General features: G+C 72.0%; 50 protein-coding genes (2 of these 50 running past the window's edge). 26 read left to right on the top strand and 24 right to left on the bottom strand.

Going from position 1 to position 57,016, the window contains the following annotated elements; all coding sequences use genetic code 11:
* The 4 genes in view from RI578_RS33990 to RI578_RS33975 are tightly spaced (each overlapping or abutting the next) and all read right to left on the bottom strand, a layout consistent with a single transcriptional unit that may run on beyond the window.
* On the bottom strand, nt 1–787 hold the 5' portion of the coding sequence (locus RI578_RS33990) for an XdhC family protein (protein WP_310874634.1). It extends 344 nt beyond the left edge of the window; the window shows 787 of its 1,131 coding nt (coding positions 1–787); it begins with the start codon at nt 785–787; its stop codon lies off the left edge, out of view.
* A complete protein-coding gene (locus RI578_RS33985; protein WP_310874633.1) occupies nt 780–2,930 on the bottom strand; it encodes a xanthine dehydrogenase family protein molybdopterin-binding subunit in 2,151 nt (716 codons plus the stop codon). The genes RI578_RS33990 and RI578_RS33985 overlap by 8 nt, the downstream gene beginning before the upstream one ends.
* Complete coding sequence (locus tag RI578_RS33980) at nt 2,927–3,919, bottom strand: xanthine dehydrogenase family protein subunit M (protein ID WP_310874632.1); 993 nt, start codon at nt 3,917–3,919, stop codon at nt 2,927–2,929. The genes RI578_RS33985 and RI578_RS33980 overlap by 4 nt, the downstream gene beginning before the upstream one ends.
* Nucleotides 3,916–4,494 (bottom strand): 2Fe-2S iron-sulfur cluster-binding protein, encoded by a 579-nt coding sequence (locus tag RI578_RS33975; RefSeq protein WP_310874631.1) that lies wholly within the window; start codon nt 4,492–4,494, stop codon nt 3,916–3,918. The genes RI578_RS33980 and RI578_RS33975 overlap by 4 nt, the downstream gene beginning before the upstream one ends.
* Nucleotides 4,495–4,691: 197 nt before the next feature.
* Between RI578_RS33975 and RI578_RS33970 the strand changes: the two genes are divergently transcribed.
* Nucleotides 4,692–5,282 carry a TetR/AcrR family transcriptional regulator gene (locus RI578_RS33970; RefSeq protein ID WP_310874630.1) on the top strand — a complete coding sequence of 197 codons (591 nt, stop codon included), beginning with the start codon at nt 4,692–4,694 and terminating at the stop codon, nt 5,280–5,282.
* Here the strand turns inward: RI578_RS33970 and RI578_RS33965 are convergent.
* A complete protein-coding gene (locus RI578_RS33965) occupies nt 5,245–6,030 on the bottom strand; it encodes a response regulator (protein ID WP_310874629.1) in 786 nt (261 codons plus the stop codon). The two genes, RI578_RS33970 and RI578_RS33965, sit on opposite strands and share 38 nt — an antisense overlap.
* Entirely contained in the window at nt 6,027–7,673 is a 1,647-nt protein-coding gene (locus RI578_RS33960) for an ATP-binding protein (RefSeq protein WP_310874628.1), read from the bottom strand. The genes RI578_RS33965 and RI578_RS33960 overlap by 4 nt, the downstream gene beginning before the upstream one ends.
* A gap of 295 nt (nt 7,674–7,968) precedes the next feature.
* Between RI578_RS33960 and RI578_RS33955 the strand changes: the two genes are divergently transcribed.
* From RI578_RS33955 to RI578_RS33935, 5 genes are all read left to right on the top strand, one after another.
* The gene (locus tag RI578_RS33955) at nt 7,969–8,955 is read left to right on the top strand and encodes a tripartite tricarboxylate transporter substrate binding protein (protein ID WP_310874627.1); all 987 of its coding nucleotides are present in this window, start codon (nt 7,969–7,971) and stop codon (nt 8,953–8,955) included.
* Entirely contained in the window at nt 8,952–9,512 is a 561-nt protein-coding gene (locus tag RI578_RS33950) for a tripartite tricarboxylate transporter TctB family protein (protein WP_399062309.1), read from the top strand. Before RI578_RS33955 ends, RI578_RS33950 begins: the two co-directional genes overlap by 4 nt.
* Before the next feature lies 1 nt (nt 9,513).
* Nucleotides 9,514–11,013: a tripartite tricarboxylate transporter permease gene (locus tag RI578_RS33945; RefSeq protein WP_310874626.1), complete on the top strand. Its 1,500-nt coding sequence runs from the start codon at nt 9,514–9,516 to the stop codon at nt 11,011–11,013.
* 130 nt (nt 11,014–11,143) lie between these two features.
* Complete coding sequence (locus RI578_RS33940; RefSeq protein WP_310874625.1) at nt 11,144–12,364, top strand: metallophosphoesterase; 1,221 nt, start codon at nt 11,144–11,146, stop codon at nt 12,362–12,364.
* 88 nt (nt 12,365–12,452) lie between these two features.
* The gene (locus tag RI578_RS33935; protein ID WP_310875928.1) at nt 12,453–13,550 is read left to right on the top strand and encodes a MerR family transcriptional regulator; all 1,098 of its coding nucleotides are present in this window, start codon (nt 12,453–12,455) and stop codon (nt 13,548–13,550) included.
* A gap of 105 nt (nt 13,551–13,655) precedes the next feature.
* On the opposite strand, the gene RI578_RS33930 is transcribed toward RI578_RS33935, so the two are convergent.
* Nucleotides 13,656–14,066, bottom strand: a complete 411-nt coding sequence (locus tag RI578_RS33930; RefSeq protein ID WP_210959523.1) for a four-helix bundle copper-binding protein — start codon at nt 14,064–14,066, stop codon at nt 13,656–13,658.
* 207 nt (nt 14,067–14,273) lie between these two features.
* Nucleotides 14,274–14,696: a YjbQ family protein gene (locus RI578_RS33925; RefSeq protein WP_310874624.1), complete on the bottom strand. Its 423-nt coding sequence runs from the start codon at nt 14,694–14,696 to the stop codon at nt 14,274–14,276.
* Nucleotides 14,697–14,813: 117 nt separating this feature from the next.
* Here RI578_RS33925 and RI578_RS33920 point away from each other — a divergent pair, with 117 nt between their 5' ends.
* Nucleotides 14,814–15,893, top strand: coding sequence for an NAD(P)-binding domain-containing protein (locus tag RI578_RS33920; RefSeq protein WP_310874623.1), 1,080 nt, complete (start codon nt 14,814–14,816; stop codon nt 15,891–15,893).
* A gap of 12 nt (nt 15,894–15,905) precedes the next feature.
* Here RI578_RS33920 and mltG read toward each other — a convergent pair whose 3' ends face one another.
* Nucleotides 15,906–16,772 carry an endolytic transglycosylase MltG gene (gene mltG, locus RI578_RS33915; RefSeq protein WP_310874622.1) on the bottom strand — a complete coding sequence of 289 codons (867 nt, stop codon included), beginning with the start codon at nt 16,770–16,772 and terminating at the stop codon, nt 15,906–15,908.
* A 43-nt stretch (nt 16,773–16,815) separates the two neighbouring features.
* Nucleotides 16,816–18,618, bottom strand: a complete 1,803-nt coding sequence (locus tag RI578_RS33910; protein ID WP_310874621.1) for an ABC transporter ATP-binding protein — start codon at nt 18,616–18,618, stop codon at nt 16,816–16,818.
* 139 nt (nt 18,619–18,757) lie between these two features.
* Between RI578_RS33910 and RI578_RS33905 the strand changes: the two genes are divergently transcribed.
* Nucleotides 18,758–19,219 (top strand): MarR family transcriptional regulator, encoded by a 462-nt coding sequence (locus RI578_RS33905; protein ID WP_310874620.1) that lies wholly within the window; start codon nt 18,758–18,760, stop codon nt 19,217–19,219.
* A gap of 17 nt (nt 19,220–19,236) precedes the next feature.
* Here the strand turns inward: RI578_RS33905 and RI578_RS33900 are convergent, their stop codons facing one another.
* Nucleotides 19,237–20,001, bottom strand: a complete 765-nt coding sequence (locus RI578_RS33900) for a hypothetical protein (protein WP_310874619.1) — start codon at nt 19,999–20,001, stop codon at nt 19,237–19,239.
* Between the two features lie 182 nt (nt 20,002–20,183).
* On the opposite strand from RI578_RS33900, the gene RI578_RS33895 reads away from it, so the two are divergent.
* From RI578_RS33895 to RI578_RS33880, 4 genes are all read left to right on the top strand, one after another.
* The gene (locus RI578_RS33895) at nt 20,184–22,064 is read left to right on the top strand and encodes an ABC transporter ATP-binding protein (protein WP_310874618.1); all 1,881 of its coding nucleotides are present in this window, start codon (nt 20,184–20,186) and stop codon (nt 22,062–22,064) included.
* Complete coding sequence (locus tag RI578_RS33890) at nt 22,061–23,842, top strand: ABC transporter ATP-binding protein (protein ID WP_310874617.1); 1,782 nt, start codon at nt 22,061–22,063, stop codon at nt 23,840–23,842. The genes RI578_RS33895 and RI578_RS33890 overlap by 4 nt, the downstream gene beginning before the upstream one ends.
* Before the next feature lie 438 nt (nt 23,843–24,280).
* Nucleotides 24,281–24,751: a DUF5709 domain-containing protein gene (locus tag RI578_RS33885; RefSeq protein ID WP_310874616.1), complete on the top strand. Its 471-nt coding sequence runs from the start codon at nt 24,281–24,283 to the stop codon at nt 24,749–24,751.
* A gap of 63 nt (nt 24,752–24,814) precedes the next feature.
* Nucleotides 24,815–25,087: a type B 50S ribosomal protein L31 gene (locus tag RI578_RS33880; protein WP_310874615.1), complete on the top strand. Its 273-nt coding sequence runs from the start codon at nt 24,815–24,817 to the stop codon at nt 25,085–25,087.
* Nucleotides 25,088–25,110: 23 nt separating this feature from the next.
* On the opposite strand, the gene RI578_RS33875 is transcribed toward RI578_RS33880, so the two are convergent.
* Nucleotides 25,111–25,905, bottom strand: a complete 795-nt coding sequence (locus RI578_RS33875) for a metal-dependent hydrolase (RefSeq protein ID WP_310874614.1) — start codon at nt 25,903–25,905, stop codon at nt 25,111–25,113.
* A 145-nt stretch (nt 25,906–26,050) separates the two neighbouring features.
* Here RI578_RS33875 and RI578_RS33870 point away from each other — a divergent pair, with 145 nt between their 5' ends.
* On the top strand, nt 26,051–28,564 hold the full coding sequence (locus tag RI578_RS33870) for a DUF3516 domain-containing protein (protein WP_310874613.1): 2,514 nt from the start codon (nt 26,051–26,053) through the stop codon (nt 28,562–28,564).
* A gap of 19 nt (nt 28,565–28,583) precedes the next feature.
* Entirely contained in the window at nt 28,584–29,450 is an 867-nt protein-coding gene (locus tag RI578_RS33865) for an acyl-CoA thioesterase II (protein ID WP_310874612.1), read from the top strand.
* A gap of 1 nt (nt 29,451) precedes the next feature.
* Here RI578_RS33865 and RI578_RS33860 read toward each other — a convergent pair whose 3' ends face one another.
* Together RI578_RS33860 and RI578_RS33855 are read right to left on the bottom strand one after the other, a co-directional pair.
* Nucleotides 29,452–30,405, bottom strand: coding sequence for a DUF6397 family protein (locus RI578_RS33860; protein ID WP_310874611.1), 954 nt, complete (start codon nt 30,403–30,405; stop codon nt 29,452–29,454).
* Nucleotides 30,406–30,542: 137 nt separating this feature from the next.
* Entirely contained in the window at nt 30,543–30,956 is a 414-nt protein-coding gene (locus RI578_RS33855) for a roadblock/LC7 domain-containing protein (RefSeq protein WP_055420617.1), read from the bottom strand.
* A 106-nt stretch (nt 30,957–31,062) separates the two neighbouring features.
* Between RI578_RS33855 and RI578_RS33850 the strand changes: the two genes are divergently transcribed.
* A complete protein-coding gene (locus tag RI578_RS33850; RefSeq protein ID WP_121750410.1) occupies nt 31,063–31,491 on the top strand; it encodes a PPOX class F420-dependent oxidoreductase in 429 nt (142 codons plus the stop codon).
* 92 nt (nt 31,492–31,583) lie between these two features.
* On the opposite strand, the gene RI578_RS33845 is transcribed toward RI578_RS33850, so the two are convergent.
* From RI578_RS33845 to RI578_RS33825, 5 genes are all read right to left on the bottom strand, one after another.
* Nucleotides 31,584–32,189, bottom strand: a complete 606-nt coding sequence (locus tag RI578_RS33845) for an ATP/GTP-binding protein (RefSeq protein WP_121750409.1) — start codon at nt 32,187–32,189, stop codon at nt 31,584–31,586.
* Nucleotides 32,190–32,253: 64 nt separating this feature from the next.
* Nucleotides 32,254–32,667 (bottom strand): DUF742 domain-containing protein, encoded by a 414-nt coding sequence (locus RI578_RS33840; RefSeq protein WP_310874610.1) that lies wholly within the window; start codon nt 32,665–32,667, stop codon nt 32,254–32,256.
* Between the two features lie 18 nt (nt 32,668–32,685).
* Nucleotides 32,686–33,123 (bottom strand): roadblock/LC7 domain-containing protein, encoded by a 438-nt coding sequence (locus tag RI578_RS33835; protein WP_310874609.1) that lies wholly within the window; start codon nt 33,121–33,123, stop codon nt 32,686–32,688.
* Nucleotides 33,120–35,825 (bottom strand): nitrate- and nitrite sensing domain-containing protein, encoded by a 2,706-nt coding sequence (locus RI578_RS33830; protein ID WP_310874608.1) that lies wholly within the window; start codon nt 35,823–35,825, stop codon nt 33,120–33,122. Before RI578_RS33830 ends, RI578_RS33835 begins: the two co-directional genes overlap by 4 nt.
* A gap of 63 nt (nt 35,826–35,888) precedes the next feature.
* A complete protein-coding gene (locus tag RI578_RS33825) occupies nt 35,889–36,662 on the bottom strand; it encodes an MHYT domain-containing protein (RefSeq protein WP_310874607.1) in 774 nt (257 codons plus the stop codon).
* A gap of 172 nt (nt 36,663–36,834) precedes the next feature.
* Here RI578_RS33825 and RI578_RS33820 point away from each other — a divergent pair, with 172 nt between their 5' ends.
* Nucleotides 36,835–37,434 (top strand): class I SAM-dependent methyltransferase, encoded by a 600-nt coding sequence (locus tag RI578_RS33820; RefSeq protein ID WP_310874606.1) that lies wholly within the window; start codon nt 36,835–36,837, stop codon nt 37,432–37,434.
* A gap of 83 nt (nt 37,435–37,517) precedes the next feature.
* Here the strand turns inward: RI578_RS33820 and RI578_RS33815 are convergent, their stop codons facing one another.
* Nucleotides 37,518–38,417: an oxygenase MpaB family protein gene (locus tag RI578_RS33815; RefSeq protein WP_310874605.1), complete on the bottom strand. Its 900-nt coding sequence runs from the start codon at nt 38,415–38,417 to the stop codon at nt 37,518–37,520.
* Between the two features lie 68 nt (nt 38,418–38,485).
* On the opposite strand from RI578_RS33815, the gene RI578_RS33810 reads away from it, so the two are divergent.
* The 3 genes from RI578_RS33810 (at nt 38,486) to RI578_RS33800 (ending at nt 41,555) form a co-directional block, all read left to right on the top strand.
* Nucleotides 38,486–38,812 (top strand): hypothetical protein, encoded by a 327-nt coding sequence (locus RI578_RS33810; protein WP_310874604.1) that lies wholly within the window; start codon nt 38,486–38,488, stop codon nt 38,810–38,812.
* Between the two features lie 140 nt (nt 38,813–38,952).
* Nucleotides 38,953–39,912, top strand: a complete 960-nt coding sequence (locus RI578_RS33805) for a hypothetical protein (protein ID WP_310874603.1) — start codon at nt 38,953–38,955, stop codon at nt 39,910–39,912.
* A 176-nt stretch (nt 39,913–40,088) separates the two neighbouring features.
* Nucleotides 40,089–41,555 (top strand): tannase/feruloyl esterase family alpha/beta hydrolase, encoded by a 1,467-nt coding sequence (locus tag RI578_RS33800; RefSeq protein WP_310874602.1) that lies wholly within the window; start codon nt 40,089–40,091, stop codon nt 41,553–41,555.
* A 4-nt stretch (nt 41,556–41,559) separates the two neighbouring features.
* Here RI578_RS33800 and RI578_RS33795 read toward each other — a convergent pair whose 3' ends face one another.
* A complete protein-coding gene (locus RI578_RS33795) occupies nt 41,560–41,742 on the bottom strand; it encodes a hypothetical protein (protein ID WP_210959562.1) in 183 nt (60 codons plus the stop codon).
* Between the two features lie 490 nt (nt 41,743–42,232).
* On the opposite strand from RI578_RS33795, the gene RI578_RS33790 reads away from it, so the two are divergent.
* Together RI578_RS33790 and RI578_RS33785 are read left to right on the top strand one after the other, a co-directional pair.
* Nucleotides 42,233–44,869 carry a DEAD/DEAH box helicase gene (locus RI578_RS33790; RefSeq protein WP_310875927.1) on the top strand — a complete coding sequence of 879 codons (2,637 nt, stop codon included), beginning with the start codon at nt 42,233–42,235 and terminating at the stop codon, nt 44,867–44,869.
* A complete protein-coding gene (locus RI578_RS33785) occupies nt 44,866–46,134 on the top strand; it encodes an SWF or SNF family helicase (RefSeq protein WP_310874601.1) in 1,269 nt (422 codons plus the stop codon). Before RI578_RS33790 ends, RI578_RS33785 begins: the two co-directional genes overlap by 4 nt.
* A 317-nt stretch (nt 46,135–46,451) precedes the next feature.
* Here RI578_RS33785 and xylA read toward each other — a convergent pair whose 3' ends face one another.
* Nucleotides 46,452–47,615 (bottom strand): xylose isomerase, encoded by a 1,164-nt coding sequence (xylA, locus tag RI578_RS33780; RefSeq protein ID WP_310874600.1) that lies wholly within the window; start codon nt 47,613–47,615, stop codon nt 46,452–46,454.
* A 192-nt stretch (nt 47,616–47,807) separates the two neighbouring features.
* Here xylA and xylB point away from each other — a divergent pair, with 192 nt between their 5' ends.
* From xylB to RI578_RS33755, 5 genes are all read left to right on the top strand, one after another.
* Entirely contained in the window at nt 47,808–49,253 is a 1,446-nt protein-coding gene (xylB, locus tag RI578_RS33775) for a xylulokinase (RefSeq protein WP_310874599.1), read from the top strand.
* 145 nt (nt 49,254–49,398) lie between these two features.
* Nucleotides 49,399–50,607: an ROK family transcriptional regulator gene (locus tag RI578_RS33770; RefSeq protein WP_310874598.1), complete on the top strand. Its 1,209-nt coding sequence runs from the start codon at nt 49,399–49,401 to the stop codon at nt 50,605–50,607.
* Between the two features lie 354 nt (nt 50,608–50,961).
* A complete protein-coding gene (locus tag RI578_RS33765) occupies nt 50,962–51,567 on the top strand; it encodes an N-acetylmuramoyl-L-alanine amidase (protein WP_310874597.1) in 606 nt (201 codons plus the stop codon).
* A 121-nt stretch (nt 51,568–51,688) separates the two neighbouring features.
* On the top strand, nt 51,689–52,948 hold the full coding sequence (locus tag RI578_RS33760) for a GAF domain-containing protein (protein ID WP_310874596.1): 1,260 nt from the start codon (nt 51,689–51,691) through the stop codon (nt 52,946–52,948).
* A gap of 139 nt (nt 52,949–53,087) precedes the next feature.
* Nucleotides 53,088–54,611: an aldehyde dehydrogenase family protein gene (locus RI578_RS33755; protein ID WP_310874595.1), complete on the top strand. Its 1,524-nt coding sequence runs from the start codon at nt 53,088–53,090 to the stop codon at nt 54,609–54,611.
* Between the two features lie 124 nt (nt 54,612–54,735).
* Here RI578_RS33755 and RI578_RS33750 read toward each other — a convergent pair whose 3' ends face one another.
* Entirely contained in the window at nt 54,736–56,340 is a 1,605-nt protein-coding gene (locus RI578_RS33750; RefSeq protein WP_310874594.1) for a glycoside hydrolase family 13 protein, read from the bottom strand.
* 129 nt (nt 56,341–56,469) lie between these two features.
* Nucleotides 56,470–57,016, bottom strand: the 3' portion of a protein-coding gene (locus RI578_RS33745; RefSeq protein ID WP_383557469.1) for a carbohydrate ABC transporter permease. The gene runs 425 nt beyond the window's last position; only the last 547 of its 972 coding nucleotides appear in the window; its start codon lies off the right edge, out of view; its stop codon occupies nt 56,470–56,472.

The following is a 57,016-nucleotide window of genomic DNA, read 5'->3' as shown; positions in this document are numbered from 1 at the left end:
GCGTGCTCCGCAGGTAGCGGTGCGGCCAGTCGACCACGACCTCGTCGGCCTCGGGGAAGCGGGCCGGCGTGGCGAAGACGGGCCGGGCGTCGCACACGGTCACGTGATGGCCGAGGAACTTGCCGGCCCGCACCAGTGCCGCCGCGAAGTCGACCGCACCGAAGACGATCATGCGGGGCGGCGGCACGCTCGACTCGACGAGCAGCGTGAGCCCGCCGGGGCAGTGCGAACCGTCCTCCGAGAGACCGACCGTGCCGGTGCGGCCTGCGTCCAGCAGGGCCCCGGCCTCGGCCACCGCCGTGCGGTCCAGGTCCCGGTGGCCGCCGAGACCGCCCTCGTACGAGCCGTCGGGGTGGACGAGCAGGGCCCGGCCGAGGAGTTCCGACGGGCCCTGGACGACCCGGGCGAGGGCCGCGGTACCGCCCTCGGCGGCGGTCGACAGGGCCGCCCGGAACACCTCCCGCGAGGGCGAGTCCGCGCCCACCGGCGTGATCATCATGTCGATGATCCCGCCGCAGGTCAGCCCGACCGCGAAGGCGTCCTCGTCGCTGTAGCCGAACCGTTCGCGCACCGTCTCGCCGCTCCGGAGGGCGTCGGAGCACAGCTCGTACACCGCGCCCTCCACGCAGCCGCCTGAGACCGAGCCGATCACCGTGCCCTCGCCGTCGACGGCGAGGGCGGCGCCGGGCCCGCGCGGTGCGCTGCCGCCGACGGAGACGACGGTGGCGACGGCGAACTCCCGGCCCTCGGCGAGCCAGCGGTTCAGCTCGCCGGCGATGTCAAGCATCCGTCCCGCCCCCGACCGCGGGCACCGTGGCCGACAGCACGCGGTCGGGCCGGATCGGCAGGCTCCGATGGCGTACGCCGGTCGCGTGCCAGACGGCGTTGGCGACGGCCGCCGCCGCGCCCACGATGCCGATCTCGCCGACGCCCTTGATGCCGACCGGGTCGTCCGGGTCGGGGTCGTCCACCCAGTCCGCCTGGACGTCCGGGACGTCGGCGTGCGTGGCGACGTGGTAGCCGGCGAGGTCGGGGCCGTAGAGGCCGCCGCTCGCCCGGTCCCGGACCGCCTCCTCGTGCAGGGCCATGGAGATGCCCCAGACCATGCCGCCGACGAGCTGGTTGCGGGCGGTGAGCGGGTTGACGATCCGGCCCGCCGCGAAGATGCCGAGCATGCGGCGCACCCGTACCTCGCCGGTGGCGGTGTCCACGGCGACCTCGGCGAACTGCGCGCCGAAGGAGTGCCGTTCCTTCTGCGCGAGGGCGCCGAGGGCCGCGGTGGTGTCGGAGCGTACGGTGATGCCCTCCGGCGGGATGCTCGTGCCCAGGGCGAGCCGTTCCCGCAGTTCGCGGGCCGCCTCGGTGATCGCCCACGCCCAGGAGCGGGTGCCCATCGATCCGCCCGCGATCATCGCCGGTCCGAAGTCGCTGTCCCCGATGCGGACCCGGACCTGCTCGGGCGTGACGTCCAGCGCGTCGGCGGCCACCAGGGTGAGCGCGGTACGGGCGCCGGTGCCGATGTCGGCGGCGGCGATCCGCACCGTGAAGGTGCCGTCGGCCTCCGCGGTCACGAGAGCGGTGGACGGGCCCGCGCCCGCTTGGAAGGACGCCGCGGCCGTGCCGGTGCCCAGCAGCCAGCGCCCGTCGCGGCGCACCCCGGGACGCGGATCGCGCTCCGCCCAGCCGAAGCGGCGCGCTCCCTCGTTGAAGCAGGCGGCCAGGTTGCGGCCGCTGAACGGCAGTCCGGAGACCGGGCCGACCTCCGGCTCGTTGCGCAGGCGCAGGTCGATCGGGTCGACGCCGCAGCGCTCGGCGAGTTCGTCGAACGCCGACTCGATCGCGAAGGACCCCGGCGCCTCACCCGGCGCGCGCATGAACGTCGGGGACGGCACGTCGAGCCGTACGACGTGGTTGGCCGTGCGGTGGGCGTCGGCGTCGTACATCACCCTGGCGACACCGGCGCCGGGCTCGACGAACTCGTAGACGGTCGACGTCTGGTTCAGCGAGCGGTGTTCCAGTGCGCGCAGCCGGCCGTCGGCGCCGGCGCCGAGCCGCACGCGCTGGGTGGTGGGGCTGCGGTATCCGGCCAGCGAGAACATCTGACGACGGGTCATGACCACGCGCACCGGCCGGTGCAGCACGGTCGCGGCCATCACCGCGGACACCTGGTGGGCGCGCAGGCCCTTGCTGCCGAAGCCGCCGCCGACGTGTTCGGAGCGCACCCGCACCGCGGACTCGTCGAGGGAGAACATCTTCGCCAGTTCGTCCTGGACCCAGGTGGTGCCCTGGTTGGAGTCGACGACCTCCAGCCGGCCGCCGTCCCACAGGGCGGTGGCCGCGTGCGGCTCCATCATGCTGTGGTGCTCTTCGGGGGTGGTGTACTCCTCGTCCACCACGACGGCGGACGCCGCGAGGCCGGCCGCCAGGTCCCCCTTCTCGGTCTCCGCGGGCATGTGTCCGTCGGCCGGGTAGGCGTCGGGGCGGTCGGCGGAGAGCGTGATGTCGTGCGGTTCCGTGTCGTACGTGACGACGAGGGCCTCGGCGGCCTCCCTCGCCTGCTCGGGCGTCCCGGCGACGACGAGGGCGACCGGCCATCCGGCGTGCGGCACCCGGTCGTTCTGGAAGACGGCGGCGGTCGGGTCCGGCGGAATGCCCAGCATGCCCACGTAGTCGGTGTCGACGCGCGGGGCGTTGCCGTGGTGGAGGACGGCGAGCACGCCGGGCATGCCGAGGACGGGGTCGGTGTCGATGGAGCGGATGCGGCCGCGGGCGACGGTGGACAGCACCAGCCAGCCGTGCGCGAGGTCGGCGAAGGGTATCTCGCCGGCGTAGCGGGCCGCTCCGGTGACTTTGTCGCGGCCCTCCACGCGCGTGTGCGCGGTGCCGACGGCGCCCTTCGCCGTCGTAGGACCGGTCGTGGCGGTGGTCATCGGGCGGCCTCCTCGGTGAGTTCGGTCAGGACGGCCACCGCGAGGTTGCGCATGAGGGTCACCTTGTATCCGTTGTCGGGCAGCGGCCTGGCGGCCGCGAGTTCGGCGTCCGCGGCGGCGGCGAAGGTCTCCCCGTCGGCCGGTCGGCCGATCAGCACCTCCTCGGCCGCGCGGGCCCGCCAGGGCCGGGAGGCGACCGCGCCGAAGGCCAGCCGCGCGTCGCGTACGACGCCGTCCTCGACGTCGAGCGCGGCGGCGACCGAGCCGATCGCGAAGGCGTACGAGGCGCGCTCGCGCACCTTGCGGTAGCGGGAGCGGGCGGCGACCGGGGCGGGCGGCAGGGTGATGCCGGTGATCAGCGCGCCGGGCGGCAGGGCGGTCTCCCGGTCCGGGGTGTCGCCGACGGGGAGGTAGAAGTCGGTGAGCGGCGACTCGCCCGGACCGTCGGCGGTTTCGTAGGTGACGACCGCGTCGAAGGCCGCGAGGGCGACGCCCATGTCCGAGGGGTGCACGGCAACGCAGTGGTCGGAGGCGCCCAGGATGGCGTGGTTGTGGTGCTCACCCGTGATCGCGGGACAACCACTGCCCGGGACACGCTTGTTGCACGGCTTGCTCACGTCGGTGAAGTAGCCGCAGCGGGTGCGCTGGAGCAGGTTGCCGCCGACGGTGGCCATGTTGCGCAGCTGCCCGGAGGCACCGGCCAGCACCGCCTGGGTCAGCGCCGGGTAGGAGCGGCGCACTTCCGGGTGGGCGGCGAGGTCGCTGTTGGTGACGGTCGCGCCGATGCGCAGGCCGCCGTCGGCGGTCGGCTCGACGCCGTCCAGGGGCAGTTCGCGGACGTCGACGAGCCGGGCGGGGCGTTCGACGCCGGTCTTCATCAGGTCGACGAGGTTGGTGCCGCCGCCGAGGAAGCGGGCGTCCGGGTCGGCGGCGAGCAGCGCCACCGCACCGGAGACGTCGTCGGCGCGCTCGTATCCGAACTCCCTCATGCGGTCGTCTCCTTCGCGCTCTTGGTATCCGCCTCGCCGTACGCCTCGGCCGCGCGGGCGACCGCCTGGACGATGGAGACGTAGGCGCCGCACCGGCACAGGTTGCCGCTCATCCGCTCGCGGATCTCCTCCGGGGTCAGGGGTGGCGGTCCGGCCTCGGGCCGTACGTCCTCGGTGGCGGCGCTGGGCCAGCCGGCCGCGTGCTCCTCGATGAGGGCGATCGCCGAGCAGATCTGGCCAGGGGTGCAGTAGCCGCACTGGTAGCCGTCGAGGTCGAGGAATGCCTGCTGCACCGGGTGCAGGCGGTCGCCCTCGGCCATGCCCTCGATGGTGGTGATCGCGCGTCCCTCGGCGGCGACGGCGAGGTTCAGGCAGGAGACGGTGCGACGCCCGTCGACCAGGACGGTGCAGGCGCCGCACTGCCCCTGGTCGCAGCCCTTCTTGGTACCGGTGAGGTCGAGGCGCTCGCGCAGGGCGTCGAGCAGGGTGGTGCGGTGGTCGACGGTCAGCTGGTGCTTCTCGCCGTTGATGTTCAGAATGACGGCGCTGGACGTCGACGAGGGCGCTGGGGCCATGATCAGCCTTCTTTGGTGTCTGTTGACCGGGAAAACTGGCTGTAGGCGGTGGGGTCATCGATGGGCGGAGGCCGCCGGCCGTGGCCGCCGCTAGAGTGGACCGGCAACCGGACAACTGTCCGCTCGCTGGAAAACGTAACGGACAGTTGTCCGCTTAGCAAGGACGGGATTCGGCCACGAACCCGGAAGGAGGACGAGTGCCGCAGCCGAAGAGGGACAGGCCGGACACTCCTCTGCGTTCGGACGCCCAGCGCAACCGCGAGCGAATCCTGAAAGTGGCCACAGAGGAACTGACGCGCTGCGCGGACGCCCCGTTGAGCGGCATCGCCAAGAAGGCGGGCGTGGGACAGGGCACCTTCTACCGCAACTTCCCGCACCGCGAGGCGCTGGTCCTGGAGGTCTACCGCTACGAGATGCAGCAGGTGGCGGACGCCGCTCCCGAGTTGCTGGCCACGCGGGAACCCGAGCGGGCCCTGCGTGAATGGATGGACCGCCTCGCCCGCTTCGCGATGACCAAGGCCGGTCTGGCGGACGCGATCCGGCTGGTCACCAGCGCCCCCGGCGGACCGGAGAAGCCGCGCCCCACCCCCGTCATGGACGCGGCCCAGCTCCTGCTCCGCGTCAACGAGGAGGCCGGCACCATCCGGCCCGGGGTCTCAGCGGACGACTTCTTCCTCGTCATCGGCGGTCTCTGGCTGATCGATCCCGGCGAGGACTGGCAGCCGCGGGCCACCCGTTTCCTGGACTTCGTCATGGACGCGCTGCGGGCGGGAGCGCCAGGCCGGTGACCGCGCCCCGGAAGCGGTAGCGGCGTTCGGGGCGGCCCGCCACCCCGTAGCGCAGGGAGACCTCCGCGCTGCCGACGGTGTGGAAGTACTCCAGGTAGCGGCGGGCGCTGACCCGGGAGACGCCGGTCAGGGCCGCGCACTCACTGGCGGACAGGGAGCCGTCGGCCGCACGCAGCGTGCGTTCGACCAGCTCGGCGGTCTCCACGCTCATGCCCTTGGGCAGCGCCGGGACCGGCGACGCTCCCGCCAGTACGCGGTCGACGTCGGCCTGGCTGCGCACCACTGTGCCGAGCAGCCGGCCCCGCTGGACGGCGTAGCGCTCCAGCCGGACCCGCAGGTCCTCGAACTCGAACGGTTTGAGCAGGAAGTCGACCACCCCGTGCCGGACGGCGCCGCGCACCGCGTCGGCCTCCCGGGCCGCGCTGATGACCATGACGTCGCAGTCGTGCCCGGCGGCGCGCAGCCGGGGGATGACGTCGAGGCCGAAGACGTCCGGCAGATACAGGTCGAGGAGGACGAGGTCGGGGCGCAGTTCCCCGACGGCGGCGAGCGCCTGCTCCCCGGTGCCCGCGACCCCGACGACCCGGAAGGGCTCGACGCGCTCCACGAAGGCACGGTGGACCCGGGCCACCATGAAGTCGTCGTCGACCACGAGCACGCCGATCGCGGCGTCGGTGCCCCGGGGGGCCGCCGCCCCCGTCACAGCGGTCGTGGCGGCCGCGTCGGCCGTGCCGCTCGTACCCGTCATGGTGCTGCTCCTTCCGCCACCGCGTCGGTGAGGTGGCTGACGGTCATGCGTGCGGTGAACATGGCACCCTCGGGGGTGTTGGTCACCGAGATCTCACCGCCGTGGCGCTCGCAGACCAGCCTGGTCAGCGCCAGACCGATGCCGCGCTCGCCCTGCCGGGCGGCCTTGGTGGTGAAGCCGTGGGAGAAAACCTCGCGGGCCAGTTCCGGCGCCACGCCGGGCCCGGAGTCGCGGACCACGATCTCGACGCTGGCGGCGTCCTGGCGCAGCTCGACCTCCACCCAGGCGTCGTGGTCGCCATCGGGCGCCGCCGCGGCGTCCAGGGCGTTGTCTACGAGGTTGCCGACCACGGTCGCCACGTCCGCGGCGTCCTCCGGGGCGAGCCGGTCGAGCGCCGTGCGGTCGGACACCCGCAGGGCGACCCTGCGCTCGGCCGCCAGGGAGGACTTCGCCGTCAGCAGCGCGGCCACGGCGGTGTCACGGACCCGGCGGCTGAGGGTGACGTCCAGGGACTGGCGGCGCTGGTTGAGCGCGCGGATGTAGCGCACCACCTCGTCCTGCTCGCCGATCTGGATGAGTCCGGAGATGGTGTGCAGTTGGTTGGCGAACTCGTGGGCCTGGGCGCGCAGCAGCTCGGAGGTGCTGCGGAAGGAGCCGATCTCCCGTTCCAGGCGGGCCAGTTCGGTGCGGTCGCGCAGGGTGGTGACCGAGCCGAACGGGCGGCCGTCCTTGGTGACGGTCATGCGGTTCATCACCAGGACCCGGCCGTGGCGGACCACGACCTCGTCGCGCGGCTCGGCCCCGTCCGCCGCGGCCCCGGCCAGGACGTCGCGCAGCCGGCCGTCGATGCCGAGGCCGTCCAGGCTCTGGCCCACGCAGTCGGCGGGCAGGTCGAGCAGACGCCGGCCCATCTCGTTGACCAGGGTCAGCCGGTGCTGCGGATCGAGGGCGACCACGCCCTCGGCGATGCCGTACAGCATGGCCTCCCGGTGCTCGGCGAGCCCGGCGATCTCGCGCGGTTCCAGGCCGAGGGTCTGCCGTTTGACGCGCCGGGCGAGGAGCCAGGAGCCGGCCACGCCGAGGCCGCTGGCGATACCGAGGTAGGCGAGGAGGTAGGACGAGGCGCCGCTGAGGCGCTGCCACACCGTCGGGTCGGCCTCGCCGACCATCACCGTGCCGAGGTGCCGGCCGAGGGTCTGCCGGGTGGCGCCGAGCACCGGGACCTGGGCGACGAGCTCACGGCTGCCGTGCACCGTCAGCGGGCCCGACCAGCCGCGCCCCTCGGCGGCGCCCTCGCCGCGCGGCAGCCGGCCGCCGATCAGCGTGGGGTCGGTGGAACTGACGACGCGGCCGCCGGCGTCGGCCACCGTGACCGAGGTGACCCCGGACTGGGTCTGTGTGGAGTTCACCAGCGGGGCGAGGGCCTGCTGCGGCACGGGGCGCAGCAGCTGGCTGCGGACCAGGGGCGTGGCGGCGAGCTGCTCGGCCAGGGCGGTGACCCGGCGGCCCTCGACGCGGTTGAAGGTGGCCTTGGACTGGGCGAGCGAGACGGCGGCGACCGCGAGCAGCACGACCACGACGATGGCGAGCTGGAGGACCAGCATCTCGCCCGCGAGGGTCTGACGGCGGAAGGTGGGGGCCACGGCTGACTCGATCTCGGCTGACGGGGGCGGGCGGGTGTGCCGGCTCGCCATCATGGCGCCCACCTGCGGCGAAGGAAAGAGATGTGCTGTCTTCGCAATGAACCGGGGATGCGTCGGCGACGTACCGGTGATCCACCGGGCGGCCCGGCGGTGACCGCAAAGACCACAACCTCCCTTGGTTCCGCAAGGAAGACAGGCCGCCGGTCCGCAGGCACCATGTGGCCCACGTCACCCCCCCACAGGGTCTCGCCCCTTACCACTTACCGCTCTACCCAACCGACAGGTGGTGTCATACGTGCGCCTGCGCACCCCCCTTGCCCTGCTCGGGGCCGCCGTGCTCGTGCTCGCGGGACCGCCGCTGCTCTCCACGGGCAGCGACGCCGAGACCGGCACGCAGATCCCCGGCCTGCGCTTCATGGTTCCCAACACGCCGGGCGGCGGCTACGACATCACCGCCCGCACGGCCGCGAAGAACGCCGAGGACGCCGGGCTCACGCACAACATCGAGGTGTTCAACCTGCCCGGCGCGGGCGGCACCGTGGGTCTGAGCCGGCTGGTGAGCGAACACGGCAACGGCAAGCTCGCCATGTCCATGGGCCTCGGCGTGGTGGGCGCCGCCCGTTCCAACCACGCGCCCAAGACCCTCGCCGACACCACGCCGATCGCGCGGCTCACCGAGGAGCAGGACGTCGTCGTGGTCGGCAAGGACTCGCCGTACAAGACGATCGACGAACTGATCACCGCCTGGAAGAAGGACCCGGGCAAGATCCCCGTCGGCGGCGGTTCGTCGCCGGGCGGGCCCGACCACCTCGCGCCGATGCTGATGGCGCAGGCCGCCGGGATCTCCCCCAAGTCGGTCAACTACATCCCCTTCGACGGCGGCGGCGAGCTGCTCGCCTCGATCCTCGGCAACAAGGTCGGGTTCGGGGTCTCCGGTGTCGGCGAGTACCTGGACCAGATCAAGGCCGGCGAGCTGCGGGTGCTCGCGGTGACCGGCCCCGAGCGGGTCGACGACCTGAAGGACGCGCCGACGCTGAAGGAGTCCGGCTACGACGTGGACTTCACCAACTGGCGCGGCATCGTCGCCCCGCCCGGCCTGTCGGAGGCGGAGCGGAACAAGCTGACCCGCCTGTTCGAGGAGCTGCACGACTCTCCGGAATGGAAGAAGTCCCTGGACCAGAACGGCTGGGACGACGCCTTCCTCACCGGTGACAAGTTCGGCGCGTTCCTGGAGGCCCAGGACAAGCGTGTGGTGTCGGTACTGAAGGAGCTGGGACTGTGACGACGCGGACCGACTCCTCCCCGGCGCCCGACCCGGCCCCGGCCCCGGCCCCGGCGGCCGAGCGGCGCTCGTGGCTGCGCGACCACTCCGAACTGGGCGTGTGCGTCCTGCTGATGGCGCTCGGTGTGCTCGTCCTGACCGACGCGCTCACCATGGACGTCGACATCACCCAGCGCGGGCCGGTGGGCCCCAAGACCGTGCCGATCGCGGTCGGCATCGGGCTGCTGGTGATCGCCGCGCTGCTCGCCGTCGACGTGCTGCGCGGCGGCCGGGGCGAGGCGGAGGGCGGCGAGGACATCGACCTGTCCGAACCGGCCGACTGGCGCACGGTGCTGCTGCTCTCCGGGATCTTCCTCGGCGCGGCCGTACTCATCGAGCCGGTCGGCTTCCCGGTCGCCGGGGCGCTGCTCTTCTGGGGTGCCGCCTTCGCCCTCGGCAGCCGCCGCCTGGACCGCGATCCGCTGATCGCCGCGGTGCTGTCCCTGATCACCTACATCGTCTTCGACAAGTTGCTCGGAGTGCCACTGCCCGGCGGTCCGCTGATGGGAGTGCTCTGACATGAACGCCTTGAACTCCCTCATGGACGGCTTCGGTACGGCCCTCACGCCGCTCAACCTGCTGTGGGCCGCCCTGGGTGTGCTGCTCGGCACGGCCATCGGTGTGCTGCCCGGCATCGGCCCGGCGATGGCGGTGGCGCTTCTGTTGCCGGTGACGTACGGACTCGATCCCGTCGCCGCGTTCATCATGTTCGCCGGCATCTACTACGGCGCGATGTTCGGTGGTTCGACCACCTCGATCCTGCTCAACACCCCCGGCGAGAGCGCCGCCGTGGTCGCGGCCATGGAGGGCAACCCCATGGCCAAGTCGGGGCGCGGCGCCCAGGCGCTGGCGGCCGCCGCCATCGGTCACTTCGCGGGCGGCATGATCGGCACGATCCTGCTGGTGGCGCTGGCGCCGACGGTCGCGGACCTGGCGGTGGACATCGGCGCGCCGGACTACTTCGCCATCATGGTGCTGGCGTTCATCGCCGTGACCTCGGTACTCGGTTCGTCGCGCATCAGAGGCCTGGCCTCCCTGCTGATCGGCCTGACGATCGGCCTGGTGGGCCTGGACCAGATGACGGGGCAGCAGCGGCTGACCTTCGGTTCGCTGCAACTCGCGGACGGCGTCGACGTGGTGATCGTCGCGGTCGGCCTGTTCGCGATCGGCGAGGCACTGTGGGTGGCGGCCCACCTGCGGCGCGCGGCGGCCGAGCCGATCCCGGTGGGCCTTCCCTGGCTCGGCCGGGACGATGTGAAGCGGACCTGGAAGTCCTGGCTGCGCGGCCCGTTCATCGGCTTCCCGTTCGGCGCCATCCCGGCGGGCGGCGCGGAGATCCCCACGTTCCTGTCGTACGTCACGGAGAAGCGCCTGTCCAAGAACAAGGACGAGTGGGGCAAGGGCGCCATCGAGGGCGTGGCCGGCCCGGAGTCGGCGGCGTCGGCCTCGGCGGCGGGCACGCTGGTGTCCATGCTGACCCTGGGCCTGCCGACGACGGCGGTCGCGGCGGTCATGCTGGCCGCCTTCCAGCAGTACGGCATCCAGCCCGGCCCGCTGCTCTTCGAACGCGAACCCGAGCTGGTGTGGGGGCTGATCGCCTCCCTCTTCGTCGGCATGGTGCTGCTGCTCGCGCTCAACCTGCCGCTGGCACCGGTGTGGGCCAAGCTGCTGCGCATCCCGCGGCCCTACCTCTACGCGGGGATCATGTTCTTCGCGGCGGTCGGCGCGTACGCGGTCGGCGGCGAGGTCGTCGACCTGGTGATCCTGCTGATCATCGGCCTGGTCGGCTTCGGCATGCGGCGCTACGGCCTGCCGATCCTGCCGGCCGTCATCGGCGTCATCCTCGGTCCGAACGCCGAGCAGCAGTTGCGCCGCGCCCTGCAGATCAGCGACGGCAGCGTGACGGGCCTGGTCAACACGCCGTTCGCGGTGACGGTGTACGCGGTGATCGTGCTGCTGCTGGCGTGGCCGCTGCTGAAGCGGCTGGTGATCCGGGGACGGACCCGGGTGGACGCCTGATCCTGAGCCCAGGAAACTCAGCGGACCTGGCGGTCGGACAGCCTGCCGCCCGTGGTCGTCCCCTTCCGGGACGACCGCGGGCGGCTTTCCTCCGGGAACATAGGGTCGAAGGAAACCCAGGAGGGGAAGCGTGACCGAAACAAGCAACTCCCGATCCGCCGCCAGTGAAGCGCGAGAGGCGCCACGGAGCCGACTGCGGCGCGTGATGCGTTACGTCCCCCTGATCGCCCCCGTCCTGCTGTGGGCCGTGCCGTGCTGGGTTCTCCTGCATACCGGTCAGCACTGGCCGCTCCCCGCCGGACTGATCGGCACCGCACTGTTCGTCCTCGGCCTGATCGGTATGCCGCTCGCGATGGTGCGCGGCCACGGTCGGCGGCAGCAGGACCGGGCGGCGATCGTAGGTGACACGCTGCTGGGCAGCATCTGGGTCCTGTTCACCTGGTCCGTTCTGCTCGGCGTGCTGCTCCGGCCCGCCCTGTCCGTGGCCGGCGTCGGTGACGGACAGGACCGGGCGCGCATGGTCACCTGGGCCGTGCTCGGCGTAACCGCCGTACTGCTCGCCTGGGGGTACACCGAGGCCCGGCGCGTGCCACGCGTGCGCCGACTCGACGTGCGACTCCCGCGTCTGGGAGAGGGGTTGGACGGCACCCGAGTCGTACTGATCACCGACACCCACTACGGTCCGCTCGACCGCGCCCGCTGGTCGGCACGGGTCTGCGAGACGGTGAACACCCTGGAAGCCGACCTGGTCTGCCACGCCGGCGACATCGCGGACGGTACGGCCGAACGCCGTCGCGCCCAGGCCGCCCCACTGGGCACCGTGCAGGCGACTCGGGCCCGGGTCTACGTCACCGGCAACCACGAGTACTACAGCGAGGCCCAGGGCTGGGTCGACCTGATGGACGAGCTGGGCTGGGAGCCGCTGCGCAACCGCCATCTGCTGCTCGAACGCGGTGGTGACACGCTCGTGGTCGCCGGCGTCGACGACGTCACCGCCGAGTCCTCCGGACTGGCGGGTCACCGCGCCCACCTCGCCGGAGCCCTTGACGGCGCCGACTCCGACTTCCCCGTGCTACTCCTCGCCCACCAGCCCAAGTTCATCGACCGCGCGGTGGCCCACGGCATCGACCTCCAGCTCTCCGGCCACACCCACGGCGGTCAGATCTGGCCCTTCCACCACTTGGTCCGCCTCGACCAACCAGCCCTCGCCGGCCTCAGCCACCACGGCACTCGTACCCTCCTCTACACCAGCCGCGGCACCGGCTTCTGGGGCCCGCCTTTCCGCGTCTTCGCCCCCAGCGAGATCACCCTGCTCGTGCTCCGCTCCCCGCAGCAGTCCACCTCGCCGTAGGGACGGTCGGCAGCCGCTCCCCCTGCGGGCTCTTGACCCTCACGTGACGTCAGGCTGCATAGTCGGAGCCGTGGAAGATCACTGGACCGTGGGACGCGTGGCCGAACTGGCCGACGTGAGCGTCCGCACGCTGCATCACTATGACGAAGTCGGGCTCGTGCGTCCGTCGGCGCGTACCGCGGCTGGGTACCGGGCCTACTCGGCGGGCGACGTGGAGCGGCTCAGGGAGGTGCTGGCCTACCGGCGGCTGGGCTTCGGTCTGCGGGAGGTCGCGGAGTTGGTCGGCGACTCGTCGACCGACGCGATCGCGCACCTGCGCCGACTGCGCGGCCTGGTGCTGGAGCGGCGTGATCGCGCCGACGCCATGGTGGCGGCCATCGACAGGGAGCTCGAGGCACGGTCGAAGGGACTGAAGGTGACACCGGAGGAACAACTGGAGATGCTCGGTGCACGGTTGTACGACGCGATCGGCGGCGCCTACACCACGACACGGCGTACCGAGCCTCGCATCGCCGCGCAGATCTGGGACGCTCTCGGGGACGCGCGGACGGTGCTGAACGTCGGTGCCGGCACCGGCTCCTACGAGCCCGCCGACCGCGACGTGACCGCGGTGGAGCCATCGGCTGTCATGCGGGAGCAGCGGCCTGCCGGCGCGGCGCCGTGCGTGGCCGCCGCCGCGGAGAACCTGCCGTTCGAGGACCACTCCTTCGACGCCGCGATGGCCGTCTCCACCGTTCACCACTGGGGGGACCCGATAGCGGGGCTGCGCGAGATGCGGCGCGTGGCCCGCCGCGTGGTGGTGCTCACGTTCGACACCGACGAGCCCGGATGGCAGGACCGGTTCTGGCTCACCCGCGACTACCTGCCCGAGTTCGCCACCGTCCTCGGGGAATTTCCCCCGCTTGCCGGGATGGCCGACGCGATCGGCGTCCGCGCCGAGCCGGTGCCCATCCCTTGGGACTGCGCCGACGGCCTGTTCGAGGCGTGCTGGCGCCGACCGGAGGCCTATCTGGAGGATCACGTACGCCGTGCGTCGTCGGTGTGGACGAGGGTCGGGCCGGAGGCCGAGCAGCGGGCGGTGCGAAGCCTCAGCGACGACCTCGACTCCGGCCGGTGGGCCGAGCGCAACAGCGACCTCGCCGACCTCGACGCGGCAGATCTCGGCCTCCGTCTGCTCACATCCTGAATGGACACCGGCCACGATCCTTGGCCCAGCGCCCGCCAGTCCTCCGTCCCGTCCTCGCCACGAGCCCGGCCGCCTGCCTGCGCACCCGACCGTGCTGCCGTTGTCTCAGCCCAGGCTCGCGAGCAGTTCGTTGCACGCCTGCTCACAGCGTCGGCACGCTTCGGCGCAGACCCGGCAGTGTTCGTGCATGTCGGCGTGGCCGGCGCACTCGTCGGCGCACGCTTTGCAGACAGTGGCGCACGCCTGCAGGACGGCTCGCGTGATGTTGGCGTCGTAGCCGGTATGCCGTGACAGGACCGACGCGGTGGCGTTGCAGACGTCGGCGCAGTCCATGTCCGTGCGGATGCACTTGGTCAGGTCACCGACCATGCCCTCCGACAGGCAGGCGTCCGCGCACGCGGTACATGCCTGTGCGCAGGCAATGCATTCCTCGATGCACCTGGCCATGGCTTCCCTGTCCACCCCGCCCAGGTCGGCGGGGTAGGTGCGGAGCATGTCATTGACGGTTGTGGCCATAGCGCCTCTCCTCAATCTTCTGGCAGAAGGCACCGAGCAGCGCCTTCCAGGTCGACGCCCGCCGGGTATCACCGCGCCGCATGTCGCAAACGGCGAAGTCGTAGCCGCTTTCACCCGCGGCAGCCGGCGCACTCCGGAGCAGGCACTTCTCGCCAGATCGTGAGGAGAATCAGCGGCCGCGCCCAGGACGGTCCCGGTCGCCCTGGGTCAGCCCAGGAAGCTCAGCCGGACCTGGCGGTCGGGGTTGTCCTTGTTGGTGTCCACCAGGCACACCGACTGCCAGGTCCCCAGTTCCAGGCGCCCGCCGATCACCGGCAGGGTCGCGTGCGGGGGTACGAAGGCGGGCAGGACGTGGTCCCGACCGTGGCCGGGGCTGCCGTGGCGGTGCTGCCAGCGGTCGTCGGCGGGGAGCAGGGTGTGCAGGGCGGCCAGCAGGTCGTCGTCGCTGCCCGCGCCCGTCTCGATGACCGCGATCCCGGCCGTGGCGTGCGGGACGAAGACGTTGAGGAGGCCGTCGCGGCCGGCCGCCGCCTCGCGCAGGAAGGACTCGCAGTCACCGGTGATGTCGGCGACGCGCTCCGCCGAGCCGGTGGCGAGGTTCAGGACTCGGGTGGTGAGGGCATCTGGCATGTCTCCCATCCTCGCGTACACGACGGGCCGGGCGCAGAACGTCGGGCCCCTGATCGCCCTGGACGGGCCGGCGGGCCGGCGGGGAAGATCGAGACCCTCCGCTCCGTTGGTAGAAACGTGAACAACACACGCGAGGTCGAGGTCGTCGTCATCGGTGCCGGTCAGGCGGGGCTCGCCGCGGCCTACCACCTGCGGCGCACCGGATTCGAGCCGGTGCGCGATTTCGTGATGGTCGACCACTCCCCCGCGCCGGGCGGCGCCTGGCAGTTCCGCTGGCCGTCGCTGACGTACGGCAAGGTGCACGGCATGCACTCGCTGCCCGGCATGGAGCTGACCGGCACGGACCCGGCGCGGCCGTCCGCCGAGGTGGTCGGTGAGTACTTCGCGGCGTACGAGCGGGCCTTCGACCTGCGCGTACGGCGGCCCGTCGACGTCCGTGCGGTGCGCGAGGGGACGGGCGGCCGGCTGCTCGTCGAGACGTCGGCGGGAACCTGGTCGACGCGGGCTCTGATCAACGCGACCGGCACCTGGGACCGGCCCTTCTGGCCCCGCTATCCGGGCCAGGAGACCTTCCGGGGGCGCCACCTGCACACGGCGCGGTACGCCGGTCCCGAGGAGTTCGCCGGGCAGCGCGTGGTCGTGGTGGGCGGGGGCGCCTCGGGGACGCAGCACCTGCTGGAGATCGCCCCGCACGCCGCGGCCACCACGTGGGTGACCAGGCGGCCCCCCGTCTTCCGCGAGGGGCCCTTCGACGAGGAGGCGGGCCGGGCCGCGGTGGCGCTGGTGGAGGAGCGGGTGCGGCAGGGGCTGCCGCCGAAGAGCGTGGTGTCGGTGACCGGTTTGCCGCTGAACGACGCGATCCGGGCGGGGCTGGAGTCGGGGGTGCTGGACCGGCAGCCCATGTTCGACCGGATCACGCCCGAGGGGGTCGAGTGGGGCGACGGGCGGCGAGTGGCCGCGGACGTCATCCTGTGGGCGACCGGTTTCCGGGCCGCCATCGAGCATCTGAGGCCGCTGCGGCTGCGAGAGGCCGGCGGCGGGATCCGTGTCGAGGGGACGCGCGCGGTCGCGGACCCGCGGATCCATCTCGTCGGCTACGGTCCCTCGGCCAGCACCATCGGCGCCAACCGGGCCGGACGCGCGGCCGTACGGGACATCAGGCGGCTGCTGGCCGAACAGGCGCCGGTCGCCGCGTGAGGCCCCGCCCCGTCACTTGGCCTGGGCATCCTTCGAGGCGCTCTCCTGGACGCGGTTGAACTCGGCGACGTTGCGCTGGTGCTCGGCGTAGTCGGCGGTGAAACGGGTGTCGCCCGGCTTGACGGTGACGAAGTACAGCCAGTCGCCGGGTGTCGGATTGATCGCGGCACTCATCGCCTCGTCGCCGGGGTTGTCGATGGGGGTGGGCGGCAGCCCCATGCGCTGGTACGAGTTGTAGGGGCTGTCGATCTTGGTGTCCTTGGTGGTGGTCTCCAGGGTGGAACGGCCCAGGGCGTAGTTGATGGTGGAGTCCATCTGCAGCGGCATGCCGCGTTCCAGCCGGTTGAAGACCACCCGGGCCACCTTGCCCATGTCCTCCTTGGCGGCGGCCTCCGCCTGCACGATGCTGGCGATGGTGACCGCCTGGTAGACGTTCAGCGCGTTGCGCTGGGCGCCGGCGGCGATCGGCGCGCCGGTGAACTTCTTGTTCGCCGTGTCGACCATGGCCGTCAGCAGTTTCTCCGGGGTCGGGTTCTCGCCGAGCGGATAGGTCGCCGGGAAGAGATAGCCCTCGGGGTTGCCCTCGGCGTCGTTCGGCAGCTTGAGGTTGGCCTTGGCGAGGGACTTCTTCGTGGTGCCGGGGGGCAGGGCGAGGGTCTTGTCGACGGCCTCGTAGACCTGGGTCGCGCGCCAGCCCTCCGGGATCACCAGGGACGTGGGGCGGGACTCGCCCTCTTCGTCCGTCGTCAGCAGCGGCACCGCCACGGCGGTACCGGCCACGACGGCGCCGGTCACGATCAGGGCGATGCGGCCCCGGCGCGTCAGTCGGATCGTTCTCCTGGTGCCTCTCGTGCTCCGTCGCGGAGTGTTCGTCTGCATGCGGGCACGGTAACCCCCATTCGCACGCAAACCCGGCATATCGTCATCTTGTCGGTTCCAGTCGGGCGTCCCGGCGGACCAGGGCCGCATAGCGCCCGTCCCGCTCCAGCAACTCCTCGTGTCTGCCCTGTTCGGCCAGGCGCCCGGAGTCGAGGACCACGATCCGGTCGGCGTCCCGGACGGTGGACAGGCGGTGTGCGATGGTGATCGTGGTGCGGTTGGCGGACAGGGCGTCGATGGCGTCCTGCACGGCGGCCTCGGTACGGGTGTCCAGCGCACTGGTCGCCTCGTCCAGGACGAGGACGGGCGGATCGCGCAGAATGGTGCGGGCGATGGCCAGGCGCTGCTTCTCGCCGCCGGAGAAACGGTGTCCGCGCTCGCCGACCACCGTGTCGTAGCCGTCGGGCAGTGCGTTGATGTGCTCGTGGATCTGGGCCGCCCGCGCCGCCGCCTCCAGTTCCGCGTCGGTGGCGTCCGGCTTGGCGAAGCGCAGGTTCTCGGCGACCGAGGCGTGGAAGAGGTACGTCTCCTGGGAGACGACTCCGACGGCACGGGCGAGGGTGTCGAAGTCGAGGTCGCGCACGTCGACCCCGTCGAGGGTGACCCGGCCGTCCGTCACGTCGTACAGCCTCGGCACCAGGTGACCCAGCGTGGACTTGCCGGCGCCGGTCGGGCCGACGACGGCGAGGCTGCTGCCGGCGGGGACGGTGATGTCGATGCCGTCGAGGATCGGTCCGCTCTTGCCGTCGTAGCGGAACTCGACGTTCTCGAAGCGGACCTCGCCCTTGACGTGGTCGAGGTGGACGGCGCCGTCCCGCTCGGTGATGTCGATCGGCAGGTCGAGGTACTCGAAGATGCGCTGGAAGAGCGCGAGCGACGCCTGGATCTGGACGCCGGTCGACAGCAGGCTCACGGCCGGGCGGAACAGTCCCTGCTGGAGCGAGACGAAGGCGACGATCGTGCCGAGGGAGACGTCCGGGCCGCCGAGTTGCAGTGCGACGCCCGCGGTCCAGTAGATGACGGCCGGCATGGCCGCCATGACGATCGTGATGACGGCCATCCGCCAGCGGCCCGCCATGTTCGACTTCACTTCGAGGTCGACCAGGCTCTCGGACTCGTCGGAGAAGGCGCGGGTGAGCGAGTCGGAGCGGCCCATGGTGCGGCCGAGCAGGATGCCGCTGACGGAGAGCGACTCGGTGACCGTGGCGGCCATCGCGGCCATCTGCTTCTGCCGTTGGGTGGTGATCTTCCTGCGCTCCCTGCCGACGCGGCGGCTGATCCACACGAAGACGGGGAGCAGGAGCAGCGAGACGACGGTCAGGCGCCAGTCGAGGACGACCATCGCGACGATCGTGGCGACCACGCTGGTGAGGTTGGAGACCAGGGAGGTCGCCGTGGAGGTGACGGTGGCCTGCATGCCGCCGATGTCGTTGGCGATGCGGGACTGGACCTCGCCGGTGCGGGTGCGGGTGAAGAAGGCGAGGGACATCCGCTGGAGGCGGCCGTAGACGGCGGTGCGCAGGTCGTGCATGACGCGCTGGCCGACGGTGGTGGAGATCAGCGTCTGCAGCACGCCGAAGACGCTGGTGAGGACGGCGCCGAGGATCATGCCGAGGGCGAGCAGGCTCAGCAGGCCCGTGCGCCCCTCGGGGATCGCGACGTCGAGGATCTCCTTGAGCAGGAAGGGGGTGGCGACCGAGACGAGCGACGCGGCACCGACGAGCAGTCCGACGATCGCGAGGCGGCCGCGGTAGGGCCGGAAGAGTCTGAGGATGCGACGCACCTGCCGCGGTTGTCCCTCCGCGTCGGCGGGTGCGGTGCAGGCGGTTTCGTGGTCGGGATGCATGGGCTCCTACGGGGGTGGGCCGGGAGGGAGGCCGACGACGACTGCGGATGGCAACCTTCGCAGAGCGCCGGCGACCTTTCGGATCGTAGCTCATTGTTACCTATACTCACAATGAACGTCGTCCTGATATCGTTCCCGTATGACCGCCCCCGATTCCGACGGCCTGCTCGCCGAGCAGTTGCTGCGGCTCACCCGCCGGGTGCACCGCATCCAGAAGCGCCATCTCGAGCACCGCGACCTCGGCATCACACCGGCCCAGTCCCGGCTGCTGCGCACCCTGGCGCACTACGGCTCGCCGCCCCGCATGGCCGATCTGGCCGAGCGCCTGGAGGTCGTGCCCCGGGCGGTGACGACGCTGGTCGACGGGCTGGAGGCGGCCGGGAAGGTGCGCCGGGTCCCGGACCCGGCCAATCGCCGGGTGATCCGGATCGAGCTCACCGCGAACGGGCGTACGGCTCTGGGGGAACTGCACGGCGCCCGCCGGTCCGCGGCGGAGGAGATCCTCGCCCCGCTGACGGACGAGCAGCGCGCGGTGCTCGGCGGGCTGTTGGACACGCTGATCGACGGGCCCTGTCCCGGGCCCGGCCGTCGGACGGAGTGACCGGGAGTCGCGCCCTCTCAGGCCTTCAGGTGCGCCCTGTCCCCCATGACCGCCACCGGGTGCCGGTCCGGGTCCAGCGTGCGCAGCAGGTACTCCATCGCCGGCGCGGGCAGGCTGACGCAGGCCGAAGTCCCGCTGCCGTGGTCCATATGCAGCCAGATCCCACCGCCCTTGGACGCGCCCTCGGGTCGCGTCGGATCGTTCGGCGGGGTGCCCTTGACCCGGTTGTAGTCGATGGCGATGACGTAGTCGAAGTCGTGCCAGTACGACTTGTCCCACCACCTCGGTGCGGCGAAGGCGGCGGACCGGGTGTACGGCAGGCCGGTGCCGGGGGCCGGATCCGGGTCCGGGTCCGGAAGGACACCGCCCGCGTCGCTGAGTGTGAACACGCCTACGGGGCTGCGCTTGTCGTTCTCGTGGTGGTCGGTCGTCCACCCCTTCGTACCGTTGTGCGCCGCCCAACTGCGGGCGCGGTGCCAGGCGGAACCCTGCTTCGTGTACAACACCACCGTCGAATCGGCGGAGTCGCTGCCGTCGCCGTACACCGCGACGACCTGACGGGAGTCCGCCGGGATGCGGCGCTGGAGCCGGTCGCCGACGCCGGGGATCCGTGCCGGGTCGGCCGTGCCGGCACTGCTTCGGCCCGCGCCGTCGTCGGCGGGAGCGCTCGCCGAGGCATCCGCGCCGCGCCCGGAGGGGCCACCGCACGCGGACAGCGTCGTCATCAGGGATCCAAGGGCCACCACCGCGACCGTCGTACGCCGTGCACCACCGCTCCGCATCGGTCCATGGTCGCACTCGCACCGGTCCAGCACCGGAGCGGTGCGACGGGCGGCAGCCGGATTCGTACCCCACCGCGGAAAAGCGCTTGATTTTGGGCACTCCGCGACGCGAACCTGTCACGGTTTGCAGCCTCTCGATGCCGTGTTGCAACGGCACCCCTGACACGAGCCACTGGGACGCCATGCAGATCCAAGACCTTCCGTTTCCCGACCCGGGCGTGCCGGACGCGCGCTCGGGGCCCCGATTCCTGTGGTGGCTGTTCCGCAATCAGCTGGGTGGACAACTCAAGTCGCTGGCCTGGGGCCTGCTGCACTTCGCCTCCGTCTCCGCCCTGCCGTTCTGCGTCGGTCTCGCCATCCAGGCCGTCGTCGACCGTTCCGGCACCCGGCTCGCCCTCGCGGGCGGCGTCATGGTGCTGTGCTGCGCCGGCAACGCGATCGGCGACACCTTCCTGCACCGCGCCGCCGTCACCAACTGGATCACCGCCGCGGCCCGCGTCCAGCAGTTGCTGGCCCGCAAGACCGCGCTGCTGGGCTCGGCGCTGACCCGGCGCGTCGCGGCCGGCGAGGTCGTGGCCGTCTCCACCGGCGACGTCGAGAAGATCGGCTGGTTCGTGGAGGCCGTCTCCCGCTTCACCGCGGCGGCACTGACCATCGTGTTGGTCTGTGTGGCCCTGGTCGTCTACGAGCCGGCGCTCGGCGTCGTCGTGATCCTGGGTCTGCCGGTGCTCGCCCTCGCGGTACTGCCCCTGCTGCCCCGGGCCACCCGGCGGGCCGACGTCCAGCGCGAGAAGGCGGGCCGCGCCACCGAACTGGCCTCGGACACCGTCGCGGGGCTGCGTGTGCTCCGCGGTATCGGCGGCGAGGAACTCTTCCTCGACCGCTACCGCAGCGCCTCCCAGGAGGTGCGCCACGCTGCCGTGCGCAGCGCCCGCATGTGGTCCCTGATCTCCGCGATCCAGGTAATGCTGCCCGGACTGCTGCTGATCGCGGTGGTGTGGCACGGCGTCCACCTGGCCCGCGAGGGCCGCATCGGCGTCGGTGAACTCGTCACGGTCTACAGCTCCGTCATGATCCTCACCTATCCGCTCAGGCACTTCGAGGAGATCGCCATGGCGTACTCCTTCTCCCGGCCCTCGGCCAAGCGGGCCGCACGGGTGCTCGCGCTGGAACGGGCCACCGACACCGCGGGGTCGCGCGCCCCCGAGGTCCCGACCGGGGACCTGTACGACCCCACCACCGGTCTCCTCGCCCCGGCGGGCCGGTTCACCGCCGTGGTGTGCGGCGACCCCGACGAGGCCGGGCGCCTGGCGGAACGGCTCGGTGGGCACCCGTCGGAGGAGGGCACGTCGGCCCTGCTGGGCGGGGTGCCGCTCGACGAACTGCCGCTGAAATCCGCGCGCACCGCCGTCCTGGTCCAGGACAAGGACCCGGTGCTGCTCTCCGGCACCCTGCGTGAGCTGCTCGACGTGCCCGCTTCCGGTGCGGTCGGCGCCGAGGACGCGCTGGCCGCCGCCCAGTGCGACGACGTACTGGCGGCACTCGCACAGGGATCACTCGGCGCCGACGACCCGATGGACGCCCGCATCACCGAGCGGGGCCGCTCTCTGTCGGGCGGCCAGCGCCAACGGCTGGCGCTGGCCCGGTCCCTGATCACCGACCCGGAGGCACTCGTCCTCGACGAACCGACCTCCGCCGTGGACTCGCACACCGAGGCACGGATCGCACAGGGGGTGCGTACCCTGCGCGCCGGACGCACCACGGTGGTGTTCACCTCGTCCCCGCTGCTGCTGGACCGCGCGGACCGGATCGTGTTCCTGCACGACGGCGAGGTGGCGGCGGTCGGCGCGCACCGGGAACTGCTGCACACCGAGCCCCGGTACCGGGCGGTGGTGACCCGCGAGACCGACGGGGAGACCGCGACGCACGGGGCGACCACGCACGGGGACGGGACGCCGGCCGGGGACCAGCCGGCCAAGACCCTGGGCAAGGCCCTGGACGACGACGTCCTCGGCGACGACGACGTACTGCACCGACTGGAAGAGATCGAGGAGACGGCATGATCGGCGTCGCGCCACCGTCGTACGACCCGGCGGCCCCGACGACGGCGAGCACCCTGCCCGTCGGCGCGCCCGCGACCGTACGCGCGTACGCGGGAGAACTGCTGCGCCGGCACCGCCGTGCGTTCCTCTTCCTCGTCAGCGTCAACACCGTCGCCGTGATCGCCTCGATGGCGGGCCCCTACCTGCTGGGCGGGCTCGTGGAACGGGTCTCGGACGACGCGCGCGAGCTGCACCTCGGCCTCACGGCCACGGTGTTCGTGCTCGCACTCGCCGTCCAGGCCGTGTTCGTGCGGGAGGTGCGGCTGCGCGGGGCCATGCTCGGCGAGCGGATGCTGGCCGATCTGCGCGAGGACTTCCTCGTGCGGTCGGTCGGGCTGCCGCCCGGCGTGCTGGAACGGGCCGGCACGGGCGACCTGCTCTCCCGGATCACGACCGACATCGACCGGCTCGCCAACGCCATGCGCGAGGCCGTGCCCCAGCTGGCGATCGGCGTGGTGTGGGTGGTGCTGCTGCTCGGCGGGCTCGTGGTCACGGCTCCGCCGCTGGCGCCCGCGGTGCTCATCGCGGTGCCGCTGCTGGTGATCGGCTGCCGCTGGTACTTCCGGCGGGCGCCCTCCGCCTACCGCTCGGAGGCCGCCGGGTACGCCGCCGTGGCCGCCGCGCTCGCCGAGACCGTGGACGCCGGGCGCACCGTCGAGTCGCACCGCCTGGACGCCCGTCGCATCGAGTTGTCGGAGCGCCGGGTCAAGGAGTGGACGGCCTGGGAGCGCTACACGCTCTGGCTGCGGTCGGTGCTCTTCCCGGTCATCAACGTCACCCATGTGACCGTGCTCGCCTCCGTTCTGCTGATCGGCGGTGTGTTCGTCCTGCAGGGCTGGATCGGGGTCGGTCAGCTGACCACCGCGGCGCTGATCGCGCAGATGCTCGTCGACCCGGTCGGCATCATCCTGCGCTGGTACGACGAGCTCCAGGTGGCGCAGGTGTCCCTGGCCCGGCTGGTGGGTGTGCGGGACATCGAGCCGGACGCCGGTGACCCTTCGCTGGCTCCCGACGGACGGCACGTGCACGCCGACCGCGTGCACTTCGGGTACGTCGAGGGCGTGGACGTCCTGCGCAAGGTGACGCTGGAGGTCGCCCCCGGCACGAGGCTCGCCCTGGTCGGCCCCTCCGGTGCCGGCAAGTCCACCCTGGGCAGGCTGCTGGCCGGCATCTACGGTCCCCGCGACGGCCGGATCACCCTGGGCGGCGCGGAGCTGTCCCGGATGTCCGCCGAACGGGTCCGCTCGCACGTCGCCCTCGTCAACCAGGAGCACCACGTCTTCGTGGGCTCCCTGCGCGACAACCTCCGCCTCGCCCGGACCGGCGCCACCGACGCCGAGCTGTGGGCGGCGCTGGGCGCGGTCGACGCGGACGACTGGTCCCGCGCTCTCGACGAGGGCCTGGACACCGAGGTCGGCTCGGGCGGCTTCGCGCTCACCCCCGCCCAGGCCCAGCAGATCGCGCTGGCCCGTCTGGTGCTGGCCGACCCGCACACCCTGGTGCTGGACGAGGCGACGTCCCTGCTCGACCCGCGGGCCGCACGCCACCTCGAACGGTCCCTGGCCAGGGTCCTGGACGGCCGCACGGTGGTCGCGATCGCCCACCGCCTGCACACCGCCCACGACGCGGATGTCATCGCCGTCGTCGAGAAGGGCCGGATCAGCGAGCTGGGAAGCCACGACGAGCTCGTCGCGGCGGACGGCGCCTACGCGGCGCTGTGGCGGTCGTGGCACGGGTGATCCCGCGGACCCCCGGTGGCACCCGGCCGGTACCCGGACGGAGCAGACCTGGGGCCGGTCGGGCCCGGCCGGGGGTCGGTCGCACCCGGCCCGGGGTCCGTCCCACCCGGCCGGAGGTCCGTCCCACCCGGCCGGAGGTCCGTCGCATCCGGCCGGGGGGCGGTCCGGTCCGGCCGGGGTCCGGCACGGTTGCTCCCGCCGGTCGACCGGAGCGGGCCTCCGGTCGGCCCGGTGGGTCGAGGGCGCCGTGGGGCGCCGGTCGACGGCCGTGCCGTTGCGCGGTCCCGAACGGGAGTGGAAGTCTGGGAGGAGGCACCGGCTCGGGGTAAGCCCGGGAACCGTGCGGTTCCGAGACGGGTGACGCCTGTGCCCCGTGCAGCGGCGGCCCGCCGCGGTCCACGGCGAGAAGGGGCCCGTCCCCACCCCCTGGAGGTACCCGTGAACAGCGCCGACGGATGGGGAGATGACGTCTACCAGCCCGACGGATCCGAGCAGCGGGAGGACACCGGTCTGCTCGACGGCGAGGACACCCTCGAGTACGACGGTGTCACTGATCCGCTTGACCGGGGCTGGTCCCCGCCCGAGCGACCCTGGGCGGTGGAGCACACGGGTGTGACGGCCGCCGAACGGCACCATGGCGAGACGCTGGAGCAGCGGCTCGCCGAGGAACGGCCGGATGTGCTCGCACCCGACGGCGACGGACTGGGCGACTCCGAGGGCACCGACGGGGAACTGCTGGACAACGAGGTCGGCGCGGACCGTTCCGGCCGGCTCGTGGCACCCGACGAGGGGGCGCACGAGGACGAGGAGCCGGCGCTGGTCGCCATGGACGTGGGCATCGACGGCGCGGCCGCCTCCGCCGAGGAGGCCGCGATGCACGTCGTCGACGAGGACTCCCTGCCCGGCTGACGCCACCCACGACGGCGTTCGCGTGCCGTCGCCCCGATGTTCCGCGCCGTATGAGGAGCAGCCATGCAGCAGGACAAGCATCCCGACTACCGGCCCGTCGTCTTCCGCGACCGCGGCGCCGGGTACGCCTTCCTCACCCGGTCCACCGCGACCAGCGACCAGACCATCGCGTGGGACGACGGCGAGACCTACCCGGTGGTGGACGTGGAGATCTCCTCGGAGAGCCACCCCTTCTACACGGGCAAGGCGCGGACGGTGGACTCGGAAGGGCGTGTCGCCCGCTTCGAGCGGCGCTACGGCCAGGGCGAGGGGCAGGGTGCGGACGGGACCGGCTGAGCGGGCCGGACCTCCCTCGGCCCTCAGATGAAGTTGAGTGCCGCCGCGCCGCCCACTCCTCCGAGCAGCATGAACGCCGGCATCAGCACCTTCAGCTCCACCCAGCTGCCGGCCCGGAATCGCATGGCCTTCGGCGGACCGATGGGGTACCAGCGCTTGCGGCCCACGGGTATCGGCCAGAGTATGGGGCAGCCCGAGACGGTCAGCGCGTCCCCGATGTCGTGCACCAGCGCACCGAGCACGATAGGCAGCCCCAGCCACAGGTACTCCTGGCCCGGTGCGGTGAACAGCCAGTCCGCGCCCCCGTCCGGCTTGTCCAGTATCCCGGCGAGGATCCACGCGCTGGTCCCGGCCAGCAGCCACACCAGTACGTCGCTGCTGGAGCCGCGGGTCGCCCGCCAGAGCAGGCCCTCGATCGCGAGCACCATGTGCACGAAGAGGATCGCCAGGACCGCCCAGCGGCCACCCGTGATGGCCAGGACGGAAGTGCCCCCGCCGATCAGGACCGCCCACAGCCAGGTGTGCGTCAGCGTGCGGTGCCCGCCGGAGCGGCGCGGGTCGCCCTGTTTTTTCGTGGCCTTGTAGACGGCGTACGACAACTTGTCGACGATTTCGCACAGCCCCCGCGAGATCGGTCCGAAGGCCCGGGAGATGGTGGCCGCCTTGTGGTCGAGATCCGGGGCGAGCGCGGCTCCGGCACAGATCAGGGCTCCGGCCAGCAGCACCGGCCAGGGCATCGAGTGCCCCGCTGCGGCGGTCGCCGCCCCTACGCCGAGCCACGCCGCGGCGCCCGACAGTGAGTGCGCTGGTCCCATCATCGCCGTTGCCCGCCCCATTCCTCGTGTGCCGCTGTGCAGTTGTCCGGGTCCGCTGATGCCTCGTCGGCGACCCAGCGTAGCGTTCGTGATCTTCACGCGAACAGCCGATTCCCCCATCACGGCCGAGGCCAGGCAAGATGGGTGCGTGACCCTCATCGATCAGCTGCCGCGGACCGCCGACCCCGATGCCCTGTACGAAGCCTTCGAGGCGTGGGCCCAGGAGCGCGGTCTCACGCTCTACCCTCATCAGGAGGAGGCGCTGATCGAGGCGGTCTCCGGCGCGAACGTGATCGTGTCGACGCCCACCGGCTCCGGCAAGAGCATGATCGCGGCGGGCGCCCACTTCGCCGCTCTGGCCCGGGACGAGGTCACCTTCTACACGGCTCCGATCAAGGCGCTGGTGTCGGAGAAGTTCTTCGAGCTGTGCAAGATCTTCGGTACCGAGAACGTCGGCATGCTGACCGGCGACGCCTCGGTGAACTCCGACGCCCCCGTCATCTGCTGCACCGCCGAGGTCCTGGCGTCGATCGCGCTGCGTGACGGCAAGCACGCGGACATCGGCCAGGTCGTCATGGACGAGTTCCACTTCTACGCGGAACCGGACCGCGGCTGGGCGTGGCAGATTCCCCTGCTGGAACTGCCGCAGGCCCAGTTCGTCCTGATGTCGGCCACGCTCGGTGACGTCTCCTTCTTCGAGAAGGACCTCGCGCGCCGCACCGGCCGCCCCACAGCGGTGGTCCGCTCGGCGACCCGGCCTGTACCGCTCTCCTACGAGTTCCGCTACACGCCGCTCACTGAGACGCTCACCGATCTGCTTGCGGCCCGGCAGGCCCCCGTCTACATCGTGCACTTCACGCAGGCGCAGGCCGTGGAGCGGGCGCAGGCGCTGATGAGCATCAACATGTGCACACGGGAGGAGAAGGAGCGGATCGCCGAGCTGATCGGCAACTTCCGCTTCACCACGAAGTTCGGCCGCAATCTCTCCCGCTACGTCCGGCACGGCATCGGTGTCCACCACGCCGGCATGCTGCCCAAGTACCGGCGGCTGGTGGAGAAGCTCGCGCAGGCCGGCCTGCTGAAGGTGATCTGCGGAACGGACACGCTCGGCGTGGGCGTCAACGTCCCCATCCGGACCGTGCTGTTCACGGCGCTGACCAAGTACGACGGCACGCGGGTGCGCACGCTGCGGGCCCGGGAGTTCCACCAGATCGCCGGCCGGGCCGGGCGTGCGGGGTTCGACACGGAGGGTTTCGTCGTCGCCCAGGCGCCCGAGCACGTCGTCGAGAACGAGAAGGCGCTCGCCAAGGCAGGCGACGACCCGAAGAAGCGGCGCAAGGTCGTCCGCAAGAAGGCGCCCGAGGGCTTCGTGGCCTGGTCGGAGAGCACGTTCGACAAGCTCATCACCTCCGAGCCGGAGCCGCTGTCGTCCCGTTTCCGGGTCACGCACACCATGCTGCTGTCGGTGATCGCCCGGCCCGGCGACGCCTTCAAGGCGATGCGGCACCTGCTGGAGGACAACCACGAGCCGCGCAAGCAGCAGCTCCGGCACATCCGGCGGGCGATCGCCATCTACCGCTCGCTGCTGGGCGGCGGCATCGTCGAGAAGCTCGACCAGCCCGACGCCGAGGGCCGCATCGTGCGTCTCACGGTGGACCTGCAGCAGGACTTCGCGCTGAACCAGCCGCTGTCCACGTTCGCCCTGGCCGCCTTCGAGCTGCTGGACCCGGAGTCGCCGTCGTACGCGCTGGACATGGTGTCGGTCGTGGAGTCCACCCTGGACGACCCGCGGCAGATCCTCGCCGCCCAGCAGAACAAGGCGCGCGGTGAGGCCGTGGCCGCGATGAAGGCGGACGGCGTCGAGTACGAGGAGCGCATGGAGCGCCTCCAGGACATCACGTACCCGAAGCCCCTGGAGGAGCTGCTCTTCCACGCCTACGACACGTACCGCACCAGCCACCCGTGGGTCGGTGACCATCCGCTGTCCCCGAAGTCGGTCATCCGGGACATGTACGAGCGGGCGCTGACCTTCACGGAGCTGGTCTCCCACTACGAACTGGCCCGCACCGAGGGCATCGTGCTGCGCTACCTGGCGAGCGCCTACAAGGCCCTCGACCACACCGTCCCGGACGACCTGAAGTCCGACGACCTGCAGGATCTGATCGAGTGGCTCGGTGAGATGGTGCGCCAGGTCGACTCCAGCCTGCTGGACGAGTGGGAGCAGCTCGCCAACCCGGCGGAGATGACCGCCGAGGAGGCGCAGGAGAAGGCCGACCAGGTGCGGCCCGTCACCGCCAACGCGCGCGCCTTCCGTGTCCTGGTCCGCAACGCCATGTTCCGCCGCGTCGAGCTCGCCGCCCTCGACCAGGTCGACGCGCTGGGCGAGATGGACGCCGACGCCGGCTGGGACGCCGACGCGTGGGGCGAGGCCATGGACAAGTACTGGGACGAGTACGAGGACCTCGGCACCGGCCCCGACGCCCGCGGCCCCAAGCTGCTGGTGATCGAGGAGGAGCCGCAGAACGGCCTGTGGCGCGTACGCCAGATCTTCGACGACCCGAACGACGACCACGACTGGGGCATCAGCGCGGAGGTCGACCTCACGGCCTCCGACACGGAGGGCCGGGCGGTCGTCCGCGTCACCGATGTCGGCCAACTGTGAGCACAGGAGAATCCCACCCATGACGAATCCGGCCGAGAGCCTCGTCGCCCTGCTCGACCTGGAGCAGATCGAGGTCAACATCTTCCGTGGCCGCAGCCCCGAGGAGTCGCTGCAGCGGGTCTTCGGCGGCCAGGTGGCCGGCCAGGCGCTGGTCGCCGCGGGCCGCACCACCGAGGGCGACCGCCCGGTGCACTCGCTGCACGCGTACTTCCTGCGCCCGGGACGCCCGGGGGTGCCGATCGTGTACCAGGTCGAACGGGACCGGGACGGGCGGTCGTTCACGACCCGCCGGGTCACCGCCGTGCAGCAGGGCCGCACGATCTTCACGCTCACCGCCTCCTTTCACAAGCCTGAGCAGGGGAGTTTCGAGCATCAGTTGCCTCCGGCCCGCAAGGTCCCGGATCCCGAGTCCCTGCCGACGGTCACCGACGAGGTGCGGGAGCACCTGGGCGCGCTGCCGGAGCAGTTCGAGCGGATGGCCCGCCGCCAGCCCTTCGACATCCGCTATGTGGACCGGCTGCGCTGGAGCGCCGAGGAGGTCGAGGGCGCCGAGCCCCGCAGCGCGGTGTGGATGCGCGCGGTGGGCCCGCTCGGCGACGACCCGCTCGTGCACACCTGCGCCCTGACCTACGCCAGTGACATGACCCTCCTGGACGCGGTGCGCATTCCGGTCGAGCCGCTGTGGGGCCCGCGGGGCTTCGACATGGCGTCGCTGGACCACGCCATGTGGTTCCACCGCCCGTTCCGCACGGACGAGTGGTTCCTGTACGACCAGGAGTCGCCGATCGCGACCGGTGGACGGGGCCTGGCGCGGGGGCGGATCTATGACGCGGAGGGGCGCATGCTGGTGTCCGTCGTCCAGGAAGGGCTGTTCCGGGCCCTGTAGTTCAGGAGTCTCTGCGCCACAGCCGGCCCAGCAGGCCGCGGAACCGTCCGGGTTCCTCGGCCTCGTGCGGCGTGGCTTCCCGGACCGGTGGGGTCGGCAGGGGGCGAAGGGCCGGGCGTGGCGCCGGACGCTGCCCGCGTGCGGCTTCCACCGCGCCCGCCAGGTCCGTGCGGAGCCAGTCGATCTCGTCCGGGTCCGCCGCCGTCATGATCTCCTCGGCGAGCTGCGCGGCCGGGGAGCCGGGCGAACCGTGGGCGGGCGGAACCGGGCGGAACCGGTGCAGGTAGGAGCGCTCGTAGGGGTCCCTGACGACCGCGGAGACCTCGACCGGCTCGAGCACTGACGCGACGGCCGCGGCCCGGGCCCACGGGTCGTCGTCGGCCTGGCGGAGCAGGAACCCCAGGTGCCGTCCCCTCCAGTTGCGGGGACGCAGGTCCAGGCCCTCCGTCAGCTGGTCCCGCAGGCCCTCGGGCGTACGGCCCTTCAGCAGTGCGGCGTTCCTCTCGTCGGTCGCGAACTGCCGTAGCTCGTCGGCCAGATACAGCCAGACGACGGCGCGATAGCGGTTGACGTAGAACTTCACGGGCACCAGGAGCCCCAGTCGTGCGAGGCGGGTGAACCGGGCCCTGGGCACTTCCATGAGGGCAGCGCCTTCCATGGTCCCGACGGCGCGGACGCTGTCCCTCAGCGCCTCGGGGAAGCCCTCCCCCGCCCGGATCCGTTCGATCTCGTCGCGCGCGACGCGTCGGCCGCCCCCTCCTCCCTCGTCGGGTACGGTGCGGATGCGCCCGAGGTGTACGGCGAGGTCGAACTCACTGCGCCTGAGACCCAGTTCTCGTGCCGCGCGGTTCGGGGCGAGCGAAGGGTCGTGGGCGGCGCCGCGGGTGGCGCCGCGGGTGGTGCCGATCTGCTCGGCAGTGGCCGTGATCTTGTGCGTGATGGTGTTCCCGGACATGGTCTTCTCCCCCGTGGAGTGTGCGGCCGGTGCTGTCCGCCCCCGCCTGACACAAGACCGTAGCCGCTGCCGCGACATCCGTGGCAGGCCTGTGGACAACTCCGCAGCCGTCTCCACGAAAGTATGGAAAGCCCAGGTCAGAGGTCTGTGGGTGATATCCGGCCCGGCTGTCGCGCGTCGACGTCGAGGTGCTCACCGACCCGGTTCACGAGCAGGGTCATCTCGTACGCGATCTGCCCGATGTCGGTCTCCGCGCCGCTGAGCACGCACAGGCAACTGCCCGAGCCCGCCGCGGTGACGAACAGTACGGCGTCGTCGAACTCGACCATCGTCTGTCGTACCTGACCCGCGCCGAAGTGTCGGCCCGAGCCCTTGGCCAGGCTGTGCAGTCCGGACGAGACGGCGGCGAGGTGCTCGGCGTCCTCGCGTCGCAGACCCGTACTCGCCCCCGTCACCAGCCCGTCGTTGGACAGGACCAACGCGTGCCGGACGTGTTCGACGCGCTCGGTCAGGTCGTCCAGCAGCCAGCCAAGTCCCTGGTTCTGCACCATGGTCCGGTCTCCCCGTGTTGTCCCCGTATGCATGCTCTCCTCCTGGCCGGAGGATCTGCCCGCCAGCCTTCACCACGCTTGTGCTCCGGGCAAGGAGGATGGGGGCATGGCACAGAAGATGACCGATGAGGAATGGCGGGCGTTCGTCTCGGACGGCACCCGCACCGGGAAGCTCTCGACCGTTCGGGCGGACGGCAGCCCGCATGTGGCGCCGATCTGGTTCCTGCTGGACGGGGACGACATGGTGTTCAACACCGGCAAGGACACCGTGAAGGGACGCAATCTGGCCCGTGACGGCCGGGTCGCCCTGTGCGTGGACGACGACCGGCCGCCCTTCGACTTCGTCGTGCTGCAGGGGCGCGCACGGATCTCGGAGGACCTCGACGAACTCCGCCACTGGGCCGCCAGGATCGGGGCCCGGTACATGGGCGAGGAGCGCGCCGAGGAGTTCGGGGCCCGCAACGGCGTTCCGGGTGAGCTCCTCGTCCGTGTCACCGTGGACAAGGTGCTGGCTCAGAAGTCCGTGGCGGACTGAGGCGTCCTCCGGCCGGAAGGCGCCGGTCCGGCGGTCCGGACCGGTTCGTTCCGTCCGGTTCGTTCCGTCCGGTTCGTTCCGGTCCGGTCCGGTCAGCGTACGGAGTCGAGCAGCCGGGCGGTGTGCATCCGCCCGGCGTACTCGACGAGCCGGATCAGCACCTCCTTCCCCGAGTCGCGGTCCCGGGCGTCGCACAGCACCACGGGCGTTCCACGGTCGAGGTCGAGGGCCCGCAGAACGTCCTGAGCGTCGTAGCGGCGCGCTCCCTTGAAGCAGTTGACGGCCACCACGAAGGGGATGCGCCGGTGCTCGAAATAGTCGACCGCCGGGAAACAGTCCGCCAGGCGCCGGGTGTCCGCGAGGACGACAGCGCCGAGGGCGCCCTGTGAGAGTTCGTCCCACAGAAACCAGAAGCGGTCCTGGCCCGGCGTGCCGAAGAGGTAGAGGGAGAGGCCGGACCGGATGGTGATGCGCCCGAAGTCCATGGCGACGGTCGTGGTGACCTTGCGGTCGATGCCGTCGGTGTCGTCCACCAGCCGCCCGGCCTCGCTGAGCATTTCCTCCGTGCGCAGCGGCCTGATCTCGCTGACCGCGCCCACCAAGGTGGTTTTGCCCACGCCGAATCCTCCGGCGACCAGGATCTTCAACGCCAGCGCGGTCGTGTCACCGTCCGTGGCGTCGGAGTGCTCGGAGACCATCGATCACTTCTCTCGGTCCGGGTGGTCGTGAACGTAATTGCCGGTCATGGCCTTTCGGCCTCCTTCACAGTGCGCGGAGTCCGTCGATCACTTCGCGCAGAATCCGTTCGTCGGGCAGCTGGGCCGGCGGTACGGGTCGGCTGACGGTCACGGAGCCGCGCTCCACCAGGTCTCCTAGAAGCACCCTCACCACGCCCACGGGCAGATCCGCGTCCGCGGCGAGTTCGGCGACCGACTGGGTCTCCGCGCGGCACAGATCGATCAGGGTCCGGTGCTCCGGTCCGAGCGCCGTGTCGTCGGTGTCCGGGGCGTCAGGGGCTCGTGTGACGAGAGCGATCAGGTCGAACCGCACCCCCGTGGGGCCGGGCCGGGTGCGTCCGCCTGTCATCGCGTAGGGCCGGACGAGGGGTCCTGCCTCGTTGTCGTACCACTGGCTGCCCGGCCGCTCCCGGCCGCCGCCCGTGGTGTCCTCGGTCATCCGCGCCGCCCTCCCTCGTCATCCGCCGGCGGGCGGCCGCGCGGCGGTGCGCGGCGCGGTGTGGAGGTGCTCGCCGACGCGTCTGACCAGCCGTGCCATCTCGTAGGCCACCAGGCCGATGTCGGCGGTCACGGCGGTGAGAACGGCGAGGCAGGAGCCGTCGCCCGCGGCGGCCACGAACAGGAAGCCGTCGTCCATCTCCACCATGGTCTGGCGCACGCCCCCGGCACCGAAGTGCCGGCCCGCGCCCTTGGCCAGGCTGTGGAAGCCGGAGGCGACCGCTGCCAGGTGTTCGGCGTCCTCGCGGCCGAGGCCGGTCGACGCGCCCACGGCGAGTCCGTCGTTCGACAGCACCACGGCGTGCCGTACTTCGCTCACGCATACGACGAGGTCGTCCAGCAGCCAGTCGAGTTCGCGGGTCCGCCGGGCGCTCCCGGTGCCGGGATTGTGGATCATGCTGGGTCTCCTTCATTGCTGTTGCCGCCGGCCGGCGCATCCGGCGGCGCTCCGCGGCCGGGTCGCCTGCCACCACCGCGCGACCAGCCGGCGCGGTATGCGGCCAAGCGGTCCCGTACGACTTCGGGAGTGCGCTCGTCGTCTCCGGGCGGCGGGGACGACCGCGCGGGGTCGGCGGGGCGCCCGTCGCGCAGCTGGGGAGCGAGACTGGCCTGCCGCACGCGACGAGGGAGGTCGTCGGACTCCCCGGCGGCGTGCGGCAGGTCGGGGCCGTCGGACTCCCCGGCCGTGTGCGGCAGGTCGCGGCCGTCAGACCCCCCGGCCGCATGCGGCAGACCGGGGCCGTCAGACCCACCTGCCGCATGCGGCAGACCGGGGCCGTCAGACCCACCTGCCGCATGCGGCAGGTCTCGGCCGGCGGACTTCGTGGAGGCGTCAGGGGATCGGTGCAGGCGCAAGGCTGGGGCTCCTGATGGCCGACCGGGTGCCGTGGCCCGTGCCGTCGCCGGTACGGAGGCCGTCAGCGCCGGCCGGTCTGCCGACGCGGGGACGGGCTCCTGGTGCGGGGCGGCGCCGGGCACGCGCGCGTACCGGCGCTCCTCGGGCTGTGGTGCCTCGACTGCCGTCCCGGGGGAATGTTCCGCCGTCCCGTTGTGCAGAAGTGCGGTGGGCAGGAGGACGACGGCGGTGGTGCCGCCGTAGGGCGAGGTCTTGAGGTGCACCTTGATGTCGTGCCGGGCGGCGAGCCGGCTGACCACGAACAGGCCGAGCCGGTCGCTGTCGAACAGGTCGAGTGCCTCGGACCGGGCGATGCGGTGGTTGGCCTCGGCGAGGGTGTCCTTGCCCATGCCGAGCCCGCGGTCCTCGACCTCGATCGCATAGCCGTTGCCGACGGGTTCTCCGGTGACGCGCACGCGCGTGTGGGGTGGCGAGAACTGGGCCGCATTCTCGATGATCTCGGCCACGAGGTGGGTGAGGTCGGCGACGGCGGCGCCGATCACGGACGCCTCGGGGAGCTGTCGTACCTCCACGCGCGCGTAGTCCTCGACTTCGGAGACCGCCGCGCGAATCACGTTCGTGAGGGAGACCGGCATGCGCCAGGCCCGCCCGGGTGCCGCGCCGGAGAGGATGATCAGGCTTTCGGCGTGGCGCCGCATACGGGTGGTGAGGTGGTCGAGACGGAAGAGGTCGCTCAGTTCGTTCGGGTCGTCGGAGCGGCGTTCCATGCTGTCCAGCAGATTCAGCTGACGGTGGACGAGGACCTGGCTGCGGCGGGCGAGGTTCACGAAGACCCCGGAGATGCCGCTGGCGAGTTCGGCGCGTTCCACCGCGGCCCGCAGGGCGGCCCGGTGCACGGTGTCCAGTGCCTCGGCGACCTGGCCGGCCTCGTCCTCGGCGGGCGGCCCCGGTGGCGCCTCGGACCGGACGTCGATCTCCTCGCCCGTGCGCAGTCTGCGCATGGCCTCGGGGAGTTTGCGGCGGGCGATCTCCAGGGCGCTGTCGCGCAGGCTCACCAGCTCGACCACGAGGCCGCGGCCGATGCGGACGGAGATGACGAGCGATGCGGCGACGGCGAGGAGGCCGAAGAGGACCGCGGCCCCGGCCGGAGTGAGCACGCCGCGCGTGAACGGGTCCGCCCGGTCGGCGACTTGGCGCCCGGCGTCCTGTTCGATCGCCCGCATGGCGTCCCGCACGCGCGCGTGGGCGCCGTCCCACGTGGGTCGCGGTGCCGTTGCCTCGACCGCCCGGCCCTCGGGAGCTTGGGCCAGCAGCTTGTCCTCGGCCGTCGCCACGGTCGCGTAGGCGCCGCTGCCGGCGAGGTCCTGCCAGGCTGCGCGTTCGGAGCCGCGCAGGTCGGCGACGGCGGACTCGGTGAGGGTCCTGCGTCTGTCGACGGCGCCGGTGAACAACCGCAGCCGCTCACCGCCGAGTCCGTCGGCGAGGCGGGCCCCGGCGAGCAGGGCATCCTCCTGGGCCAGTGCCTCACCCGCGCGGGCGAACTCGACCAGCACGCGCGCGTCGGACCCCAGATCGGCGTCCTGGATACCGCTCAGCGCGCCGCCCACCCGGAACGCCGCCGAGATGGTCGTCGTGTACTGGCGGTAGGCCTCCGCCCAGTCCGCGCGGCGGTCGATGACGGCGGAGCGCAGCGTTCCCAGCCGTTCGGCGCCGGTGACGAACGCTTCGAGGCGCCGAGCCACACCGGCGGGCAGTTCCTCGCTGTCGGCGACGGTATGGCGGTCGCCCAACCGCAGTTTCCCGACGGCGCGGTCGGTGTGTGCGGAGAGTTCCCGGTAATCGCCGCTCGGCACCGCCGACGGGTCGGTGGCGTGGCGGACGGCCGCGACCCGCTCGGCCTGCAGGGCGGCGACGGCTGCGCTCACCGGAGCGCGGACCTGGGCGTCCACGCGCTGCACCTGCCGCAGCCGGGAGATGTCCTGGGCGGTCGTGACGGTGGCGTACGCCCACAGGGCCAACAGGGAGACGACGGGCACCATCAGCAGGCTGACGATCCTGGCGCGCACGGTGCGGGGCCGTATTCGCCGGCGCCACGCGCGCGTGGCGGACGCGTCCGGTGCCTCGTCCGTGCGGTTCGCCGGGCCCTCGTCGGCCGGTGGTCCGGCGTGCGCGCGGCGGCCGCGCACGGGTGGCTGGGGCGGCGTCTCGGCGCCGGCTGCGGGGGTCGTACGGGGTGTGCGCATGGCCTCCTCGCTCGGTACGGGGTCGGTGCGTTGTCGCCGGGCCGCTGACGGCCGGGCCCGCCGTTACCGGGCGGTGCTCCCTACGGGCTGCTGGGCCGAGGCGGACGCCTCGCGCTCCCCCGCCGTCGGCGACAGCGCGACGAAGGCCGAGGTCAGGAAGAGGTAGGACCCGAGGCCGACGGCGAGGGGGAAGATGAACTGCATCGCCGTGGCCCCGGGCAGCGCCTCGCCGGAGGGCGTGACGCGCACGCTCACCGCGAACATTCCCGTGTAGTGCATGCTGCTCACCGCGGCTCCCATGATCAGCGAGGCGAGCGTCACCGCGAGGGGCGACCTGATGTTGAGCGCCGCCCACAGGGCCGCCGTGGCGGCGGCGACGGCGATGAGGACGGAGAGTCCGACGCGCATCGGGTCGTAGCTCACGTCACCGTGCAGGCGCACGGCCGCCATGCCGAGGTAGTGCATGCTCGCGACGCCGAGCCCGGTGGTGAGTCCGCCGAGCAGGAGTGCTCGGCCGCGCTCACGGCCGTAGCCGACCGCGAAGACGCCGACGCAGACGACGATCACGGCGACGAGCAGGCTCATGAGGGTGAGCGGCACGTCGTAGCGGATGTCGGTGCCGCTGACCCGGAAGCCGAGCATGGCGACGAAGTGCATCGTCCAGATGCCGGTGCCGATCGCCGAGGCCGCGGTGAGAAGCCAGTTGCGGCGCGCGCGCCCGGTGGCGGCGAGGGCGCGCACGGTGCAGCGCAGCCCGAGGGCTGCGCCGGTACAGGCCATCGCGTACGACAGCGCGGGGGTCAGCCAGCCCAGGGCGGCGTGGTCCAGGTGTCCCATGGCCCCGGGACGCTAGTCCCGGCAAGGGCGCACAACGGGGGCGCATTTCGAAAGGTGTTGCTATCTGACGCAGGAAAGCGCTGGAACGATCGCGTCATGCTCGAACGTGTGCGCTGCGGCGTCCTCTGTGTCATTGACATCGAGGGGGTGTCTTTGAGGGATCATGCGGAGCATGAGCGACGACCATACGCACGTCCAGGAGTTCTTCGGCGCCCGCGCCGCCGACTGGGACAGCCGGTTCCCCGACGACGGCCCCGCCTACGCGGCCGCGGTCGCCGAGCTGGGCCTGCGGGAGGGGGATCACGTGCTCGACGCGGGCTGCGGCACGGGACGGGCCCTGCCTCCCTTGCGGGCGGCCGTGGGACCGTCGGGCCTGGTTGTCGGGGCCGATCTGACGCCCGCCATGCTCCAGGCCGCCGTACGGGCCGGGAGGGACCGTGACGGCCGCTTGCTGCTGACCGACGTCGCCGCGCTGCCGCTGCGGTCGCGGACGCTCGACGCCGTGTTCGCGGCGGGCCTCGTGGCTCACCTGCCCGATCCCGCCGGGAACCTGCGGGAGTTGGCGCGCGTCGTGCGACCCGGCGGTGTGCTGGCGCTGTTCCATCCGATCGGCAGAGCGGCGCTCGCGGCGCGGCAGGGGCGGCGGATCACGCCGGACGACCTGCGTGCCGAGCCCAACCTCCGGCCGTTGTTCGCCGGTTCCGGGTGGCGCATGACGTCGTACGTCGACGAGGACGCCCGCTTTCTGGCCCTGGCCGTGCGCGAGGACTGACCGCTCGCCTCCGGCGCGGCGTTCCGACCATCGCGCGAGCCACCTCCCGGAGTGGACTCAACTGGCTGCTCGAGACGATCGGTTCACTCGGCGGCTGCTGACGTGTCGATGTGGCGGACCGGACAGCCCCGCAGGCCGGGGACCGGGCGGGTGCCCAGCTCGGCCAGCCGGTAGCCGTTCGGGTAGCCCTTGATCTCCCAGTTCTGCCGGGCGTGGTGCGGAGCGCGCCTCGGCGGCATCAACCGGACCGCGCGGCCGCGCAGCCGCACCGCGCGGCGTACCAGCGTGCGGGTGGCGGGGCTCGGCGGCGTGTACCGGAAAGCTCGCAGGAGGGGCTCGTCGAGCAGGGCGAGGATCCCGGTGCGCAGGGCCGGAGCGAGGGGGCTCGGATACCAGGAGGCCATGAGGTCGAGTGTCGCGTCGGAGACCCGGCGCGCACTTTCGTCCCAGGCGAAGTGGGCCTCCTCATAGGCGTCGAGGCAGGCTTCGAACTCCTCGTAGGACTCGGGAATGCCCTTGATCCCCATGTGCCGTCCCAGCGTGCGGTAGTGGACGGCGGACGCGATGGTCTCGTGGCGCGACATCCTGCGCCATCCGTAGGCGTCGATCCAGCGTTTGGGGGTCACGACGAACGTGCACAGGACGTACCGCATGTCGTCGTTGGTGATGTCGTAACTGCGGTGCATCTGGTTGATGCGCCGGATGGCCGTGCGGCCCTGCTCGCTGCCGAAGCCGTGCTCGACGACGGCGTCCAGAAGCAGCGCCGTGTCGTCGTACCGCTTCTGCGCCCGGTCCGTGAACTCCGCCGTCTCGGCCAGTAGCCGGCCGATGCTCGGAACGGCGTAGGTGCGGTAGAGCGCCAGCTCGAGGGCGCGGCTGAAGTCCCACGGGAACTCGTAGGCCGAGGCCAGCCGATAAATCTCCGAAGCGTCCTTGTGAGGGTCCATCCGTCGGATCTGTGCCAGCCGTTCGAAGCGCTTCACCGTGGCCGTCCCCTTCTGCCGTCGAAGCTTCAACTCTACGTTGAGTGGCGTGAGATGCACGATCGGCCATGGCTATCGGCAGGGGAGGGGTGATCCGCTTGTTCGGCAGGATCCACGAGGCCTGGGACAGATCTCGCGCCGCTCGGCGCACTGAGGGGAGAACGGGAGGGGAGCAGCGCTCGCACAATCTGTTCGAGGCAGCCGCCGAGTACGTGTCGGCGTGCGCGGACGACGACCAGGAACGGATCGACGAGGCGGCGGGCTGGGTGTCGCCGGAGGCCCTTTCGTTCGGGGTGAACGAGTTGGCGTGCCGGGCGGTGATCGCGCTCGCGCGGGAGCGCGACGAGTCGCCGCGGGACGTGGCCCGAGCCCTCCTTGGGCTGCCCGCGACCTGACCCCGCCCGTCCGTCACAAGCGGGCGATTTCGCCCCGTCCAGCCGGAAAACTGCAGCTCGGGTGCGTCTGGGAGTCGTGACAAGGGCTTCCCCGGCGCACTAGGGTGCGCGCCATTGGACGAACCGATGGGGAGGCTGGGATGGCCGGGACGGACGAGGACGCCGTCGCCGCCGAGGACGATGCGCTCTATGTGCTCACGGCGGTGCTGCTGACGCCGGCGAAGTTTCCGAGTGTGCTGGGCGACGACTACCCGGAGGCGTGCGCGGCGCTCGGTCTGCCACCGCTGGCGGACGGCTACGGCCTGGTACTCGGCCAGGACGGTGACGGCGCCCGGTGGACCGTCGTCGTCGACGACGTCTCGCTGGTGGCCGTCGCCGTGGCCTCCTGGGACTGTGGCATGGAGTACGACCTGTCGCCGGACGAGCGTACGGTCGTCGCCGCGCTGCCCGGCTGGCCCCTCGCGGTCGCCGTGGCGGCCCCCGGCGTGCCAGCGCCGCACGATCCCGACCTTGAGTCCGCCGACCAGCCGGCCCTGTCGCCGCCGGACACCACGGTGTGGGGGCCCGCGCAGCGGCGTCTGGGAGCCGACGAGATCGCCGCGCAGTGGGCGCAGTGGCGAGAGCAGATCGACGACGCGGACTTCCCGGTGACGGGCGGCGACGCCGGGTCCGTTGACGATTCGCCGGGCGACGAGGCGGCAGAGGACTCGGGCGCGGGCGAGGGCGCGGGGAACGACGCCACGAATGAGGCCGGTACAGCGGACGCCGGAGCCGGTACTACGGACGCCGGTGCCGGTGCCGGCACCACGGACGCCGGCGATGGGTCCTCCGGGCACGGCGGTGTCCGGCGGGTGCTCGCGGAGGCCCGCGCCTACGTCGACACGCCCCCGCCGCTCGGCCGGGTCCGGTCCTCTTTCGCGCCGGGGGACGCTCGGACACTGCGTGCCGACGGCCCCGGTTGGTCGCTCGTCGCCAGAACCGACGACATCGCCTTCATCCTGCTCGACGAGGAACCCGGTGAGGTCCTGCCCGTGGGGCGGGGGCCGTCGCTGCCCGGACTCCTGGAGGCGCTCGACAAGATGGCCGTAAGGCCGAGCTGACCCGAGGACACCGAGGCCCGTTGCCGCTGGAGTCGGGCGCCCTCCCGTCCTCGATGTCTTCAACCTCTATGACCGGCTCTCTTCCCATGTGGCTCCCGCCCATGGAAGAGGTCGTAGCGGACCCGCACGATGGGGCAGCCCTCAGCTCCACTCCCCCGTCGCGCCTGGAGTCCCTGATGCGTCTGCCCCGTGGTGTCCCGTTCCTCGCCGCCGTCGTGACGGTGGTCTCGCTCATCGGGCCGACGCCCGTCGCCGCGGCAGCGAGCGACGGAGGCGGACACTGCGCCCGCCAGGAGCGCGTACGAGTGCCGGGTGCGGCCCTGCAGCGCAGCGCCTGCCTGGACGATCTGACCACCACCGGACTGGCGGGCACCCCCTACACCGACATGGCCGACCAGGCCGGGTTGACGGCCGGCGGCACCAGGACGCCGTCCGGAGTGCCCGGCATCCAGGTCGACGGGTACTTTCCGGACTCCTCCCGCTTCAACAACACGCACGGCTGGCGGCACGACGCGCAGTTCGTGATCCGGCTGCCGGACCACTGGAACGGCGGCCTCGTCGTGACGGGGGCGCCGGGCACCCGCGAGCAGTACGCCACGGACAAGGCGATCTCCGACCGGGCCCTCGCGCAGGGGTACGCGTACGCCGCGACCGACAAGGGCAACAGCGGGACGGACTTCTACCGGGACGGCGTCCGGCCCGGAGACGCGGTCGCCGAGTGGAACGCACGTACCACCCAACTCACCCGGGCCGCCCGCCGAGTGGCCGCCCAGCGCTACGGGCACGCGCCGCGTCGCACCTACATCGCCGGCATCTCCAACGGCGGCTATCTCACCCGCTGGCAGCTGGAGAACCACCCGGAGCTGTACGACGGCGGCGTGGACTGGGAGGGGGCGCTGTGGACCGCGAACGGCCCCAGCCTCCTCACGTCCCTGCCGGTGACGGTGGCTCGGATGTTCGGCGCGGCACGGGACGAGGAACTGTACGCGGCGGGCTTCGCGCGCGGCTCCGAGTTTCTGTGGCCGTATCACGAGAAGGCCTACTGGGGCTTGACGCAGAAGATCTACCGGGCCGAGTTCGACCCGGCCTACGACCCCGCCTGCCCGGGGCCGACCGCCGGATCCACCCTGGAGGAGATCCTGGCGCCGTGCCGCTCCGACGCCACGTACGACTACGCGGAGCGCCCCGCGTCCGTCCACCGCGCGGTGGCCCGGGTCGCACTTACGGGGCGCATCGGCAAGCCGCTGATCACCCTGCACGGCGACCTGGACGCGCTGCTGCCCAAGGCCGCCGACTCCGACGTGTACGCGCGCATGATCGACAGGAGGGGGCGAGGCGAGCTGCACCGCTATTACACGGTCGGGGGCGGCACGCACGTCGACGGGCTGTACGACACGTATCCCGACAGGCTGCGGCCGATCCTGCCCTGCTTCCGGTCGGCCTTCGACGCGCTGACCGCCTGGGTGGAGCAGGGCGCCACGCCACCCGCGGACCACACGATCGACAGGCCCGCGTACGGCGACGTGGTCAACTCCTGCGCCCTTACCGAAACGGCCGAGACTGCCGGGACAGCCGGGACAGCCGAAACCTCCGGGACCCCCGAGACTTCTGAGACGTCTGAGTCATCTGAGATTCGGCGTTAGCGCCTCAACGGCCGATCTCCTTGCGCGTGGCGCGGCGCAGCCTGCGCCGCTGCCCGGGGTCCAGGGTGAGGTACGCGGCGGTCGGGACTCCCAGCACTATGAGCAGGGCGGCCCACCAGGGCAGCCAGATCAGCAGGATGAGCCCGACCGCCACTCCCCCCGCTGCGACTTTGGCGTTCTTCGACATGGTGTCGCCTCCTTCGCGGCCACTGCCGCTCTCTCCTGAAAACGGGCCCACGCTCCCGGCGGTTCCGTACCGCGACCCTGAGACGTCCCTGAGACCGGACCCTTACGCACCCCTGAGAACGCGCCGGCGACTCCCTTCGAAGAGAGCACCTCCTCATCTGCATAGTGACCCACACCACAGCCCGGCCGCACCCCCCGGCCTCGGGAATCATGTACAGTCGGCGACCGCGCCCCGACTAGTCAAGTTTGAGGAATACACCATCGTTGCGCAGACCACTTTCCCGGCCACGCCCTCCGACATCGCCGAACTCGCCCACTGCTGTGCTGTTTTCGTGCCCGGGGAACCCGCCCGGGCCGGCAGCGTGGCGTTCTGGCGGCCCGACGGCGAGGCCCCTGCGTCCGTCTCGTCGGGGACCACGGAAAACCTGACGGTCGCACTCCCCGACGGTGACGGCGTAAGGCCGGTCCGCGTGCCCGCGGTGCTGCTGCCGATGCGGACGGCCCTGCCGCTCCTCACGCGCGCGCGTGAGAGCGCGGACGGCCACCGGGCGACCGTGTTCTGGGGCGCGGTCGCCGTCGAGGCACTGCACCTGGTGGCGAGCGGCCTGCTGCTGCCCGGCCTGTCCGAGGCCGACCACGACGCCTGGCGCACGGGCCCGCTCGGCCCGGAGGAGACCCAACGGATCCGCCACCTCGCCGCCGCCATGCCGCCCGAGGCGCACGCGGTCCCGGTCGACGATGCCGGGCCCCTGCGGCTGCCCGACCCGGAGCGGCTGGTCCGTGCCTTCCTGGACGCGGTCGCCGACACGCTGCCCCGCTCCCCCGCCGCCGAACTCGTGACGGCCGGGCCCGCCTACGCCTCGCGGGAACCGCAGCGGATGCCCGAACTGCGCGAGTGGGCGGCCGATGTCGCCGCCGGGCACGACGCGGGAGTACGGCTGTCGCTGCGGATCGAGGTGCGGGGCCTGTCGGCCACGGCTTCCCAGGAGGCTCGACCCGCGTTCCGGGCCGTGCTCCAGGTGCACGGCGTGAGCGATCCCGGGCTCGTCGCGGACACCGCCGAGGTGTGGGCCGGCACCGTGGGCGACGCGTTCGGCACCCGCGTACGAATGGACACCCTGCTCGCGCTCCGCCGTGCGGCACGGGCCTGGCCCGCGCTCACGCCGCTGCTGTCGGCCGCCGTGCCGGACGCCGTCGAACTCGCCGACGAAGAGGTGACCGAGCTCCTCGGAGCGGGCTCCCGAGCGCTCGCCGGCGCGGGAGTCGACGTGCACTGGCCGCGGGAGCTGGCCCGTGACCTGACGGCCCGCGCGGAGGTCGGACCGCCCGACGACGAGCCGTCGCCACGCACGGCCTCGTCGGACGCCGGCCCGTCGTTCCTGTCCGCCGACGCGCTGCTCGCCTTCAACTGGTCGTTCGCCCTGGGCGAGCAGCGGCTCACGCGCGAGGAGCTGGATACGCTCGCCGAGGCCAACCGCCCCGTGGTGCGCCTGCGCGACCAGTGGGTCCTCGTGGACCCGGATGCGGCCCACCGCGTCCGCGCCCGGCAGGACCACAAGGTCACACCCGTCGACGCGCTCGCCGCGGCCCTCACGGGCTCGACGGAGGTCGACGGACACCGCGTCGAGGTGCGCCCCACGGGATGGCTCGCGGCCCTGCGGGAACGGCTCGCCGACCCCGAGGCGCAGGATGCCGTCGCGCAGCCCGCCGCCCTCGACGCCACGCTGCGCGACTACCAGCGACGGGGACTCAACTGGCTGGCCCGCATGACGTCGTTGGGCCTGGGCTGCTGTCTCGCCGACGACATGGGGCTCGGCAAGACCATCACGCTGATCGCCCTGCATCTGCACCGGCAGAGCGACGAGTCCGCCGCCGGGCCCACCCTGGTGGTCTGCCCTACCTCCCTCATGGGCAACTGGCAGCGGGAGATCGAGCGGTTCGCACCCGGCACCCCTGTACGCCGCTTCCACGGCACCCGGCGCGACCTGGAGGGTCTCGCCGACGGCGAGTTCGTGCTCACCACCTACGGCACCATGCGCCTGGACACCGACCGGCTCTCCGCCGTGCCGTGGGGCATGGTCGTGGCGGACGAGGCCCAGCACGTGAAGAACCCCTACTCGGAAACCGCGCGGCGACTGCGTTCCATCGGCGCACGCGCGCGTGTGGCGCTCACCGGCACGCCGGTGGAGAACAACCTCTCCGAACTGTGGGCGATCCTCGACTGGGCCACGCCGGGCCTGCTGGGCCGGCTCGGTACCTTCCGCAGGCACTACGCACAGGCCGTCGAGGGCGGCCAGGACCCGGCAGCGGCGGAGCGGCTGGCGCGGCTCGTACGGCCGTTCCTGCTGCGCCGCCGCAAGTCGGACCCCGGGATCGCGCCGGAGCTGCCGCCGAAGACCGAGACCGACCATCCGGTGTCCCTGACCGCGGAGCAGACGGGGCTGTACGAAGCGGTGGTGCGCGAGGCGCTCGCGGAGATCGCCGAGGCCGGCAGCATGGCGCGACGCGGCATGATCGTGAAACTGCTGACGAACCTCAAACAGATCTGCAACCACCCGGCGCAGTTCCTCAAGGAGGACCGGGCGAGGATCACGGGCCGCTCGGGGAAGCTGGAGCTGCTGGACGAGCTGCTCGACACCATCCTCGCCGAGGAGGCGAGTGTGCTGGTCTTCACGCAGTACGTGCAGATGGCACGCCTTCTCGAACAGCACCTGGCCGCCCGCGGCGTCGCCTCGCTGTTCCTGCACGGCGGCACGTCCGTCACGGCGCGGGAGGCCATGGTGCGGCGGTTCCAGGACGGTGAGGTCCCGGTCTTCCTGCTTTCGTTGAAGGCGGCGGGCACCGGACTGAACCTCACGCGCGCGGAGCACGTCGTGCACTACGACCGCTGGTGGAACCCGGCCGTCGAGGCGCAGGCCACCGACCGCGCCTACCGCATCGGGCAGACCCGCCCCGTGCAGGTGCACCGGCTGATCGCCGAGGGAACCATCGAGGACCGCATCGCGGCCCTGCTGAACCGCAAGCAGGATCTGGCCGACGCGGTGCTGGGAACGGGCGAGTCGGCGCTCACGGAGCTGACGGACGCGGAGCTGGCCGAGCTGGTCGAGCTGCGAGGGGGTACGCGATGACCCGGTACGACGAGGACACGGAACGGACGTTCGCCGCGCTGCCGCCCGCGCACGGACGGGGCTTCGCGCAGACCTGGTGGGGCCAGGCCTGGCTGAAGGCGCTGGAGGACGCGGCCATGGACGCGACGCAGGTGAAGACGGGCCGTCGGCTCGCGCGCGCGGGAGCGGTCGGCGCGGTGTCTGTACGTCCGGGACGCATCACCGCGGTGGTGCACGACCGGGACCGCACGGCGCATCGGGCCGATGTCCTGCTGGAGCAGCTGTCCGACGCACAGTGGGACCGTTTCGCCGACATGGCCATCGAGCGGTCCGGGCATGTCGCGGCGCTCCTGGACCGCGACATGCCGCCGCACCTCGTGGAGGACGCCGCGAGCGCAGGCATCGATCTGCTGCCGGGCCTGGGCGACTTGGAACCGGAGTGCGACTGCGGCGCCTGGGATCACTGCGGCCACACCGCGGCGCTCTGCTACCAGGTCGCCAGGCTCCTGGACCAGGACCCCTTCGTCCTGCTGCTTATGCGCGGACGGCCGGAGGGCGCCGTACTCGACGCCCTTCAGACGCGCGGCGACACGGCCACGGAGGACGCCGCCTCCCGTCCGGAGGGTGTGGACGCCGCCGAGGCGTACGCGGCGGGGCACGTGCTGCCTCCGCTGCCCGCCCTGCCCGGCCTCCGGGAGGGTCCGGGCGTACCGCCGTCGCTGGACACCGAGAGCGCGCCACCTCCGGGCGTCGACCCGGCCGCCCTGGCCTTCCTGGCCTCCCGGGCCGCGGCGAAGGCACACCGCCTGCTCGCCGAGGCGCTGCGGAGCGGACACGGCCGGCAGCCGGTGGGCACGGAACCGACCGCCTCGCAGGATGCCGTGCGCCTGGCCGCCGGCGACCCCGGAGCGGACGTGCTGGAGCGCCTCGGCGACGGCTCGGGGCGCACCCGGGAGACGCTGGCCGTCGCCGTACGCGCGTGGCGGCTCGGGGGCGGAGCCGCGCTGTCGGTGCTCGAGGAGGAGTGGCCGGTGGAGGGCGACACGCTCGCACGCGCGCGTGCGGCGCTGGAATCGGCCTGGGACGAGGACGAACGGCCGTCACTGCGGGCGCGGGCCAACCGGTGGACCGTCGTCGACGCGCCCCACCAGCTCCGCCTGGACCACGACGGCCGTTGGTGGCCGTACCGCAAGGAGCGCGGCCGCTGGGTCCCCGTGGGCGGCGCTGCCCAGGACCCGGCGACGGCGCTGGCCACGGCGGTACTGGCGGCCGGGGACGAGTGCTGACGTCTGCTCTTACGTCGACTGGGCACTGACGACCCGACTTCGGCATCGCATCGCATCGCATCGCATCACATCGGCAACAGGTGTCGGGAAGCGGCGAGAAGCAGTGCCTGCGGCCCGCGCGGATGCCAGGCCCGGACGATCGGGGCGAGGTCCGAGCGACGCCCGGGCGGCTTCCGTGGACGACCCGAGGTGGCAGCCGCCCGGTACGAGCGCGGCGTGACACTCGTGCGGCTGCCGCACGGCATCCGACAGCCCGACGGCTCCGGCTCCGTCCGTGAATCGGAAGGAGCCGGAGCCGTCGCACGGAGGTGGACCGCTCAGCGAGCGCCGAGGAGGTGGTCCATGGCGAGCTGGTCGAGGTGCTCGAAGGCCATGCCGCGAGCGGCGGCCGCGTCCACGTCGAAGGTGTCGTAGGCGGCCGGGTCGGCCAGCAGGGCCGCGAGACCGTCCTCGGCGGTCGGCTGGGCCAGTTCGTCCAGCCGGGCCGCGGCCAGGGCCTCCTGCACCTGCGGGTCGGCACGGAAGGCGGCCGCCCGGTCCTTGAGGATCAGGTAGTTGCGCATGCAGCCGGCCGCCGACGCCCACACGCCGTCGAGGTCCTCGGTCCGCGGCGGCTTGAAGTCGAAGTGCCGCGGACCGGCGTACCCGGCCCTCTCCAGCAGGTCGACGAGCCAGAACGCGGCCCGCAGGTCGCCCGCCCCGAAGCGCAGGTCCTGGTCGTACTTGATACCCGACTGGCCATTGAGGTCGATGTGGAACAGCTTGCCGGCCCACAGCGCCTGCGCGATCCCGTGCGGGAAGTTGAGCCCCGCCATCTGCTCGTGGCCGACCTCCGGGTTCACGCCGTACAGCTCCGGCCGCTCCAGCCGCTCGATGAACGCGAGCGCGTGCCCCACCGTGGGCAGCAGGATGTCACCGCGCGGCTCGTTCGGCTTGGGCTCGATCGCGAACTTCAGGTCGTAGCCCTGCTCGGTGACGTACTCGCCCAGCAGGTCGAAGGCCTCCTTCATCCGGTCCAGCGCGTCCCGTACGTCCTTGGCCGCACCGGACTCCGCGCCCTCCCGGCCGCCCCAGGCGACATACACACTCGCGCCCAGCTCCACCGCGAGATCGATGTTGCGGATCGTCTTGCGCAGCGCGTACCGGCGCACGTCCCGGTCGTTCGCCGTGAACGCGCCGTCCTTGAACACCGGATGCGTGAACAGGTTGGTCGTCGCCATCGGCACCTTCATGCCCGTCGCGTCCAACGCCTGCCGGAACCGCTTGACGTGGGCCTCGCGCTCGGTGTCGCTCGACCCGAACGGGATCAGGTCGTCGTCGTGGAACGTGACCCCGTACGCCCCCAGCTCGGCCAGACGACGCACCGACTCCGTCGGGTCCAACGCGCGCCGGGTGGCGTCACCGAAGGGATCCCGGCCCTGCCAGCCGACCGTCCACAAACCGAACGTGAACCTGTCCTCGGGAGTGGGCTGGTAGTTCATTCCGCGGCTCCTCACTCGCTGCCGATCAATCGCTGCCGACTATTTCGTCATGGCGCTTTACAAATTAGTATGCACACACGGTCCTGGGAAGGGACAAGGTGTCCCCGAAGGAGTGACGTCCCGGTTCCAGGCAGTCCAGCAGCCCAGCAGCCCAGTCAGATCCCGCAGAGCCGCGGAAGAGGGAGAAGCCCGATGTCAGCAGCCGAGGGTCCGCTCGTCGTCGGCGTGGACACGTCCACCCAGTCCACCAAGGCGCTGGTCGTCGACGCGGCCACCGGCCAGGTCGTCGCGAGCGGTCAAGCGCCCCACACCGTGTCCTCCGGGGCCGGCCGCGAGAGCGATCCGCGCCAGTGGTGGGACGCGCTCCACGACGCCCTGCACCAGTGCGGTGACGCCGCGCGGGAGGCCGCCGCGGTGTCCATCGGCGGGCAGCAGCACGGACTCGTCACACTGGACGCCCAGGGCGAGCCGGTGCGCCCGGCCCTGCTGTGGAACGACGTGCGCTCGGCCCCGCAGGCCCGCCGTCTGATCGAGGAGCTGGGCGGCCCCAAGGCCTGGGCGGAGCGCACGGGCAGCGTGCCCAGCGCCTCGTTCACGGTCACCAAGTGGGCCTGGCTGGCAGAACATGAGCCGGAGGCGGCCCGCGCGGCGAAGGCCGTACGCCTTCCGCACGACTACCTCACCGAGCGGCTCACCGGCGAGGGCACCACCGACCGCGGCGACGCGTCCGGCACCGGCTGGTGGGCGTCCGGCACGGAGGCGTACGACGACGAGATCCTCGCGCGCGTGGGGCTCGATCCGGCGCTGCTGCCCCGGGTGGTCCGGCCCGGCGAGGTGGCCGGCACCGTGCGCGACGGCCACGGCCTGCCGTTCTCCAAGGGCACCCTGGTCGCCGCCGGCACCGGCGACAACGCGGCCGCCGCACTGGGCCTCGGGCTGCGTCCCGGCGTGCCGGTGATGAGCCTCGGCACGTCCGGCACCGCGTACGCCGTGTCGCGCCGACGGCCCGCCGACCCGACCGGCACGGTGGCGGGCTTCGCCGACGCACGCGGCGACTGGTTGCCGCTGGCCTGCACCCTCAACTGCACGCTCGCCGTCGACCGGGTCGCGGCCCTGCTGGGCCTGGACCGGGAAGCCGTCGAACCCGGCACCGACGTCACGCTTCTGCCCTACCTGGACGGCGAGCGCACCCCGAACCTGCCGCACTCCTCCGGCCTGCTGTACGGGCTGCGCCACGACACGACCGCCGGTCAGCTGCTCCAGGCCGCGTACGACGGCGCCGTGCACTCGCTGCTCGGCGCGCTCGACCTGGTCCTCGAAACCGACGCGGACCCGTCCGCGCCGCTGCTGCTGATCGGCGGCGGCGCGCGCGGGACTGCCTGGCAGCAGACGGTACGACGGTTGTCGGGGCGTCCTGTCCAGATCCCCGACGCCAAGGAACTGGTCGCACTCGGTGCCGCCGCGCAGGCCGCCGGCCTGCTGACCGGCGAGGACGCGGCAGCGGTCGCCCGGCGCTGGAACACGGCCGCCGGACCGGTGCTCGACGCCGTGGAACGGGACGAGGTGACGCTGACCCGGATCACCGGGGTACTCTCCGACGCGGCACCGCTGCTGGAACGGAACGCGGACTCGCGCTGAGGACGCGTCCACGCGGCCTCGACCGCCTTTCCGGAGGGCGCCCCGGAGACAATCGGCCTGCGCCTGGCACGTGGGCGAGGACCGGATCGGCCGAAGACCGAGCAAGGGCTGATCGACCGAAGACCGACCAAGGACTGACGGAGGCATGACCGCACCGCCGCACGAGACGCATCCGGCCCGCCCCGGGCGCGCGCTGCCGGACACCCAGCAGGGGATGCGCCGCCGCAACCTCGCCCGGGTGATGCACACCGTCAGCGCCGAGGGTCCGCTGTCCCGGGCCGCCGTCGCCTCACGGATCGGGCTGACGCGTGCGGCGGTGTCGACCCTCGTGGACGAGCTCATCCGCTCCGGCCTGCTGGAGGAGCTGGGCCCCGAGCGCCCCGGTCGGGTGGGGCGGCCCGGGTCGGCGCTGGCCGTCAGCGCGCACGGCCCGGCCGGCATCGGAGCGGAGGTCGGCGTCGACCACCTCGCGGTCTGCGCGGTCGACCTGCGCGGCCGGGTGCGGTCGCGTGTCGTGCGGTACGGGAGCAACAGGGGCCGATCGCCGGAGCCGGTACTCGAGCAGCTCACCGGCCTGGTGCGGCAGGTCGTTGCGGAGGTGGAGGCCGAGGGGCTGTGGCCGGCCGGGCTCGCGGTGGCCGTGCCGGGTCTCGTGGCGCGAGACGCCAGGACCGTCGTACGCGCTCCGAACCTGGACTGGCACGACGCGGACCTCGGCGCGCTGCTGCCCGGGGGCCTGCCGCTGACCGTGGCCAACGAGGCGAACTTCGGCGCGCTCGCCGAGCTCTGGCTGGGTGACGGCACCCCGCGGGACTTCCTGCACGTCTCGGCCGAGATCGGCATCGGCGCGGCCGTGGTCGTCGACGGGCGGCTGCTGCGCGGTACGCGCGGATTCGCCGGCGAGCTGGGTCATGTGCCGGTCCGTCCCGACGGCCCGGAGTGCGCCTGCGGCGGGCGAGGCTGCCTGGAGCAGTACGCCGGCGAGAAGGCGGTACTGCGCGCGGCCGGCGTGGAGCCGGGCGAGGATCGCGTCGGACTGCTCGCGGGGCGTGCCGCGGAGGGCGATGAGGCGGTACGGCGTGCCCTGCACGAGGCGGGTACGGCGCTCGGCATCGCGCTGACCGGGGCGGTCAACCTGCTCGACCCCGAGAGCGTGGTGCTGGGCGGCGCGCTGGCCGGACTCGCACCCTGGCTGCTGCCGTCGCTGCGGGACGAACTGGCCCGGCGCACGGCAGGTCCGGTCTGCCCGGTCTCCGTGTCGGATCTGGGACCGCAGGGTCCCCTTCTCGGCGCCGCGCACTCGGTGATGCGGGCCGTCCTGGACGACCCGACGGTGGTGGCGGAGCGGGCCTGAGCCCGATGGTGACGGACGCGGCGCGGACAGCGGTGGTGTCGGCAGCCGCAGCGGCATGGACAGCGGCAGGCGAGGCAGCACCGATCCGGGGACCTTCCGACGCCCTTGCTCCACTCCCCCGTCACTCGTTCGAGTGAGCGCGGTGTCCACAAGGCGGGGGCTGTCCACGGAACGGCGCGGCGCCCTTCTGCGCAACCCCCGCTGACCGTACGGTGATTCACGCGGACGCACCTCGCACGGACGGCGTCAGAGGTCCGCGTCAGCGTTCGTCAGCGTTCCCTTCTCAGCCACGTCGCACCGCTGAGCACCCCCCACACACGGGCCCGAGGGCCCCACCGACGAAAGGGCACTCCCATGGAAAGGGAAAGGACAGCACCGGTTCCGACCAGGCGGCGGCTCCTGATGGGCGCCGCGCTCGCCACCGTCCCGTATGCGCTGCTGTCCGGCACACGGGCCGCCGCACAGCCCCGGGCCGTCGACCGCCCCTCCGCCGAATGGCAGCCGGCGAGCACGTCCAACTACACCCGGTCGAGCCGCCCCACGGCCTATCCCGTCGACTATGTGGTCATCCACGTCACGCAGGAGACGTACGCCGACACCCTCTCCATCTTCCGCAACCCCGAAAAGCAGGTGTCCGCGCACTACGTCGTCCGGTCCGCCGACGGGCATGTGGCGCAGTGCGTCCGCGAGGCGGACATCGCCTGGCACGCGGGGAACTGGGACTACAACACCCGCAGCATCGGCATCGAACACGAGGGCTGGGTGGACCGGCCCGAGTACTTCACCAACGCCATGTACGAACAGTCCGCCCGGCTCACCGCGGCGATCTGCACCACGTACGGCATCCCCAAGGACCGCGAGCACATCATCGCGCACCACGAGGTACCGGGCAGCGACCACACGGACCCGGGGCCCCTGTGGGACTGGACCCGCTACATCAGACTGGTCAACTTCGCCTGACTCTCGACAGACCGCCGGGTCCCGGTGATCCGGCTGGTCGAAGTGGTTGTCCACGTGTATGGGCGGAGTGACGATGTCCCCAAGCGCATCGCCGTCAGCAGCACCGTCCGGGGAGGCCGAGTTGACTGATGCATGGCTGGCTCTGGAACCGGGGGCCGACCCCGTCGAGCGTGCCCGGACGCTGCGGCGCGCGCACGAGACGTTCACCGAGGCCGGGACGGTACCGCGGCCCGTGCGTGACGTGGTGGCGGAGTCGTGGCGGCGGTCGGTCCGGGCAGGTGTCGGCCCCGACGGCACGGCGAGTGTGGAACTCATGGACGGCGACCTCGGCGCCTACCGGGCCGAGCATCCGCTGGCGCGGGTGATGCCGCTGGTCCGGGAACTCCTGGGCACCTTCGCCGCCGACGGCGAGCATCTGCTCGCCGTGTGCGACGCGCACGGCAGACTGCTGTGGGTCGAGGGACATCCCGCCACTCGTCGCCGGGCGGGACGGATGAACTTCGTGCCCGGTGCCAGGTGGGCGGAGTCCGCGGTCGGGACGAACGCGCCGGGCACGGCGGTGGCCGTCGGACGGCCGGTCCAGGTCTTCGCCGCGGAGCACTTCATACGGCGGGTCCAGCCCTGGACCTGTGCGGCCGCTCCGGTGCACGACCCCCGCACCGGGCGCGTACTCGGCGCCGTGGACATCACCGGTGGGGACGGACTGGCGCATCCGCACAGTCTGGGCTTCGTCCAGGCGGTCGCGCGTGCCGCCGAGTCGCAGCTGGCGCTGCTCGCCCCGGAGCGGCCGCCGGGCGCTTCGGCCGAGCTGACCGCGTTGGGCCGCGACGAGGCGCTGCTGAGCGCGGACGGCCGCCGAGTCCGGCTGAGCCGGCGGCACAGCGAGATCGTCGTGCTGCTGGCCCACCACCCCGAAGGCCTGACCGGCGACGAGCTGCTGTGCGCGCTGTACGAGGACGAGACGGTGCCGCCGGTGACCCTGCGTGCCGAACTGGCGCGGCTGCGCGGGCTCCTGGGACCGGGTCGGCTCGCGTCCCGGCCGTACCGGCTCGCCATGCCCGTCGAGTCCGACGCCACCGTCGTCGAGCGTCGTCTGCGGGCCGGTGCGGTCACGGCGGCCGCGGCGGCGTACGCCGGTCCGCTGCTGCCCGGCTCCCAGGCTCCGGCGGTGGTACGGCTCAGGCGCCGGATCGCCGACGGTGTGCGCGCGGCACTGATCTCCGGTCGCGATCCCGACCTGCTGGCCGACTGGGCGCACGCGCCGTGGGGCGAGGACGACGTGGACGTGTGGCGCGCACTGGTCGCGGTCCGGCCCACCGCGGCGGCCCGGTCCCGGCTCGCCGCGCTGGAGTCCGAGCTGGCGGCGCCGAACGCGTGGTGACCGCCCGCCCCTGACCGGCGGCGGCACGGGGCCGAGCTTCGCCCGCCCGCACGCGCAACGTCCCTGCAACGTCCCGCTCCCTAACCTCGCGTACGGAGCTGTCCAACGGCGGGCAGCGCTCGATGAGGAGGCAGACAGGATGACCCGTTACGCGGCGCCCGGCACCGAGGGCGCGATCGTCTCCTATCAGTCGCGCTACGACCACTTCATCGGCGGCGAGTACGTGCCGCCGCTGCGCGGGCAGTACTTCGAGAATCCGTCACCGGTGAACGGTCAGCCCTTCACGGAGGTCGCGCGCGGTACGGCGGAGGACGTGGAGCGGGCGCTCGACGCCGCGCACGAGGCCGCCCCGGGCTGGGGCCGCACCTCGGTGACCGAGCGTTCCGGCATCCTGCTGAAGATCGCCGATCGCATGGAGGCGAATCTGGAGCGGCTGGCGGTCGCCGAGAGCTGGGAGAACGGCAAGCCGGTGCGCGAGACGCTGGCCGCCGACATTCCGCTCGCCATCGACCACTTCCGCTACTTCGCGGGTGCGATCCGCGCCCAGGAGGGTTCGCTGGGCGAGGTCGACGACGACACTGTGGCGTACCACTTCCACGAGCCGCTGGGTGTCGTCGCACAGATCATTCCGTGGAACTTCCCGATCCTGATGGCGACCTGGAAGCTCGCCCCGGCACTGGCCGCCGGCAACGCCGTGGTCCTGAAGCCCGCCGAGCAGACCCCGGCGTCCATCCACTACTGGCTGAGTCTGGTCGCGGACCTGTTGCCGCCCGGTGTCCTGAACGTCGTCAACGGCTTCGGCGCGGAGGCGGGCAAGCCGCTCGCGTCCAGCCCGCGGGTGGCGAAGGTGGCGTTCACCGGGGAGACCACCACGGGGCGGCTGATCATGCAGTACGCCTCGGAGAACATCAAGCCGGTCACGCTGGAGCTGGGCGGCAAGTCGCCGAACATCTTCTTCGACGACGTCTGGTCCCAGGACGACGACTTCCGCGACAAGGCGCTCGAAGGCTTCACGATGTTCGCGCTCAACCAGGGGGAGGTGTGCACCTGCCCGTCCCGGGCGCTGGTCCAGCGCGGCACGTACGCCGAGTTCATGGAGGCCGCGGTCGCCCGCACCGAGCTGATCAAGCCGGGCCACCCCCTGGACACCGACACGATGATCGGCGCGCAGGCGTCCAACGACCAGCTGGAGAAGATCCTCTCCTACCTGGACATCGGCCGGCAGGAGGGCGCCAAGGTGCTCACCGGTGGCGAACGCATCGAACACGACGGCGAGTTGAAGGGCGGCTACTACGTCCAGCCGACCATCTTCGAGGGCCACAACCGTATGCGGATCTTCCAGGAGGAGATCTTCGGCCCGGTCGTGTCGGTCACGCCCTTCAACGACTTCGACGACGCGATCAAGACCGCCAACGACACCCTGTACGGCCTCGGCGCCGGGGTGTGGACCCGCGACATGAACACCGCCTACCGCGCGGGCCGCGCGATCCAGGCGGGGCGGGTCTGGACGAACTGCTACCACGCGTACCCGGCACACGCCGCCTTCGGCGGCTACAAGCAGTCGGGGATCGGCCGGGAGAACCACAAGATGATGCTGGAGCACTACCAGCAGACGAAGAACCTCCTGGTGTCGTACTCGGCACAGAAGCTGGGCTTCTTCTAGAAGCACGAGAAAAGGCGCCTGAGCTGGTCCTCTGCCCGTCAGGCGCCAGTCAGGTCCTGCGCGGAGCGGTCTGCGCGTGGCGGCGGATCCGGGCAGGGGGCAGGTCACCGCCCGGATCCGCGGATCATCCGCGCAGCCAGACCGCCGTGTCCCCCGGCAGCCGGCCGTCCGCGTCGAGTTGTCCACTTGCGAGCAACAGCTCGGCATGTGCCGGCAGCTCGACAGGGTGGTCCCGAAGGTTCACCACGCAGACCAGGCCGTCGGTGCGGGCGAAGGCGAGGACACCGTTGTCGGAGGGGAGCCAGGTCATCGGACCGTCACCGAAACCGGGGGTGTCGCGGCGGAGCCTGAGCGCCGTGCGGTACAGGGCGAGCATCGAGTCGGGGTCGCCGAGCTGGCGGTCCACCGCGTACCGCGGCCAGTACGCGGGCTGCGGCAGCCACGGCTCCGTGGCACCGCCGAAACCACTGTGCGGTTCGCCGGCCGTCCACGGCAGTGGGACGCGGCAGCCGTCGCGGCCCGGGTCGGTGCCGCCGGAGCGGAAGTGCATCGGGTCCTGGATGCGGTCGAGGGGGATGTCCGCCTCGGGCAGGCCCAGTTCCTCGCCCTGGTAGAGGTAGACCGAGCCGGGCAGCGCGAGCGTGAGCAGTGCGGCGGCGCGGGCGCGACGGGTGCCGAGCTCCAGGTCGGTGGGCGTGCCGAAGGTCTTCGTCCCGAAGTCGAACGCGGTGTCCTCGCGGCCGTAGCGCGTGACCGTGCGCGTCACGTCGTGGTTGCAGAGCACCCAGGTCGCGGGGGCCTTCACCGGGGCGTGCTCGGCGAGGGTGTCGTCGATGGTGCGGCGCAGACGCTCGGGGTCCCAGGGGCAGGCGAGGAGGTTGAAGTTGAAGGCGGTGTGCAGCTCGTCGGGGCGCAGGTAGCGGGCGAAGCGTTCGGCGTCGGGGAGCCAGACCTCGCCGACGAAGATGCCGTCGTACTCGTCGGCGATCGCGCGCCAGGAGCGGTAGATGTCGTGGATCTCGTCCCGGTCGAGGTAGGGGTGCGGGTCGACGCCTTCGGTGAAGTCGGGCAGGTCCGGGTGCTTGGTGAGCAGGGCGGCGGAGTCGATACGGACGCCGGCGACGCCGCGCTCGAACCAGAAGCGCAGCACGTCCTCGTGTTCGCGGCGGACGTCGGGGTGGCTCCAGTTGAGGTCGGGCTGTTCGGGGGTGAACAGGTGCAGGTACCACTCTCCGTCGGGCACCCGGGTCCAGGTGTCACCGGCGAACTGCGAGGGCCAGTTGTTCGGCGGCAGTTCGCCGTTCTCGCCGCGGCCGGGGCGGAAGTGGAACCGCTCGCGCTCGGGGCTGCCGGGCCCGGCGGCGAGGGCGGCCTGGAACCAGGCGTGCTGGTCGGAGATGTGGTTGGGCACGATGTCGACGATGACCTTGATGCCGTGCTCGGCGGCCTCGGAGATCAGCTTTTCGGCGTCGCCGAGGGTGCCGAAGGCCGGGTCGATGGTGCGGTAGTCGGCCACGTCGTAACCGCCGTCGACCAGCGGCGAGAGGTACCACGGGGTGAACCACACGGCGTCCACGCCCAGTTGGACGAGGTACGGCAGGTTCGCGCGGACACCTGCGAGGTCCCCGGTGCCGTCCCCGTCGCCGTCCGCGAAGCTGCGGGGATAGACCTGGTAGATGACGGCGTCACGCCACCAGTCATGGGTGCGGGAGGGGTGCACGGCTGCCACGGGGGGTCCTTTCGGGCAGGTGGGACTCCGCCGCCGGTCGGAACGGGGCATGAAGGTGCCGACCGGCGGCGGAGTGCTTTTTGGGGGGTGAAGCGAAGGGGAGGTGAGGTGAGGGGCCCGGGGTGCAGGTCAGCCCTTGAGGCTGCCGGCGGTGAGGCCCGCCATGATGCTCCGCTGGAAGAAGAAGAACACGATGATCATCGGAATGCTCGCCATCACCAGACCCGCCATGATCTGGTTCTGCGTCACCTGTCCCGCGGTCTGGGAAAGGCCCACGCTGATCGTCATCTTCTCGCTGTCCGGCAGCACGAGCAGCGGCCAGACGAAGTCCTTGAACACCAGCACGATGGTGAAGATGGACACCACACCGAGGATGGGCCGCGAGATCGGCAGGATGATCGAGACGAGCACGCGCCACGGCGGCACCCCGTCGATCTCCGCCGCTTCGAGGATCTCGTCGGGAATCGAGTCGAAGAACCGTTTGAGCAGGAAGATGTTGAACCCGTTGGCCGCCACCGGGAACCAGATCGCCCAGGGCGTGTTGAGCAGATGCCACCCGAAGATCGGCACGTCCGTGACGGTGATGTACGCCGGGATCATGACGACGATCGGCGGGATCATCAGGGTCGCGAGCATCGCCCCGAGGATCACGTTGCCGAACATCGGACGCAGCTTG

It is taken from the genome of Streptomyces sp. BB1-1-1 (assembly GCF_031597775.1).
Lineage (GTDB): Bacteria > Actinomycetota > Actinomycetes > Streptomycetales > Streptomycetaceae > Streptomyces > Streptomyces thinghirensis.
Note: the sequence above shows the minus strand (reverse complement) of the source record. Positions and strands in the feature narration are given on the sequence as shown.

Excerpts from the sequence above, each read along its gene's own strand:
- RI578_RS33985 (WP_310874633.1), bottom strand. The coding sequence starts at position 2,930 with ATGACCACCGCCACGACCGGTCCTACGACGGCGAAGGGCGCCGTCGGC.
- RI578_RS33980 (WP_310874632.1), bottom strand. The coding sequence starts at position 3,919 with ATGAGGGAGTTCGGATACGAGCGCGCCGACGACGTCTCCGGTGCGGTG.
- RI578_RS33975 (WP_310874631.1), bottom strand. The coding sequence starts at position 4,494 with ATGGCCCCAGCGCCCTCGTCGACGTCCAGCGCCGTCATTCTGAACATC.
- RI578_RS33965 (WP_310874629.1), bottom strand. The coding sequence starts at position 6,030 with ATGACGGGTACGAGCGGCACGGCCGACGCGGCCGCCACGACCGCTGTG.
- RI578_RS33945 (WP_310874626.1), top strand. The coding sequence starts at position 9,514 with ATGAACGCCTTGAACTCCCTCATGGACGGCTTCGGTACGGCCCTCACG.
- RI578_RS33930 (WP_210959523.1), bottom strand. The coding sequence starts at position 14,066 with ATGGCCACAACCGTCAATGACATGCTCCGCACCTACCCCGCCGACCTG.
- RI578_RS33925 (WP_310874624.1), bottom strand. The coding sequence starts at position 14,696 with ATGCCAGATGCCCTCACCACCCGAGTCCTGAACCTCGCCACCGGCTCG.
- mltG (WP_310874622.1), bottom strand. The coding sequence starts at position 16,772 with ATGCAGACGAACACTCCGCGACGGAGCACGAGAGGCACCAGGAGAACG.
- RI578_RS33910 (WP_310874621.1), bottom strand. The coding sequence starts at position 18,618 with ATGCATCCCGACCACGAAACCGCCTGCACCGCACCCGCCGACGCGGAG.
- RI578_RS33905 (WP_310874620.1), top strand. The coding sequence starts at position 18,758 with ATGACCGCCCCCGATTCCGACGGCCTGCTCGCCGAGCAGTTGCTGCGG.
- RI578_RS33900 (WP_310874619.1), bottom strand. The coding sequence starts at position 20,001 with ATGCGGAGCGGTGGTGCACGGCGTACGACGGTCGCGGTGGTGGCCCTT.
- RI578_RS33895 (WP_310874618.1), top strand. The coding sequence starts at position 20,184 with ATGCAGATCCAAGACCTTCCGTTTCCCGACCCGGGCGTGCCGGACGCG.
- RI578_RS33890 (WP_310874617.1), top strand. The coding sequence starts at position 22,061 with ATGATCGGCGTCGCGCCACCGTCGTACGACCCGGCGGCCCCGACGACG.
- RI578_RS33880 (WP_310874615.1), top strand. The coding sequence starts at position 24,815 with ATGCAGCAGGACAAGCATCCCGACTACCGGCCCGTCGTCTTCCGCGAC.
- RI578_RS33875 (WP_310874614.1), bottom strand. The coding sequence starts at position 25,905 with ATGATGGGACCAGCGCACTCACTGTCGGGCGCCGCGGCGTGGCTCGGC.
- RI578_RS33865 (WP_310874612.1), top strand. The coding sequence starts at position 28,584 with ATGACGAATCCGGCCGAGAGCCTCGTCGCCCTGCTCGACCTGGAGCAG.
- RI578_RS33860 (WP_310874611.1), bottom strand. The coding sequence starts at position 30,405 with ATGTCCGGGAACACCATCACGCACAAGATCACGGCCACTGCCGAGCAG.
- RI578_RS33855 (WP_055420617.1), bottom strand. The coding sequence starts at position 30,956 with ATGGTGCAGAACCAGGGACTTGGCTGGCTGCTGGACGACCTGACCGAG.
- RI578_RS33850 (WP_121750410.1), top strand. The coding sequence starts at position 31,063 with ATGGCACAGAAGATGACCGATGAGGAATGGCGGGCGTTCGTCTCGGAC.
- RI578_RS33845 (WP_121750409.1), bottom strand. The coding sequence starts at position 32,189 with ATGGTCTCCGAGCACTCCGACGCCACGGACGGTGACACGACCGCGCTG.
- RI578_RS33840 (WP_310874610.1), bottom strand. The coding sequence starts at position 32,667 with ATGACCGAGGACACCACGGGCGGCGGCCGGGAGCGGCCGGGCAGCCAG.
- RI578_RS33835 (WP_310874609.1), bottom strand. The coding sequence starts at position 33,123 with ATGATCCACAATCCCGGCACCGGGAGCGCCCGGCGGACCCGCGAACTC.
- RI578_RS33830 (WP_310874608.1), bottom strand. The coding sequence starts at position 35,825 with ATGCGCACACCCCGTACGACCCCCGCAGCCGGCGCCGAGACGCCGCCC.
- RI578_RS33825 (WP_310874607.1), bottom strand. The coding sequence starts at position 36,662 with ATGGGACACCTGGACCACGCCGCCCTGGGCTGGCTGACCCCCGCGCTG.
- RI578_RS33820 (WP_310874606.1), top strand. The coding sequence starts at position 36,835 with ATGAGCGACGACCATACGCACGTCCAGGAGTTCTTCGGCGCCCGCGCC.
- RI578_RS33810 (WP_310874604.1), top strand. The coding sequence starts at position 38,486 with ATGGCTATCGGCAGGGGAGGGGTGATCCGCTTGTTCGGCAGGATCCAC.
- RI578_RS33805 (WP_310874603.1), top strand. The coding sequence starts at position 38,953 with ATGGCCGGGACGGACGAGGACGCCGTCGCCGCCGAGGACGATGCGCTC.
- RI578_RS33800 (WP_310874602.1), top strand. The coding sequence starts at position 40,089 with ATGCGTCTGCCCCGTGGTGTCCCGTTCCTCGCCGCCGTCGTGACGGTG.
- RI578_RS33795 (WP_210959562.1), bottom strand. The coding sequence starts at position 41,742 with ATGTCGAAGAACGCCAAAGTCGCAGCGGGGGGAGTGGCGGTCGGGCTC.
- RI578_RS33790 (WP_310875927.1), top strand. The coding sequence starts at position 42,233 with ATGCGGACGGCCCTGCCGCTCCTCACGCGCGCGCGTGAGAGCGCGGAC.
- RI578_RS33785 (WP_310874601.1), top strand. The coding sequence starts at position 44,866 with ATGACCCGGTACGACGAGGACACGGAACGGACGTTCGCCGCGCTGCCG.
- xylA (WP_310874600.1), bottom strand. The coding sequence starts at position 47,615 with ATGAACTACCAGCCCACTCCCGAGGACAGGTTCACGTTCGGTTTGTGG.
- xylB (WP_310874599.1), top strand. The coding sequence starts at position 47,808 with ATGTCAGCAGCCGAGGGTCCGCTCGTCGTCGGCGTGGACACGTCCACC.
- RI578_RS33770 (WP_310874598.1), top strand. The coding sequence starts at position 49,399 with ATGACCGCACCGCCGCACGAGACGCATCCGGCCCGCCCCGGGCGCGCG.
- RI578_RS33765 (WP_310874597.1), top strand. The coding sequence starts at position 50,962 with ATGGAAAGGGAAAGGACAGCACCGGTTCCGACCAGGCGGCGGCTCCTG.
- RI578_RS33755 (WP_310874595.1), top strand. The coding sequence starts at position 53,088 with ATGACCCGTTACGCGGCGCCCGGCACCGAGGGCGCGATCGTCTCCTAT.